The 56,124-nt window shown below is 71.7% G+C and carries 50 protein-coding genes and 4 tRNA genes (1 of these 54 only partly in view); 29 read left to right on the top strand and 25 right to left on the bottom strand.

Going from position 1 to position 56,124, the window contains the following annotated elements:
- A protein-coding gene (locus FM125_RS04920; RefSeq protein WP_070638391.1) for a polyprenyl synthetase family protein crosses the window boundary here: on the top strand, positions 1 to 839 show its 3' portion. It extends 226 nt beyond the left edge of the window; only the last 839 of its 1,065 coding nucleotides appear in the window; the start codon falls outside the window, past its left edge; its stop codon occupies positions 837 to 839.
- A gap of 143 nt (positions 840 to 982) precedes the next feature.
- On the opposite strand, the gene FM125_RS04915 is transcribed toward FM125_RS04920, so the two are convergent.
- Genes FM125_RS04915 through rarD form a run of 3 tightly spaced genes read right to left on the bottom strand, consistent with a single transcriptional unit; the run spans position 983 to position 3,000 of the window.
- Positions 983 to 1,549: an HIT family protein gene (locus tag FM125_RS04915; RefSeq protein WP_087133824.1), complete on the bottom strand. Its 567-nt coding sequence runs from the start codon at positions 1,547 to 1,549 to the stop codon at positions 983 to 985.
- On the bottom strand, positions 1,549 to 2,028 hold the full coding sequence (locus FM125_RS04910) for a hypothetical protein (protein ID WP_070638388.1): 480 nt from the start codon (positions 2,026 to 2,028) through the stop codon (positions 1,549 to 1,551). The genes FM125_RS04915 and FM125_RS04910 overlap by 1 nt, the downstream gene beginning before the upstream one ends.
- Positions 2,029 to 2,037: 9 nt before the next feature.
- The gene (gene rarD / locus FM125_RS04905; RefSeq protein ID WP_245829819.1) at positions 2,038 to 3,000 is read right to left on the bottom strand and encodes an EamA family transporter RarD; all 963 of its coding nucleotides are present in this window, start codon (positions 2,998 to 3,000) and stop codon (positions 2,038 to 2,040) included.
- A gap of 223 nt (positions 3,001 to 3,223) precedes the next feature.
- On the opposite strand from rarD, the gene FM125_RS04900 reads away from it, so the two are divergent.
- Both FM125_RS04900 and FM125_RS04895 read left to right on the top strand, forming a co-directional pair.
- Positions 3,224 to 4,633: an FAD-dependent oxidoreductase gene (locus tag FM125_RS04900; protein WP_245829817.1), complete on the top strand. Its 1,410-nt coding sequence runs from the start codon at positions 3,224 to 3,226 to the stop codon at positions 4,631 to 4,633.
- A gap of 117 nt (positions 4,634 to 4,750) precedes the next feature.
- Positions 4,751 to 6,040: an MFS transporter gene (locus FM125_RS04895; RefSeq protein WP_087133821.1), complete on the top strand. Its 1,290-nt coding sequence runs from the start codon at positions 4,751 to 4,753 to the stop codon at positions 6,038 to 6,040.
- A gap of 27 nt (positions 6,041 to 6,067) precedes the next feature.
- Here the strand turns inward: FM125_RS04895 and FM125_RS04890 are convergent, their stop codons facing one another.
- From FM125_RS04890 to FM125_RS04870, 5 genes are all read right to left on the bottom strand, one after another.
- The gene (locus FM125_RS04890; protein WP_087133820.1) at positions 6,068 to 6,697 is read right to left on the bottom strand and encodes a hypothetical protein; all 630 of its coding nucleotides are present in this window, start codon (positions 6,695 to 6,697) and stop codon (positions 6,068 to 6,070) included.
- A complete protein-coding gene (locus FM125_RS04885; RefSeq protein WP_087133819.1) occupies positions 6,694 to 8,010 on the bottom strand; it encodes a hypothetical protein in 1,317 nt (438 codons plus the stop codon). The genes FM125_RS04890 and FM125_RS04885 overlap by 4 nt, the downstream gene beginning before the upstream one ends.
- A complete protein-coding gene (locus FM125_RS04880) occupies positions 8,007 to 8,738 on the bottom strand; it encodes an ABC transporter ATP-binding protein (protein ID WP_087133818.1) in 732 nt (243 codons plus the stop codon). Before FM125_RS04880 ends, FM125_RS04885 begins: the two co-directional genes overlap by 4 nt.
- Positions 8,739 to 9,369: 631 nt before the next feature.
- Complete coding sequence (locus FM125_RS04875) at positions 9,370 to 9,873, bottom strand: hypothetical protein (RefSeq protein WP_087133817.1); 504 nt, start codon at positions 9,871 to 9,873, stop codon at positions 9,370 to 9,372.
- A gap of 24 nt (positions 9,874 to 9,897) precedes the next feature.
- Positions 9,898 to 10,386 (bottom strand): YajQ family cyclic di-GMP-binding protein, encoded by a 489-nt coding sequence (locus FM125_RS04870; RefSeq protein ID WP_087133816.1) that lies wholly within the window; start codon positions 10,384 to 10,386, stop codon positions 9,898 to 9,900.
- 231 nt (positions 10,387 to 10,617) lie between these two features.
- On the opposite strand from FM125_RS04870, the gene FM125_RS04865 reads away from it, so the two are divergent.
- A tRNA-Tyr gene (locus tag FM125_RS04865) sits at positions 10,618 to 10,699 on the top strand.
- A 294-nt stretch (positions 10,700 to 10,993) separates the two neighbouring features.
- On the top strand, positions 10,994 to 12,739 hold the full coding sequence (locus FM125_RS04860) for an AMP-binding protein (protein ID WP_067188532.1): 1,746 nt from the start codon (positions 10,994 to 10,996) through the stop codon (positions 12,737 to 12,739).
- Here the strand turns inward: FM125_RS04860 and FM125_RS04855 are convergent.
- Both FM125_RS04855 and FM125_RS04850 read right to left on the bottom strand, forming a co-directional pair.
- The gene (locus tag FM125_RS04855) at positions 12,727 to 13,206 is read right to left on the bottom strand and encodes a hypothetical protein (RefSeq protein WP_082739496.1); all 480 of its coding nucleotides are present in this window, start codon (positions 13,204 to 13,206) and stop codon (positions 12,727 to 12,729) included. The genes FM125_RS04860 and FM125_RS04855 overlap by 13 nt on opposite strands.
- Before the next feature lie 174 nt (positions 13,207 to 13,380).
- The gene (locus tag FM125_RS04850) at positions 13,381 to 14,367 is read right to left on the bottom strand and encodes a DNA-3-methyladenine glycosylase family protein (RefSeq protein WP_067188528.1); all 987 of its coding nucleotides are present in this window, start codon (positions 14,365 to 14,367) and stop codon (positions 13,381 to 13,383) included.
- Positions 14,368 to 14,415: 48 nt separating this feature from the next.
- On the opposite strand from FM125_RS04850, the gene FM125_RS04845 reads away from it, so the two are divergent.
- The 3 genes from FM125_RS04845 to FM125_RS04835 all read left to right on the top strand — a co-directional run bounded on the left by FM125_RS04845 (position 14,416) and on the right by FM125_RS04835 (position 18,879).
- A complete protein-coding gene (locus tag FM125_RS04845; RefSeq protein ID WP_067188526.1) occupies positions 14,416 to 16,002 on the top strand; it encodes a pyridoxal-phosphate dependent enzyme in 1,587 nt (528 codons plus the stop codon).
- 21 nt (positions 16,003 to 16,023) lie between these two features.
- Entirely contained in the window at positions 16,024 to 17,235 is a 1,212-nt protein-coding gene (locus tag FM125_RS04840; RefSeq protein WP_087133815.1) for a cystathionine gamma-synthase, read from the top strand.
- A 435-nt stretch (positions 17,236 to 17,670) separates the two neighbouring features.
- On the top strand, positions 17,671 to 18,879 hold the full coding sequence (locus tag FM125_RS04835) for an amidohydrolase (protein ID WP_070638564.1): 1,209 nt from the start codon (positions 17,671 to 17,673) through the stop codon (positions 18,877 to 18,879).
- 161 nt (positions 18,880 to 19,040) lie between these two features.
- Here the strand turns inward: FM125_RS04835 and FM125_RS04830 are convergent, their stop codons facing one another.
- Positions 19,041 to 19,700, bottom strand: coding sequence for a hypothetical protein (locus FM125_RS04830; RefSeq protein ID WP_067188520.1), 660 nt, complete (start codon positions 19,698 to 19,700; stop codon positions 19,041 to 19,043).
- 291 nt (positions 19,701 to 19,991) lie between these two features.
- Between FM125_RS04830 and FM125_RS04825 the strand changes: the two genes are divergently transcribed.
- From FM125_RS04825 to FM125_RS04795, 7 genes are all read left to right on the top strand, one after another.
- Entirely contained in the window at positions 19,992 to 22,277 is a 2,286-nt protein-coding gene (locus FM125_RS04825) for a DEAD/DEAH box helicase (RefSeq protein WP_087133814.1), read from the top strand.
- A gap of 108 nt (positions 22,278 to 22,385) precedes the next feature.
- A tRNA-Thr gene (locus tag FM125_RS04820) sits at positions 22,386 to 22,457 on the top strand.
- 62 nt (positions 22,458 to 22,519) lie between these two features.
- Positions 22,520 to 22,593: transfer RNA gene (locus FM125_RS04815), tRNA-Met, on the top strand.
- 229 nt (positions 22,594 to 22,822) lie between these two features.
- Positions 22,823 to 23,125, top strand: coding sequence for a hypothetical protein (locus FM125_RS04810; protein ID WP_087133813.1), 303 nt, complete (start codon positions 22,823 to 22,825; stop codon positions 23,123 to 23,125).
- 41 nt (positions 23,126 to 23,166) lie between these two features.
- Positions 23,167 to 23,628 carry an FAS1-like dehydratase domain-containing protein gene (locus tag FM125_RS04805; RefSeq protein WP_067188515.1) on the top strand — a complete coding sequence of 154 codons (462 nt, stop codon included), beginning with the start codon at positions 23,167 to 23,169 and terminating at the stop codon, positions 23,626 to 23,628.
- Positions 23,625 to 24,143 carry a MaoC/PaaZ C-terminal domain-containing protein gene (locus FM125_RS04800; RefSeq protein ID WP_087133812.1) on the top strand — a complete coding sequence of 173 codons (519 nt, stop codon included), beginning with the start codon at positions 23,625 to 23,627 and terminating at the stop codon, positions 24,141 to 24,143. The genes FM125_RS04805 and FM125_RS04800 overlap by 4 nt, the downstream gene beginning before the upstream one ends.
- A complete protein-coding gene (locus tag FM125_RS04795) occupies positions 24,140 to 25,312 on the top strand; it encodes a UDP-N-acetylmuramate dehydrogenase (protein ID WP_087133811.1) in 1,173 nt (390 codons plus the stop codon). Before FM125_RS04800 ends, FM125_RS04795 begins: the two co-directional genes overlap by 4 nt.
- 246 nt (positions 25,313 to 25,558) lie before the next feature.
- Here the strand turns inward: FM125_RS04795 and asd are convergent, their stop codons facing one another.
- The 10 genes from asd to FM125_RS12395 all read right to left on the bottom strand — a co-directional run bounded on the left by asd (position 25,559) and on the right by FM125_RS12395 (position 34,086).
- On the bottom strand, positions 25,559 to 26,734 hold the full coding sequence (asd, locus tag FM125_RS04790; protein WP_087133810.1) for an aspartate-semialdehyde dehydrogenase: 1,176 nt from the start codon (positions 26,732 to 26,734) through the stop codon (positions 25,559 to 25,561).
- 16 nt (positions 26,735 to 26,750) lie between these two features.
- Positions 26,751 to 26,987 (bottom strand): NF038396 family protein, encoded by a 237-nt coding sequence (locus FM125_RS04785; RefSeq protein WP_067188506.1) that lies wholly within the window; start codon positions 26,985 to 26,987, stop codon positions 26,751 to 26,753.
- A 60-nt stretch (positions 26,988 to 27,047) separates the two neighbouring features.
- Positions 27,048 to 27,572, bottom strand: coding sequence for a dihydrofolate reductase (locus FM125_RS04780; RefSeq protein ID WP_067188586.1), 525 nt, complete (start codon positions 27,570 to 27,572; stop codon positions 27,048 to 27,050).
- 104 nt (positions 27,573 to 27,676) lie between these two features.
- Positions 27,677 to 28,498, bottom strand: a complete 822-nt coding sequence (locus FM125_RS04775; RefSeq protein ID WP_087133809.1) for a thymidylate synthase — start codon at positions 28,496 to 28,498, stop codon at positions 27,677 to 27,679.
- A 64-nt stretch (positions 28,499 to 28,562) separates the two neighbouring features.
- A complete protein-coding gene (locus tag FM125_RS04770; RefSeq protein ID WP_067188501.1) occupies positions 28,563 to 28,958 on the bottom strand; it encodes a GntR family transcriptional regulator in 396 nt (131 codons plus the stop codon).
- Positions 28,955 to 30,703 (bottom strand): hypothetical protein, encoded by a 1,749-nt coding sequence (locus FM125_RS04765; protein WP_087133808.1) that lies wholly within the window; start codon positions 30,701 to 30,703, stop codon positions 28,955 to 28,957. The genes FM125_RS04770 and FM125_RS04765 overlap by 4 nt, the downstream gene beginning before the upstream one ends.
- A 171-nt stretch (positions 30,704 to 30,874) precedes the next feature.
- Positions 30,875 to 31,231, bottom strand: coding sequence for a GNAT family N-acetyltransferase (locus tag FM125_RS04760; protein ID WP_067188497.1), 357 nt, complete (start codon positions 31,229 to 31,231; stop codon positions 30,875 to 30,877).
- Positions 31,232 to 31,366: 135 nt separating this feature from the next.
- Positions 31,367 to 32,377: an NUDIX hydrolase gene (locus FM125_RS04755; RefSeq protein ID WP_087133807.1), complete on the bottom strand. Its 1,011-nt coding sequence runs from the start codon at positions 32,375 to 32,377 to the stop codon at positions 31,367 to 31,369.
- A gap of 95 nt (positions 32,378 to 32,472) precedes the next feature.
- Positions 32,473 to 33,390 (bottom strand): mycothiol synthase, encoded by a 918-nt coding sequence (gene mshD / locus FM125_RS04750; protein WP_067188490.1) that lies wholly within the window; start codon positions 33,388 to 33,390, stop codon positions 32,473 to 32,475.
- A 21-nt stretch (positions 33,391 to 33,411) separates the two neighbouring features.
- A complete protein-coding gene (locus FM125_RS12395; RefSeq protein ID WP_281251967.1) occupies positions 33,412 to 34,086 on the bottom strand; it encodes a winged helix-turn-helix transcriptional regulator in 675 nt (224 codons plus the stop codon).
- 154 nt (positions 34,087 to 34,240) lie between these two features.
- Between FM125_RS12395 and FM125_RS04740 the strand changes: the two genes are divergently transcribed.
- The 3 genes from FM125_RS04740 to ygfZ all read left to right on the top strand — a co-directional run bounded on the left by FM125_RS04740 (position 34,241) and on the right by ygfZ (position 37,078).
- Positions 34,241 to 35,053, top strand: a complete 813-nt coding sequence (locus FM125_RS04740; protein ID WP_227718849.1) for a hypothetical protein — start codon at positions 34,241 to 34,243, stop codon at positions 35,051 to 35,053.
- A 208-nt stretch (positions 35,054 to 35,261) separates the two neighbouring features.
- Positions 35,262 to 35,909 carry a nitrobindin family protein gene (locus tag FM125_RS04735; protein WP_087133804.1) on the top strand — a complete coding sequence of 216 codons (648 nt, stop codon included), beginning with the start codon at positions 35,262 to 35,264 and terminating at the stop codon, positions 35,907 to 35,909.
- On the top strand, positions 35,909 to 37,078 hold the full coding sequence (ygfZ, locus tag FM125_RS04730; protein ID WP_087133803.1) for a CAF17-like 4Fe-4S cluster assembly/insertion protein YgfZ: 1,170 nt from the start codon (positions 35,909 to 35,911) through the stop codon (positions 37,076 to 37,078). Before FM125_RS04735 ends, ygfZ begins: the two co-directional genes overlap by 1 nt.
- 68 nt (positions 37,079 to 37,146) lie before the next feature.
- Here ygfZ and FM125_RS04725 read toward each other — a convergent pair whose 3' ends face one another.
- The 3 genes from FM125_RS04725 to FM125_RS04715 all read right to left on the bottom strand — a co-directional run bounded on the left by FM125_RS04725 (position 37,147) and on the right by FM125_RS04715 (position 40,344).
- Positions 37,147 to 37,992, bottom strand: a complete 846-nt coding sequence (locus FM125_RS04725) for a GNAT family N-acetyltransferase (RefSeq protein WP_087133802.1) — start codon at positions 37,990 to 37,992, stop codon at positions 37,147 to 37,149.
- Positions 37,993 to 38,000: 8 nt separating this feature from the next.
- On the bottom strand, positions 38,001 to 39,032 hold the full coding sequence (locus FM125_RS04720) for a 6-phosphofructokinase (RefSeq protein ID WP_087133801.1): 1,032 nt from the start codon (positions 39,030 to 39,032) through the stop codon (positions 38,001 to 38,003).
- A gap of 181 nt (positions 39,033 to 39,213) precedes the next feature.
- Entirely contained in the window at positions 39,214 to 40,344 is a 1,131-nt protein-coding gene (locus FM125_RS04715) for a PspC domain-containing protein (RefSeq protein WP_087133800.1), read from the bottom strand.
- A gap of 97 nt (positions 40,345 to 40,441) precedes the next feature.
- On the opposite strand from FM125_RS04715, the gene FM125_RS04710 reads away from it, so the two are divergent.
- Both FM125_RS04710 and FM125_RS04705 read left to right on the top strand, forming a co-directional pair.
- Positions 40,442 to 41,731: an ATP-binding protein gene (locus FM125_RS04710; protein ID WP_087133799.1), complete on the top strand. Its 1,290-nt coding sequence runs from the start codon at positions 40,442 to 40,444 to the stop codon at positions 41,729 to 41,731.
- Entirely contained in the window at positions 41,728 to 42,444 is a 717-nt protein-coding gene (locus FM125_RS04705; protein WP_087133798.1) for a response regulator, read from the top strand. Before FM125_RS04710 ends, FM125_RS04705 begins: the two co-directional genes overlap by 4 nt.
- A gap of 119 nt (positions 42,445 to 42,563) precedes the next feature.
- On the opposite strand, the gene FM125_RS04700 is transcribed toward FM125_RS04705, so the two are convergent.
- The gene (locus FM125_RS04700; protein ID WP_087133797.1) at positions 42,564 to 43,772 is read right to left on the bottom strand and encodes a pyridoxal phosphate-dependent aminotransferase; all 1,209 of its coding nucleotides are present in this window, start codon (positions 43,770 to 43,772) and stop codon (positions 42,564 to 42,566) included.
- Positions 43,773 to 43,957: 185 nt separating this feature from the next.
- Here FM125_RS04700 and FM125_RS04695 point away from each other — a divergent pair.
- From FM125_RS04695 to FM125_RS04655, 9 genes are all read left to right on the top strand, one after another.
- Positions 43,958 to 44,030, top strand: a tRNA-Trp gene (locus tag FM125_RS04695).
- Between the two features lie 74 nt (positions 44,031 to 44,104).
- On the top strand, positions 44,105 to 44,359 hold the full coding sequence (secE, locus tag FM125_RS04690) for a preprotein translocase subunit SecE (RefSeq protein WP_067188476.1): 255 nt from the start codon (positions 44,105 to 44,107) through the stop codon (positions 44,357 to 44,359).
- A gap of 86 nt (positions 44,360 to 44,445) precedes the next feature.
- Positions 44,446 to 45,279 (top strand): transcription termination/antitermination protein NusG, encoded by an 834-nt coding sequence (nusG, locus tag FM125_RS04685; RefSeq protein ID WP_067188475.1) that lies wholly within the window; start codon positions 44,446 to 44,448, stop codon positions 45,277 to 45,279.
- A gap of 138 nt (positions 45,280 to 45,417) precedes the next feature.
- The gene (rplK, locus tag FM125_RS04680; protein WP_067188473.1) at positions 45,418 to 45,849 is read left to right on the top strand and encodes a 50S ribosomal protein L11; all 432 of its coding nucleotides are present in this window, start codon (positions 45,418 to 45,420) and stop codon (positions 45,847 to 45,849) included.
- A gap of 100 nt (positions 45,850 to 45,949) precedes the next feature.
- A complete protein-coding gene (rplA, locus tag FM125_RS04675; protein ID WP_067188471.1) occupies positions 45,950 to 46,654 on the top strand; it encodes a 50S ribosomal protein L1 in 705 nt (234 codons plus the stop codon).
- A 572-nt stretch (positions 46,655 to 47,226) separates the two neighbouring features.
- Positions 47,227 to 47,742, top strand: coding sequence for a 50S ribosomal protein L10 (rplJ, locus tag FM125_RS04670; protein ID WP_067188469.1), 516 nt, complete (start codon positions 47,227 to 47,229; stop codon positions 47,740 to 47,742).
- A 76-nt stretch (positions 47,743 to 47,818) separates the two neighbouring features.
- Entirely contained in the window at positions 47,819 to 48,208 is a 390-nt protein-coding gene (gene rplL, locus FM125_RS04665) for a 50S ribosomal protein L7/L12 (RefSeq protein ID WP_067188467.1), read from the top strand.
- Between the two features lie 393 nt (positions 48,209 to 48,601).
- Positions 48,602 to 52,108 carry a DNA-directed RNA polymerase subunit beta gene (gene rpoB, locus FM125_RS04660; protein WP_067188465.1) on the top strand — a complete coding sequence of 1,169 codons (3,507 nt, stop codon included), beginning with the start codon at positions 48,602 to 48,604 and terminating at the stop codon, positions 52,106 to 52,108.
- Positions 52,109 to 52,188: 80 nt separating this feature from the next.
- A complete protein-coding gene (locus FM125_RS04655) occupies positions 52,189 to 56,079 on the top strand; it encodes a DNA-directed RNA polymerase subunit beta' (RefSeq protein WP_087133796.1) in 3,891 nt (1,296 codons plus the stop codon).
- Positions 56,080 to 56,124: the final 45 nt, after the last annotated feature.

Here is a 56,124-nt window from a genome sequence, read left to right as displayed (position 1 = left end):
CGGACCCGGAGCTCGGCTCCGGGGAAGTCGCCCCGGTCAACCCCGCGGTCCGTCAGGCCGCCGTGGTGATGGAGCTGACCCACCTGGCCACCCTGTACCACGACGACGTCATGGACGAGGCCCCCGTGCGCCGCGGCGTGGAGACCGCCCACCGCCTGTGGGGCAACTCCGCCGCGATCCTGGCCGGCGACCTCGTGTTCGCCCGCGCCTCCCAGCTGATGTCCGAGCTCGGTCCACGTGCCGTCCGTGTGCAGTCCGACACCTTCGAGCGGCTCGTCATGGGCCAGCTGTGGGAGACCCGCGGCGTGCAGGACGGCGAGGACCACCTCGAGCACTACCTCCAGGTCATCGGCGGCAAGACCGGCTCGCTGATCGCCGCCTCCGGCATGCTCGGCGCGCTGCTCGGCGGAGCGGACGAGGAGACCGTGCAGATCCTGGCCGCCTACGGCGAGGAGGTCGGCCTGGCGTTCCAGCTGGCCGACGACCTGATCGACCTGACCTCCACCGAGGAGCAGCTCGGCAAAGCGCCCGGCACCGACCTGCGCGAGGGCGTGCCGACCCTGACCACCATCCTGCTGCGCGGCGCGGCCGTGGGCGCCGGCGCCGAGGCGCAGTCCGCCCGGGAGGCCCTCGAGCTCGTGGACGGCCCGCTGGACACGGATGAGCAGCTCGCCGCCGCTGTCGCCGCCGTGACCGCCCACCCGGTGATGGAGCGTGCCTGGGAGATGACCCGCGCGCACGCCGCGAGGGCCAAGCAGATCCTGGCGCCGCTGCCGGACTCCGCGGTGAAGGACGCCCTCGCAGGCTTCGCCGACTACGTGGTCGACCGCTCCTCCTGAGGCGGTTCTCCGCGTGGATCCAGCCGGGCCCACCGGCGTCGCCTACTGGTGAAGACACACCCTCAAGGGCACGCTTCTGGACGACTTTGACGGTGTGTCCTCACCAGTTGTTGCGGGCTCGCGCTCGAAGCGGGACGGCCGCCTCAGAGCCGGGTCGGCCCCACGTCCAGGGCGGCGGCCAGCTCCTTCGCCTTCACGGCGCGGACGGCCGGATCCACGGCGTGCCGCAGCTGGCGGTAGAGCATGTCCCCGGAGTACCGGGGGAACACGTGCAGGTGGTAGTGCCAGACGTGCTGGTTGCCGGCCTTCTCGTTGTGCTGGCGGGTGGAGGTGCCCTCCGAGTTCCACGCCCGCTTGATCGCCAGGGCGACCTGACGGGCCATCAGCGCGGTACGCTGCAGCACTCGGTCCGGCATCTCGTAGAGGTTCTCATAGTGCTGGGCCGGGATGATCATGGCGTGACCCTCGTGGTCGCCGAAGCCGTCGCAGGCGATGAGCACCACGAGGTCCTCGTCCTGGTAGACGACGTCCTCGAGCTCGCAGCGGTTGCCCGGGTCCGAGCAGTCGCCGGCCACCAGGCCGCAGAACGGGCAGACGTAGCCCTCCGGGGCCTGAGAGGGGATGCCGGAGCCGCGCGGCGCCTCGGGGGAGCGGGCGGGGTCGGCCTCCGGATCGGAGCCGGCGGCGGAGCCCGGGGTCTGGGAGGGCATCAGCGGTCCTCCTCCTCGTCCTCGAAGGTCCAGGCGAGCAGGTCGGTGACGAACTCGGAGAACGTCCCGCCCTCGTCGGTCCACTCGCCGTCCTCGTCATCGGCGCCGGAGGAGCGGCGCCAGACGATCGGGTCCGGCAGCGGCAGGTTGTCCACGGGCAGGCCCCAGACGACGGTCTCCTCGGCGTCCTCGAGGAACATCAGGAAGCCGTCGCGGACCTCGAGGTCGTCCGGGTCCCAGAAGAAGTGCGCGGTCTCCAGCAGGTCGCCGCAGTTGCCGAGGGCGAGGTAGAACTCGCGCAGGGCGGCCGGCAGGACCAGGTCCTCGCCGAGCTGCTCGGCGGCCGGGGACTCGTCCAGGCGGCGGTCGACCTCGGCGCCGGTCAGGCCGTCGTCGTGCGCCCAGTCCTCGCCGAGCAGGGCCGGGACGAGCTTCTGGAAGCCGGGCAGGTACACGGGTGCGGGAGGCTTGGGAGGCATGCGGCCAGTCTAGGCCCGGCGCATCAGCCGCCGCTGTGCCTGGGCGGCGGCCAGATGGTCCGACGTGAACACGATCAGCGCCAGCCAGATCAGGCCGAATCCGATCCAGCGGCCGGCGGGCATGTGCTCTCCGAACACCGTGACCGCGAGGAGGAACTGTCCGATCGGCGCGATGTACTGCAGGATGCCCAGCACGGACAGCGGCACGGTCCGGGCCGCGGTGGCGAACATGATCAGCGGCACCGCGGTGACCACGCCGGAGGCCGCCATGATCCAGAAGTGCACCGCCCCGTGCAGGCCGGTGGTCAGCGTGCCCGTCGCGGCCAGCCAGATCGTGCCGCCCACGAACACCGGCAGCAGCACGACGGTCTCGGCCGTCATGGACGCCACCGGGTGCACGGGGGCGCCCGCGCGCTTCTTGGCCAGCCCGTAGAGGCCGAAGGAGAACGCCAGGCCCAGCCCGATCCAGGGCACCTGCCCGGCGTCCACGGTGATGACCAGCACCGCCACCGCGGCGATCGCCACCGCCGCCCACTGGGCGCGGCGCATGCGCTCGCCCAGCAGCAGCACGCCCAGGGCCACGTTGACCAGCGGGTTGATGAAGTACCCCAGGGAGGCCTGCAGCACATGCCCGGAGGTCACCGATCCGGCGTACAGCAGCCAGTTCACCGCCACGGCCACCGCAGCCAACACCACACCGACGACCCGGCGGCGCGTCCCCAGGGCGGCCCGCAGGTCCCTGAAGCGCCGCAGCACGGCCAGCAGGAGCAGGCAGAACAGCAGGGAGAAGCCGATCCGCATGATGACGATCTCCATGGCGGAGGCCGGCGCCGTGGCCGCCATGTACAGCGGCAGCACGCCCCAGATCGCATAGGCGCCGGCGCCGACGGCCAGACCGGAGGCCTCGGCCGAGGACGCGGTGCCGCCCGCGGTGCCGGGGGACGGTGCTGAGGACGAGGATCGGGTGGTCACCGGGCCACTGTAGACCCGCCCGGCCACGGGCCGCCGGTGGGCGCGTCACGTCGGGGAGCGGCCGTCGTCGTGGTGCCCCGGGGCGGCGCGGATGGTGACCGGCCTCACCGCGGAAAGCGGCGGTGCGCCGGTAGGATGGACGGTCGGTCCGCCCTGGGCGCAGAGCTCCGCCCGGCTCCCGCGGACCGCCGCCGAACACCTCCACCGGAAGGACACCCACGCCGTGACCACGCGTCCGAACCGCCCGCTGCGCATCGCCATCGTCGGAGCAGGCCCCGCCGGCGTCTACACGGCCGACATCCTCACCAAGGAGGAGCGTGACTTCCAGGTCTCCATCGACCTGTTCGACCGCTACCCGGCCCCGTTCGGCCTGATCCGCTACGGCGTGGCCCCGGACCACCCGCGCATCAAGGGCATCGTCAACGCCCTGCACAAGGTGATGGACCGCGGTGACATCCGCTACCTCGGCAACGTGGACTACGGCACGGACCTGACCCTGGAGGACCTGCGCCGCCACTACGACGCGATCGTGTTCGCCACCGGTGCCGTGAAGGACGCCGCGCTGGACGTGCCGGGCGTGGAGCTCGAGGGCTCCTTCGGCGGCGCGGACTTCGCCTCCTGGTACGACGGCCACCCGGACGTGCCGCGCGAGTGGACCCTGGACGCCAAGGAGATCGCGGTGATCGGCAACGGCAACGTCGCCCTGGACGTGGCCCGCATCCTCTCCAAGCACGCGGACGACCTGCTCACCACCGAGATCCCGGACAACGTGTACCAGGCGCTCAAAGCCTCCCCGGTGACCGATGTGCACGTGTTCGGCCGCCGCGGTCCCGCCCAGGTGAAGTTCACCCCGCTGGAGCTGCGTGAGCTCGCGCACTCCCGTGACGTGGACATCGTGCTCTACGAGGACGACTTCGACTTCGACGCCGGCTCGGAGCAGGCCATCGAGTCCAACAACCAGACCCGCACCATGGTCGGCACCCTGACGAACTGGCTGATGGAGCAGGAGGACCGCACCTCCTCCGCCTCGCGCCGCCTGCACCTGCACTTCCTGCAGGCCCCGGAGGAGTTCCTGGACGCCGACGGTGACGGTCGCGTGGACGGGCTGCGCATGCGCCGCATGGAGCTGGACGGTGAGGGAGGCATCCGCCCCACGCAGGAGACGGTGGACTACCCGGTGCAGGCCGTGTACCGCGCGGTGGGCTACTTCGGCTCCCCGCTGGACGGCGTGGAGTTCGACGACGTCCGCGGCGTCATCCCGAACGCCGAGGGCCGCGTGCTCGGCGCCGACGGCGCTCCGGTTCCGGGCCTGTATGCCTCCGGCTGGATCAAGCGCGGCCCGGTCGGCCTGATCGGACACACCAAGGGCTGTGCCCTGGAGACCATCACCCACCTCATCGAGGACGTGGACACCCTCTGGACCGCGCAGGAGCCGTCCGAGGACGCCGTCGTGTCCCTACTGGAGGAGCGCGGCGTGGCGTACACCACGTGGGCCGGCTGGCACGCCCTCGACGAGCACGAGAAGGCGCTGGGGCGCGAAGCCACCGAGTCCGGCCCGGTCGAACGCGAGCGCGTGAAGGTCGTGGACCGCGCCGAGCAGATCCGCATCATGCGCGAGGCCGTCCAGGGCTGACGCGCCTCATCCCCGCGACGAGGGTGTAGTTGTTGTCCCTGCAGTGTCCCTGAGGAGACAACAACTGCACCCTCGTCTGTTCTTGGGGTCATTTCCTCATCGCTTAGGCTGACCGGCATGCCCCGCCTGTTCGCCGACCTCACTCCGCTGCGGGTCTCCGCCGCCTACCGCCGGCTCTGGCTGGGCAACACGCTGTCCTTCGTCGGCACGCAGCTGACGCTGGTGGCGGTCTCCCTGGAGGTCTTCGCGCTCACCGGCTCGTCCTTCGCGGTCGGTCTGCTCGGCCTGGCCGCGCTCGTCCCGCTGGTGGTGGCCGGGCTCTACGGGGGCGCGGTGGCGGACCGGTACGACCGCCGCACCGTGGCGCTGTGGTCCGCGCTGGTGATGTGGCTGACCATCGTGGGCATCGCCGCGCACGCCTGGCTCGGCATCGAGTCCGTGGCGCTGCTCTACGGGCTCACCGCCCTGCACTCGGCGGCCTCCGGCATCAACCAGCCCACCCGCGGCGCGATCATCCCCGCCCTGGTGGGGGTGAAGCTGCTCCCGGCGGCCAACGCGCTGAACATGATGACGTTCTCCATCGCCATGATGGTGGGCCCGCTGCTCGGCGGCGTGCTCGTGGCCTCCATCGGCTACGCGTGGACGTACACGGTGGACGTGGTCACCTTCCTGGCGGCGCTGTACGCGGTCTGGCGGCTACCGTCCCTGCCCCCGCAGCGCGAGGAGGGGGAGCCGCAGCAGCGTCTCGGCCTGTCCTCCGTGGTGGAAGGGTTCCGGTTCCTGGGCACCCGCCCGAACGTGCGCATGACGTTCCTCGCGGACATCGTGGCCATGGCCACGGCCTTCCCGCGCGCGCTGCTGCCGGCGATCGGCGGGGTCATCCTCGGCGGCGGCGAGTCCGCCGTGGGCCTGCTGCTGGCGGCGATGGCCGCCGGATCGTTCCTGGCCGGCCTGTTCTCCGGCACCTTCACCCGCCTGCACCGCCACGGCCTGGGCACCTACGTCTGCATCCTCGTCTGGGGCGCCGCCGTGGCCGTCTTCGGCGTGGTCGTCTGGTGGGGCTCCTCCCTGGACCCCGACGACGGCCGCCTCGCCTGGGCGCTGGCCGGTTCGGCGTTCTGCATGGCCGTCGCCGGCGCCACCGACTCCGTCTCCGCCGTCTTCCGCACCACCATCCTGCAGTCCGCCACCCCAGACCGGCTCCGCGGCCGCCTGCAGGGCGTGTTCGTGGTGGTCGTGGCCGGCGGCCCGCGCCTGGGCGAGATGATCCAGGGCGGCGCCTCCACGGCGCTGGGGGAGGGGCTCACCCTCATCGTCGGCGGCGTGCTGTGCATCATCGGGGTCAGCCTGCTGATGCGTGCCCAGCCCGGCTTCCTCCGCTACGACGGCCGCGCTCCCACGCCCTGACCGCGACACGCCCGCGACGCCCAGTGGTCAGGACGTCACCGGCTCCCGATGACCGGAGCGGCAGTAGACGCAGGCACCCAGGATGAGCAACACGACCGTGATGGCCATGCGGACATCCGCCACGTGCGGATTGAAGACCACGTTGTACGGCCACGGAACAGCGTTCAGGCTCATCACCATGCACACCAGCACAGGTGCCAGACTGCCTGCGATCGGCCCGCCCCAGGTCACAGCACAGAGGCCGATGCCCAGCCAGAGCGCCGGGTAGGTGAGGAAGAGCGTGAACTGTCCCGGTTGCGGGGGCAGCAGCAGGGACGCGGCCAGGTGCAGTGCGAACCAGACCCCACACACGGCCCCCAGCCACACGGCGCGATCGAGCCACGCGACGCGTGCCCCGGTCCGGGTCATCCACGCCGTTCGATCCACCAGGATCAGCATGAGCAGTCCGGCGAACACGGAGGCCAGGGCGACGCTGACCACCACCGTGTCGGCATGGCCGGCGATGGATGCCTGGTCTGCAGGTGCGCCGACGTCTGCCGGCAGCGCCACAGCCGTGGTGAGGGCACAGGCAAAGGGGCCGAGCGCCAGGACTCCGAGGCCGGCAGCAGAGACGCCGCGAGCATGCAGCCAGACCCGCCGCCATGGGCGGACGGTCATGAGGTGATCTCCTCCAGCATGTCCGCCGTCACCGTGCAGGTGCGGACACTCTCCGCATGTCTGGCCCAGTAGGCCTGACGCTGCTCGTCGTCCCATGAGGTGTACACGTGACTGCGCTCCTGGTTCCCCGACAATGCGAGGACCGGTTCCGGAGCCCCCTGCAGGCCCGAGACGAGCAGGTCGTCTCCGGAGTAGCCCATTCCAGTGAGCCACAGCTGCATCGCCTCCACCTGTTCGGGCACTTCACCCTGCCCGCAACCCTGAAGAAACACTGCCTCTCCGAGACCGGCGATGGTCGGCCCGACCTCCGGCAGTGCCGTGGCATCGCCGCGTCCTCCGGGGGAGGACACCACCATGACGTCCTCGGAGCGGATGCTCCAGGCGACGGCAGGCGTCATGGCGATTGCCTCTGGCTGCAGTGCATCGGGTAGCCCAGCCAGCCCCTCGTGGACCAGCGCGGCATATCGGGGAAGGCCAGCCGACGCCCAGTCAGGTGCGCATGCAGGGATGGAGGTCTCGGTGCACACGACGATGGTGGGGCGGTCGGCGATCAGGGGAGGCATGAACGGGGCTGCGGAGAGCAGTGTGGCACCCAACGCCGCCGTTCCTGCAGCCGGCGCCAGGAATCTTCGGCGGCCCGAGACCAGGAACCAGCACAGAGCGAGGACTGCTCCTGCCACGAGGCAACGCATCAGCAGCAGTGCTGGCGTCGGTCCGTTCTCTGCCCACGCCAGGCCGGTCAGGGGGAAGAGATAGGTGACCTCGGGAGCATCGACGTAGCTGCTGTAGGCCAGGTGTGCGAGGTAGCCGAGGGCGGCGGCCGCGAGGGGTGCCCAGACGCGCGGATACCTCCATCCGATGAGTGAGCCGGCGAGGCCCAGGGTGCAGACCCACGTCGCAGAGCTCAGTGCCCACACCAAAGACTGCCACCAGGGCAACGGCGCCGGAACGGGGCCCGTGAGCACTGTGCTCACCAGCAGTGCCGTGGGCAGCACCATGGCCGTCGTGCCGAAGGCATAGGCCAGATGCCACCGCAGCAGGTACCGGGTGATCTCATGACGAGGGCGGACGCTGAGCAGCCGCCGGTGTTCTTGCTGGTCCTCGGTCAACGGCATCGCAAGCCAAGCGCCGGTGGCGGCAGCCACCACCCCACCGAGCACTGCGAAGTAGTCGGAGAAGGCCACGCTCAGTGCCGGAAGCCAGCCGACCCAGGAGTGGCGGTCGCTCCAGAGAACCGCCAGGAGCACGAGCGAAGTGATGGTGACAGCCGCGCCCAGGACGCGTCCGAGGTGTCCGTGCGGGGTGGTGTTCATCGGATCCGGTCCTGGGCCGAGATGAGGTCCTTGATCGTGCGGTGCACATCGGCGCTCGCTTTGTGTGGACCGGCAAGATCGTGGACACACCCGTCGTAGACGACCCTCCCCTCGTTGAGGGCGAGGAGTTGCTGGGCGGATTCGGTGATGTCCTCGACGATGTGCGTGGACATCAGGACAGTGTGCTGCTCCGCGAGGCTGCGTACGCGGGCCAGGATGTCCTCTCGCTGCACCGGGTCCAGCCCGACGGTTGGCTCATCGAGGACGATGAATCCGGGTGACCCGACGATCGCGCAGGCGAGACCGAGCCGCCGGAGCTCTCCACCGGAGAGCGTCGTGGTCCGCCGGTCGCGAAGGGACCCGAGGTCTGCAGCGCCCAATGCGTCGTCAACTGCTCCGGGACGACCGGTGTCGATCCCGCGCAGCCAGGCGGCGTAGTCAATGGTGTCGGCGACCTTGGCGAACCGGGGGAAGCTCAGATGCTGCGGCATCCACCCGAGGTGGCGGTTGAACTCGCGGGTGCCCGCTTCCGGGCCCGAGACCATGCGCACCGACCCTGCAGCTGGGGTGAGCAACCCCACGAGGGTCAGCATGAGGGTAGATTTCCCGGCACCGTTCCGGCCGACCAAGGCGGTGACCCCGGGGGACAGGGAGAAGGAGACGTCCCGCAGGATCGTGCGCCGTCCGCGGGCCACGGTCAGGCCTTCCGCGATGACTTGAATAGTCATTGTGGCTCGTGAGGCGTTGACGTCCTAGTCAGTATATCCTGGAAGGGCCGACCGGATCCGGGCGCAGTCGCAAGTCACGAGCTGTCCGGCTCTGAATCCTGGGACCACTGCAGGTCCAAGCCAGTGCTGTGATGGTTCCGCCACGTGCGACGTTAGTAGTGGACGATGTACTTGAGGTGTATCGCGACCAGTTGGTGCCGCTACACCAGGGAGTGCTGAAGCTCTGCACGCGGCCCTGATAGTAAACGTTTCCACCCTTAGAACGAAGTGCCCCGTTGACCTTCGCGCCATTGTTGTAGGTGGTAACACGATACTGGTAGCCGCCGCCGATTGAATCGTCGAAAATAACGGAGGCGGCAGACGAAACTCCCGGCAGTGTGAGGGCTAGGGCACAGCACGCAGCGATAGAGGCAACCTTGCGTTTGATGTTCATGGGTGTTCCTTGCTCGACGAACTAGGGGGCGACAGCTACTCAGAGGTTTCCAGTGATCGTATCGGTGACATTAATGGTCATCACAGGGAGGGGCAAGTCTTCGTTCTGCCAACGACGTTGGCCGGTGACCTTCCATGCGGAAGGTCACCGGCCGACGTCGTGAAGCCCCAGGAGGAGCCGGGGGATCCGGGGCGGGGATCAGGAGTGGTGCAGCTCGGCGGAGGTGGACTCCGGGAGGATGCCGCCGAGGGACTGCCAGTGGCGCACCAGGTCCTGCCTCACGTCCGCCTGGAGGATCTCGCGGGCCTTGTCCTCGGCCTTCTCCAGCCGGGACTTGTGGCCGGACAGCGCGTTCTTCAGCGTCATGGCGCGCTGGTGCAGGCGGGTGGGGCGGTCCTCGGTGTCCCGGCCGACGGCCTGCACCTGGACGGCCACGGCCTCCTGGTTGCGGCCGGAGGCCTTGAGCTTGGACGGGGCCAGGGCGTGCTGCACGAAGCCGGCGTCCAGCATCAGGCCCTTGGAGCACTTCACGCCGTGGCGCAGGGCGATGTCCAGGTAGTCGTCGTAGTCCAGGACCATGGCGGCCCGGTGCCAGCCCTGGTCGTCGATGCGGCGGCCGTCCACGCGCTCGCGGGCACGGGCGGCGCCGACGGTGGTCTCGGCCTGGTGCACGTGGCCGCGCGGGTCGATCAGGTAGAGCATGTCTCTCCTTGCGGGGTGGGCGCGTCAGCGGAAGTTGATGAACTGCAGGTCCGCGTCCTCGAAGCCCTTGAGCAGGGCGATGGTCGCCTGCAGGTCGTCGCGGGACTTGGAGGAGACGCGCAGCTCGTCGCCCTGGATGGTGGCCTTCACCGACTTCGGGCCTTCGTCGCGGATCAGCTTGGTGATCTTCTTCGCGGTGGGCGGGTCGATGCCCTCCTTGATGGCGGCCTCGATGCGGGTCTCCTTGCCGGAGGCGAACGGCTCGCCGGCGTCCAAGGACTTCAGGGAGATGCCGCGCTTGACCAGCTTGGACTCGAAGACGTCCTTGACCGCCTTCACGCGCTCCTCGGAGTTCGCCTTCATGAGGATCTTCTCTCCGGAGAAGTCGATCTCGGCGCCGACGCCCTTGAAGTCGTAGCGCTGGGCAATCTCCTTCTGCGCCTGGTTCAGGGCGTTGGACACCTCCTGCTTGTCCACCTTGCTGACGACGTCGAACGTGGAATCGCTGGCCACGGAGTGCTCCTTCTCTCGGTGATGTCTGGGGCAGGCCGTGCTGAGCCGTCCGAACGGCGGCAGGCGGGGTTCCCGCGGCGTCCGGCACGGCGGCGCACGGCCGCATCTGCGCCCAGCCTACCGGGGCAAGGGCGGTCCTGGCCCCTCCCGGTTGGCCGCGTCCGGCACTTTGCTGTAGAGTCTTCTCTCGCCTGTTGGGAAGCGTCGATCGGCGCCGACCGCGGGTCGCACGGCAGATTACCCGAGCGGCCAAAGGGGGCTGACTGTAAATCAGCTGGCACTGCCTACGGGGGTTCGAATCCCTCATCTGCCACCGTGCTGGAAGGGCCCGGAACCGGTTCACGGTTCCGGGCCCTTCGTCATGTGCGGCCGTGGTCGCGCTCGGGCCCACCGTCATGCCCGGGCCCGCGTCGCCCGACCGCCATGCTTCGGAGCGATCGTTCGGACGTCCTCGCATTTCTCCGGTGATCGGGGGTACGCTCCACGGCGACGGCACGATTGTGCTCTGCATCACAGCGGGCGGGGGTGTCTGACGCCCACGTCACCGCTCTGCTGCGGCGTAGCCGTGCCCGTCGACCCAGCCGACGACGCCGCCAGGAGGGCACCGATGACCGAGCAGCAGTCCAACGCCGAGATGTCCTACACGTCCGGCCCCACCGATGTGGAGCTGCTGGAGCAGACGCTCGCGCAGAACCTGGATGCGACCGCCGCGGCCCACCCGGACCGCCCGGCCCTGCTCGAGTCCTCCACCGGCCGCTCCTGGACCTTCGCGCAGCTGCAGGAGGACTCCCGCACCGTGGCCAAGGCCCTCATCGCGGCCGGCTACGAGAAGGGCGACCGCATCGGCATGTGGAGCCCCAACGTGGCCGAGTGGACCACGCTGCTCTACGGCGCCGCCCGGGCCGGCGTCATCCTGGTGAACCTCAACCCGGCCTACCGGACCCACGAGCTGACCTATGTGGTGGAGCAGTGCACCATGCGCGGCCTCGTGGTCGCCTGCCCGGACGACCGTATGAACCCGCCGCGCACCGCCCGTGAGGTGGCCGCCGGCTCCGCCCCGGAGCTTCGCCAGCTCATCATGCTCCCCACCCCGGGCGAGCCGACCGAGGACTCCTACCCGCACGCCCGCCCCGGTGAGGTCCCGAGGCGCGTGGCCGAGACCCCGGTGGAGGAGAGCACCTGGACAGCCTTCCTGGCCGGTGCCGAGCGGGTCTCGGACGAGCAGCTGGCCGCCCGCGAGGCCGAGGTGGGCGCCGGAGACCCGGTGAACCTGCAGTACACCTCGGGCACCACCGGATTCCCCAAGGGCGTCACCCTGTCCCACCTGAACATCCTGAACAACGGCTTCCACATCGGCGAGCTGCTGGGCTACACCGAGCAGGACGTACTGGTGATCCCGGTGCCGTTCTTCCACTGCTTCGGCATGGTCATCGGCACCATCGCCGCCGTCTCCCACGGCACCCTGTCCGTGATCCCGTCCCGCGGCTTCGAGCCGGTGGCCGCCCTGCAGGCCGCCGCGGACACGAAGGCGACATCGCTCTACGGCGTGCCGACCATGTTCATCGCCATGCTCGCCCGTCCCGAGGCCGAGCAGCTGGATCTGTCCACCCTGCGCACCGGCGTGATGGCCGGCTCCACCTGCCCGGTGGAGGTCATGCGCCGCGTGATCGACCGCCTCCACATGTCCGAGGTGGCCATCTGCTACGGCATGACCGAGACCGCACCGGTGTCCACCATGACCCGCCGCGACGACTCCCTCGCGCGCCGCACCGAGACCGTGGGCCGCTCCATGCCGCACGTGGAAACCAAGATCATCGACCCGCTCTCCGGTGAGGTCGTCCCGCGCGGCGCCACCGGCGAGCTCTGCACCCGCGGCTACTCCGTGATGTCCGGCTATTGGGACGACGCCGAGCGCACCTCCGCCGTGCTGGACGAGGACGGCTGGATGCACACCGGCGACCTCGCCTCCATGGACGAGGACGGCTACGCCCGCATCGAGGGGCGCATCAAGGACCTCATCATCCGCGGAGGCGAGAACATCTCCCCGCGCGAGGTGGAGGAGTTCTTCTACTCCCACCCGGACATCCAGGACGTCCAGGTGGTCGGCGTCCCGGACGAGAAGTACGGTGAGCAGCTCATGGCCTGCCTGATCATGCGCGAGGGCTCCTCCCCGCTCACCGCCTCGGACCTGAAGGAGTACGCCACCGGGAAGATCGCGCACTACAAGATCCCCGCCTACGTGCAGGTGATGGACGCCTTCCCCATGACGGTCTCCGGCAAGGTCCGCAAGGTCGAGCTCCGCGCCGAGGGCACCAAGCTCGTGGAGGCCCAGAAGGCGGCTCAGCAGGGCTGACCGGGGCAGGGGAGCGGGTAGACGTCCCACACGGTGCAGAGCGCGTCCGGGCGGGCGCCGCTGATCGCGCGGTGGTACATCCAGCCCCAGGCCGAGACCCCGTTGTCGTCCGGGGGAGCGGTCGGCACGTTGCCGCGGTGGTACCAGACGCCTCCGCAGAGGATGAACTCCACCAGCTCCGCCGGGGACTCGGTGCGCGGCGGCTGGAGGCCGTCCTGCAGCACGTCCGCATTCGCCACGGCGAACGCCGACGTCGCCTCCGTGTCCAGCACCAGCCCGCAGTCCCGCTCGAACGCCTCGATCCACTCCAGCGCCTCGTCGATCCCGTCGTCCGGGCCGGCGGACTGCGCCACGATCATCACCGACGCCCGCTTGCCCGGACGCATCGTCCCGGGCGTCCCCGGGCCGTGGACACCTGCTGCTGCCGCCTCTTCCGGCGTCCTCCTCCGCCTGTGCTGCTCGATCATCGCCCCTCCGTCGGTCGCGTCTGCCGGGACGTCCCTCGGGTCGCCCGGGGAGTGCCCCTGCGGCGCCTCCGCCACCCACGCTGGCAGGGAGGGCCTTCCCGCCGTGGGGGCGCCGCCTGCCGGCGCGGCGCGTCTGTGGAGAACGACGTCGGCCGGTCGCCTGTGGAGGACCCCTCACCGTCCGCGGTGGTCCTCCGGGGCCAGCTTGGGGCCGAACCGCTCTCGGCGCTCGCCGGAGAGCCCGATCATCCGCACCAGCCGCTGCCGGTGCCCGGACCAGGGCTCCAGGAGGCGCAGCATCCCGGCGTCGTCCACGCGGCGGCCGGTGAGGACCTGCCCCACGTAGTGGGCCAGGTGGAAGTCGCCGACGGCCACCAGGTCCGCGGCGCCGTGGCTGCGCTGCAGCGCCTCGGCCACGGTCCACGCCCCGATCCCCGGCAGGGTCTGCAGCCGCCGGGCCAGCTCCGCGGTGGCCGCCGCGTCCCCGGGGCGCACCTGCCGGCTCAGCCGGTCGATGCTCTCCGCCCGCTCGGCCACCCGCAGGATGGCCTTGGACTGCGGCGGCTGCACCCAGAACCGGTGCCAGTCCCAGCTGGGCACCCGCAGCACCGCGGCCGGATCCGGCGGCAGCAGCATCCCGTGCGGCACCGGCCCCGGTGCCGGCTCGGAGACCGCGCGCACCAGCTGCCGCCAGCCGTGACGGGCCTGATCATGGGTGACCTTCTGCTCCAGCACCACGGTGATGAGCTGCTCGGCCAGGCGGCCGTGCGCCGGCAGGCGCAGGCCGGGCCGCGTCCGCCGGGCGGAGGCCACGTGGTGGGGGAGCCGCCGCCCACCGGAGGCGAGGAGGTCCTCGAAGGCGACCCAGCCGTCGTCGTGAAGCCCGAGGAGCGCCTCGGCCTCCGCCACGGCCGCCTCCGCGCCCGGCCCCCAGGCCTCCACGCGGATCGCGGACGGCCGCACCGCGGAGGCGGCCGGGCGCACCAGCAGGCTCGCCGGCACCGGCGCCCCGTCCGCGTCCACGCGGCGGGTCAGCCACACGCCCTCCGGGGCCGCCCGCACGCACGGGTCCGCGTGGCCGCGCTGGAGCACGCCCAGGGTCAGCGCCACGTCCACCGGGACGGCGGGGCGCAGCGTGCGTGACGCGTCGGGTCCGGACATGACCCCGAGAGTACTGTCGTGTCCGGGCGTGCCAGTACCGTGGACGCCGTGACTGAGAACCGAGCACCCCAGAACGAGTCCGCCCCGCGCTACGCCGAGAACGTCCTCGACCTCATCGGCCGCACCCCGCTGGTGAAGCTGAACAGCGTGACCGAGGGCATCGCGGCCACCGTCCTGGTGAAGGTGGAGTACCTCAACCCGGGCGGCTCGGTGAAGGACCGCATCGCGCTGAAGATGATCGAGGCCGCCGAGGCCGAGGGGAAGCTGCGCCCGGGCGGCACCGTGGTGGAGCCGACCTCCGGCAACACCGGCGTCGGCCTGGCGATCGTGGCCCAGCAGAAGGGCTACCGCACCGTCTTCGTCACCCCGGACAAGGTCGGCCAGGAGAAACGCGACGTCCTCGCCGCCTACGGCGCCGAGCTGGTGGTCACCCCCACCTCCGTGGACCCGCACTCGGACGAGTCCTACTACGGCGTGGCCAACCGCCTGGAGCGGGAGATCGAGGGGGCGTTCCAGCCGAACCAGTTCTTCAACCCGGCCGCCCCGGAGTCCCACTACGAGACCACCGGGCCGGAGATCTGGGAGGACACCGCCGGGACGGTCACCCACGTGGTCATCGGCGCCGGCACCGGCGGCACCATCACCGGCACCGGCCGGTACCTCAAGGAGGTCTCCGCGGACCGCCCGTCCGGCCCCGTGCGCGTCATCGGCGCGGACCCGGAAGGCTCCGTGTACTCCGGCGGCACCGGCCGCCCCTACTTCGTCGAGGGCGTCGGCGAGGACATGTGGCCGGGCAACTATGACAAGGACGTGCCGGACGAGGTCATCGCCGTGGACGACGACGCCGCCTTCGCCATGACCCGCCGCCTCGCCGCCGAGGAGGGACTCCTCGTGGGCGGCTCCTCCGGCATGGCCGTGGTGGCCGGCCTGCGCGCCGCGAAGGAGCTCGGCCCGGACGACGTCATGGTGATCGTCCTGCCGGACTCCGGCCGCGGCTACCTCGGCAAGATCTTCAACGACCCGTGGATGGACGAGCGCGGCCTGTCCTACGCCCGCCAGGAGACGATCCTCCCGGAGTGGGCGCAGGGCCGCTCCCGCTCGGCCGTGAAGGACGACGACGGCGCCGCCTCCGCCGCGCCCGTCGCCTCCTCCTCGGCTGCTCAGGGCGCCCTCGGCGCCGGCGGCGCCGGGACCCGGCCCCAGGCGGACCCGCGCTGGGAGGACGAGGTGGGGGCCGTCGTCGCGGACAAGGAGGACCTGTTCCCGGGCTCCGTCCCGACCCTGGTGACCGCCGCGCCGACCACCACCGTGGCCGAGGCGATCGCGACCATGAACCGCTACGGCGTGGACGCCCTGCCCGTGGTGGCCGAGCCGCGCCACGACCTGCGCATCGGCGAGGTCCGCGGCACCGTGACCGTCAGCGCGCTCTCCGCGGCGCTCGCGTCCGGCCGCATGGCCGCCGGGGACCCCGTGGAGGCGCTGATGGGTCCGATGCTGCCGATCGTCGGCGCGCACGCGACCGTGCGTCAGGTGGCCGAGCGCCTCCAGTGTGAGGACACCCTCCTGGTGACCCGCGGGGGAGTGGTGGCCGGGATCGTGACGCTGCACGACCTGCTGGCCTACGTCACCGCCTGAGACCGAGAGAGGATGGAGCACATGAGCGAGAACACCCAGAAGGACTCCGCCCGCGAGCAGGGCTTCGGCACCCGCGCCGTCCACGCAGGACAGCACCTGGACGAGGTCTTCGGCGCCGTGGTGCCGCCGGTGCACCTGTCCAGCACCTACGCGCCGGTGAAGATCGGCCAGCTGCGCCGCGGCTACGACTACGGCCGCGGCACCAACCCGACCCGCGACGCCCTGCAGGAGCAGCTGGCCGCGCTCGAGGCAGGCGTGGACGAGCACGGTGCGCCGCAGGCCACCGCCCTGACCTTCGCCTCCGGCCTGGCCGCCGAGACCGCGCTGATCATGGGCGCGGCCGAGCCGGGCACCACGATCGTGATGGGCAACGACGTGTACGGCGGCTCCTACCGCCTGATCACCAAGGTCCTGGCCAAGTGGGGCGTCAAGCACGCCGTGGTGGACATGGGGGACGCGGCCACGGTCGCCGCGGCCGTGGACGCCGCGAAGGCCGAGGGTCCGGTGCTGGTGTGGCTGGAGACCCCCTCCAACCCGATGATGAAGGTCTCGGACATCGGCGCGATCGCCGACGTGGCCCACGCCGCAGGCGCCCTGCTGGTGGTGGACAACACCTTCGCCACGCCGTATCTGCAGACCCCGCTGGCCCTCGGCGCGGACGTGGTGGTGCACTCCACCACCAAGTACATCGGCGGCCATTCGGACGTCATCGGCGGCGCCCTGGTGATTCCGGACGCGGACCTCGCCGAGCGCGTGAAGTTCCAGCAGTTCGCCGCCGGCGCCGTCAACGGCCCGTGGGACGCCTACCTGACCACCCGCGGCCTGAAGACCCTGGGCGTGCGCATGGACCGCCACGCCGCCAACGCCCAGGCCGTGGCCGAATGGCTGGAGGGCCGCCCCGGCGTGGAACGCGTGCTCTACCCGGGCCTGGCCGACCACCCCGGCCACGAGCTGGCCGCCCGCCAGATGCGCGGCTTCGGAGGCATGGTGTCCGTGCAGTTCACCGGCGGCGCGGCCGCGGCCAAGCAGGTGGCCGAGTCCACCCGCCTGTTCCAGCTGGCCGAGTCGCTCGGCGGCATTGAGTCCCTGATGAACTACCCGGCAGAGATGACACACGCCTCCGTGGCCGGCACCGAGCTGGCTGTCCCGGACAACCTCGTGCGCCTGTCCGTGGGCATCGAGGACGCCGCCGACCTGATCGACGACCTGGACCGGGCCATCTCCGCACTCTGACCGGGCTGTCTGGGCACTCTCCCTGGGCTGCCCGGGCACTCTGTCCGGGCTGCCCGGGCTGCCGGCGCCCTTCGCCCGGGCTGCTGGCGCCCTTCGCCCGGGCTGCTGGCGCCCTTCGCCCGGGCTGCCGGCGCCCTTCGCCCGGGCTGCCTGCGCCCTTCGCCCGGGCTGCTGGCGCCCTTCGCCCGGGCTGCTGGCGCCCTTCGCCCGGGCTGCCTGCGCCCCGTTCGGAACCCCGGGGCCACCGAGGCCTCGATCCGATCCGGAGCATGCCTCGCGTGCTCCGGATCGGAACGAGCGCTGGGGGATCGGAACGAGCGCTGGGGGATCGGAACGAGTGCCGGGGAACCGGATCGAGCGCCGGGGGATCGGAACGAGCGCTGGGGGATCGGATCGAGCGCTCGGGAATCATCCTTCCTCGCTACGGTGGAGGGCATGAGCACCCTCGCCTTCACCAATGCACACATCGTCCCGATCGAGACCGAGCCGTTCGACGGCACCCTCGTGGTCGAGGACGGGAAGATCACCGCGCTCGGCCCGGACGTGCCGGTCCCGGCCGGCGCCGAGACCGTCGACTGCCAGGGCCAGTGGCTGCTGCCCGGCTTCGTGGACGCCCACGTGCACCTGGGCATGCATGCCGAGGGGGAGGTCGGCTCCACCGCGGACGTGAATGAGATGACCGACCCGGTGATGGCCGGCGTCCGCGCCCTCGACGCCGTGGACCCCAACGAGCCCGGCTTCCGGGACGCGCTCGCCGGCGGCGTCACCACCGTGAACGTCAACCCGGGCTCCGGCAACCCGATCGGCGGGCAGGCTGTGGCCATGCACACCCACGGCCGCACCGTGGACGAGATGGTCCTGCGCAGCCCCGCCGGGGTGAAGTCCGCCCTCGGCGAGAACCCGAAGAACGTCTACAAGGAGAAGAACCGCACCCCCTCCACCCGCCTGGGCACCGCCTACGTCATCCGCAAGGCCTTCATGGAGGCCCAGGGTTACATGGCCCGCCGCGCCGAGGCCGAGGAGTCCGGCAAGCCGTTCGCCAAGGACCCCCACATGGAGGCCCTCGCCCTGGTGCTGGAGAAGAAGATCCCGTGGCGCCAGCACTGCCACCGCACCGACGACGTGGCCACCGCCCTGCGCCTGGCCGACGAGTTCGGCTACGACCTCGTCCTGGACCACGGCACCGAGGCCCACCCGATCGCCGACACCCTCGCCGAGCGGAACATCCCCGTGCTGATCGGCCCGCTGTTCACCACCAAGTCCAAGCCGGAGCTGCGCGGCCGCTCCCTGCGCAACCCGGGCCGTCTGGCCCGCGCGGGCGTGGAGATCAGCATCATCACCGACCACCCGGTCATCCCGATCGACTTCCTCGTCTACCAGGCCGCCCTGGCCGTGAAGGAGGGCCTGGACCGGGAGACCGCGCTGCGTTCGATCACCATCAACCCGGCGAAGGTCCTCGGCCTGGACGAGCGCCTCGGGTCACTGGCCGAGGGCAAGGACGCGGATCTGGTCCTGTGGTCCGGTGACCCGCTGGACGTCATGCAGCGCGCCCGTCGGGTGTGGATCGGCGGCCGTCAGGTCATGGAGTACGACGACGTCACGCACGCCCCGCAGATCGCCGCGGCCCGTCCCCCGCTCGACTGAGCCGGCTCCGCCTCGCCCTGCCGTCGGCGACGGGTCCTCACCGGCCCCGGCGACGGACGCACCCAGGGTGCGGTGCCGTCGTCGGAAAGCAGGTGCAGACGCAGGGCGGGGTCCGCCGCCAATACGGCGACCCCGCCCTTCGTCCGTGCGTGGGGGAGAGGTCAGCGGACGACGCGGTCGGCAGCGCGTTCGGCGGCCCGGGCCGTCTTGCCCTTGCGCAGACGGGACTTGACCGGAGGCAGCCAGACGAGCACGGCGCCGATGATGAACAGGGCCGTCATGATCAGCAGCAGCGCGTTGCCGCGCACCAGCGACGGCACGCCCACCAGCACGGCCAGGGTGGTGAGCGTGTTCACGGCGGACGCCCGCCGGCGGTAGAGGGCGATGGTGCCCCACAGGGTGAACAGGCCGATCACGGCGACGAATCCGGCCAGGGCGAACTGGCCCGTGGCGCCGCCGAGCACGCCGACGGACTCGATGCCCGTGGTGAGGTCCACGACCGGGCCGCCCTCGCGCTGGGCGCGCAGGCCGTTGAACAGGAACACCGCGGCCAGGCCGAAGATGATGAGCGTGGCCGCCGTCCACCACTTGCGAGCCAGGCCCAGCAGCGGATGGACGCGGCCGGCCTCGAGCTCGTCGCGCTCGTCCAGGGCGCGCTCCTTGGCCGCATGGCGTTCGGCCAGGCGCGTCTCGTCCGCCTGACGCTCCTGCACGCGGCGCTCGGCGAGGCGCTCGTTGTCTGCCCGCTGCTGCTCACGGAAGGCGCGGGCGGCGCGTCCGGCGGCGCGGGCGAAACGGTGGTCGTTGGTGTTCTCTGCCACGGAATCGAGCCTAACGGGTGTCCGGTCCGGTGCGGGCGCATAGACTGGGGACTCCGGTTCCGGACTCTCCCCCTGTGATGAGTGAGCGTGGACGCGTGATGCCACGCCGGTGTGCGCTGATAAGGGCGCAGATGTGTTGAGAGGCGACGAACGTCGTCGCCGTGGGGGTACGTGCCGATCTGACCGGCCGACCTTGTTTCCACCCCAGCAGCGCAGCGCCGCACCGACTCCGAGACGCGACCGGAGCGGGCCCGGCGTCCGCCTGCGCGTCCCCACACAGAGGAGACCGCCATGACGCACACCCCGAACACCCCGCTCGACGACGAGGTCCGCCCGGACCAGACCGCCGCCGAAACCGTCGAGGACTCCGGCGCAGCGGATGCCGCTGCCGAGGCCGTCCCGGCCGATGAGCCGGAGGGCACGTCCTTCATCGACCTCGGCCTGGACGCCCGTGTGCTCTCCGCGATCGAGGAGCTGGGCTACACCGCCCCGTCCCCGATCCAGGAGCAGACCATCCCGCTGATCCTGGAGGGCCGAGACGTGGTCGGCCTGGCACAGACCGGCACCGGCAAGACCGGTGCCTTCGCCCTGCCGGTGCTGTCCCGCCTGGCCGAGTCCGCCGACGTGAACGGCCGCGCCGACGCCCCGCAGGTGCTCGTGCTCGCCCCGACCCGCGAGCTGGCCCTCCAGGTGGCCGACGCCTTCGACACCTACGCCCAGCAGATCGACGACGTCTCCGTGCTCGCCGTCTACGGCGGCTCCCCGTACGGCCCGCAGCTGGCCGGCCTGCGCCGCGGCGCCCAGGTGGTCGTCGGCACCCCGGGCCGCGTGATCGACCACCTCGAGCGCGGCTCCCTGGACCTGTCCCAGCTGCAGACCCTCGTGCTGGACGAGGCGGACGAGATGCTGCGCATGGGCTTCGCCGAGGAGGTGGACCGCATCCTCGCCTCCACTCCGGAGACGAAGCAGACCGCCCTGTTCTCCGCCACCATGCCGCCGGCCATTCGCCGCATCTCCGCGCAGTACCTGAACGACCCGCAGGAGGTGGCGGTGGCCCGTCAGGCCACCACCTCCGCGACCATCCGCCAGCGCTGCCTCATCGTGGGCCACCAGTGGAAGCTCGAGGCGTTCACCCGGATCCTGGAGACCGAGGAGCACGACGGCGTCATCGCGTTCGTCCGCACCCGTGCCGGCACCGAGGACCTCACCCGCCGCCTGAACGAGCGCGGCTTCAAGGCGGTGGCCATCTCCGGCGACATCGCGCAGAAACAGCGCGAGAAGACCGTGGAGGACCTCAAGGCCGGCCGCGTGGACATCCTCGTGGCCACCGACGTGGCCGCCCGCGGTCTGGACGTGGAGCGCATCTCCCTGGTGGTCAACTACGACGTCCCGCACGACTCCGAGTCCTATGTGCACCGCATCGGCCGCACCGGCCGCGCGGGCCGCTCCGGCGACGCCGTCCTGTTCATCACGCCGCGCGAGCGCTACCTGCTGCGCTCGATCGAGAAGACCACCCGCAAGCCGGTGGAGGAGATGCAGCTGCCCTCGATCGCCCAGGTGAACGAGGCCCGCAAGGCCCGCTTCGCCGACCGCATCACCGCCACCCTCGAGACCGCCGCGGACGAGGACCTCGCGGTGTTCCGGGACATGGTGGTGGACTACGTGGAGCGGAACGAGGCCGAGCCGGACCGTGTGGCCGCCGCCATCGCGATGATGGTCCAGGACGGCCGCCCGCTGCTGGCCGAGGAGCCGGACCTGCCGCCGTTCGGGGGCAAGGGCCGCCGTGACCGGGACCGCGGAGACCGTCCGGAGCGCGGCGAGCGCGACGGCCGAGGCTCCCGCGGCCCGCGCCGCGAGCCGGCGGCCGGCAACGCGACCTACTGGGTGGGCGTGGGCCACAACGACCGCGTGAAGCCGGGCCACCTCGTGGGCGCCCTGGCCAACGAGGTCGGCCTGCCCGGCAACGCCATCGGCGCCATCGACCTGCGCGGCAACCACGCGCTCGTCGAGCTGCCGAAGGACCTCACCCCGGAGCAGCTGGAGGCCGGCGCCCGGGCCGAGGTCAACGGCCGGCCCCTGGGCCTGCGCCTGGACACCGGCCGTCCGACCCGCGCCGAGCGCGCGGAAAGGCACGACGACGGCCCGCGCCGCCGCCACGGCGGTCCCCGTGGCGGCCGTGGCCGCCAGGACCGGTTCGACCGCGGTGACCGCGGCGGACGCGTCGATCGTGCCGAACGCGACGAGCGCCGGGGTCGCGGCGAGCGCGAGGAGGGGAGCGACGACGGCCGTCACCCTTCAGCCCGCAGGAACCGTGAGGACAATCACACCGGGAAGAAGCCCCGCTGGAGTGCGGACCGGCGCCGCGAGCGGGGTGCCGGCGACGGCCGGGACGGCCGCGGCCGCGGCGATGACTCGTGGGGTCGCGACGGCGGCCGCCGCGGCGGAGCCGACCACGGCAAGCGCGGTGGAAGCCGCGGCAGGTTCGGCTCTGACAAGGGCGGACGCGGTGGATTCGGCGGCAGCAAGGGTGGACGCGGCTCCGGTCCGAAGCGCTTCGGCCGCCGCCCGCAGCGCTGATCGTGCGTTGATCGGAATCCGGCCGGGCGGGGCCGTCAGGACCGTCCGCCGGGACGCCGCAGGCGATTTGGAACTCTGCGCAGCGCGCTGATAGAGTTTCATCTCGTTGCCCCGATAGCTCAGTGGTAGAGCGCCATCTTGGTAAGATGGAGGTCCCGGGATCGATTCCCGGTCGGGGCTCTGACATGGGAGCCCGTTCTTTCGGCACATATCCGCTGGAAGCACGGGCGTTCTCATGTCGTGGCGGCGTAGCTCAGCTGGTTAGAGCGCACGACTCATAATCGTGAGGTCGGGGGATCGAGTCCCCCCGCCGCTACCGCATCGGAGAGGGTCCGGCCGACAGGCCGGGCCCTCTCGTCGTCTCGGGGCCTCTCGCGGTGGCCCGGGCTTTCGTGGTCTACGAGCGTCTTGGGGCCGGTTCCGGTGCTGAGGCACCCGCCCGGGCACCCCCCCGGTCGCGCTCCCGGACGTCCTGCCGCGGCGGCACCCCGGGCGCAGCGCCGGTCGCCCTGCCGCGCCGGCCGGTGCCTCGTAGACTCGTGGGCATGCCCTCTTCCCAGCAGCACCGTCCGCAGTCCACCGGCATGGCCGGCATGTGGGACAACGGCTCGCACCTCTACCGCCGCCTTGTCCTGACCGGCTCGGCCCTGTTCCTCGTGGGCATCGTCCTGGCGGTCGTCGGCGCCCTGACCGAGCGGCTGCCGCTGTCCTGGACCGCGCTGGCGATCCTCGGTGCGGGCGTCCTCTGCCACCTCACCGCGCAGACGGTGCGGTTCCGGGACGCCGCCCGCAACCGTGCGGCCCGCGACGTCGCACGGAACGGTGGCGCGCGCGGTTCCCGCCGGTAGGCTGAATCAGCGCCCGCGAACCGTCAGACGAGGAGGAGCGCATGAGCGTCAACCCCGAGGCCGCCGGCCGGCAGTACCCGCCGGCCGAGCCCTACCAGGTGTCCCGTGAGGTGATCCGCGGATTCGCCGCCGCCGTGCAGGCCACGCACCCGGCCCACCACGACGTCGAGGCCGCCCGCGCCCTCGGCCACGCGGACCTGGTGGCCCCGCCGACCTTCGCCGTGGTCGTCGCCCAGCGCGCGGAGGCCGCGGTGGTGGAGGATCCGGAGGTCGGCATCGACTTCTCCCGTGTGGTCCACGCTGAGGAGCGCTTCACCCACACCCGTCCGCTGACCGCGGGGGACGAGGTCACCGCCACGGTGTCCATCGCCTCCGTGAAGCAGCTCGGCGGCAATTCCATGGTCACCACCGTCACCGAGATCGTGGACGGTGCCGGTGCCCCGCTGAGCACCGTGACCTCCACCCTGCTGGTCCGTGCGGACGACGAGGAGGCCGACGCATGAGCACCGAGAACACCGCTGCGCACGCCCAGGCCGTCCCGGCCCCGCAGCTCGAGGGCCTGGAGAAGGGCGCCGTGATCGGCACCCGCACTGTGCACCTGACCCGCGCGGACCTGGTCCGCTACGCCGGCGCGTCCGGAGACCTGAACCCGATCCACTGGTCCGAGTCCTTCGCCACGTCCGTGGGCCTGCCGGGCGTGATCGCCCACGGCATGCTCACCATGGGCACCGCGGTGCAGCTGGTCACCGACTGGGTCGGCGACCCGGCCCGGGTGGTGGACTACCAGACCCGTTTCACCGCCATGGTCCCGGTCGAGGACACCACCGGTCGGCTCGCGGAGGACGGTTCCTGCGTCCCCGGCGCCGTCCTGCAGGTCACCGGCAAGGTCGGCAAGGTCGACCCGGAGGCCGGGACCGCCCGCATCGACCTGGCGGTCACCGTCACCAGCAGCGACGACGCCCGCGCGCTCACCAAGGCGCAGGCCGTCGTCGCCCTGCCGAAGGGAGAGGCCGCGTGAGCGAGCCGACCACCAGCCGCCGCCTGGCGGACCACACCACCACCGGCGTCGGCGGTGCGGCCAGGAACTGGGTCCGCGCCGAGACCGAGGCGCAGGCCGTCCAGGCCATCACCGCCGCGGACGCCGCGGGGGAGGCCCTGTTCGTCCTGGGCGGAGGCTCCAACACCCTGATGGCGGACGCCGGCTTCGACGGCACCGTGGTGCAGATGGCCTTCACCGGCATCGAGGTCCTCTCCGGGGACGCGGATGCCGGTGCCGAGGGCACCGCCGTGGTCGTGCGCATCGCCGCAGGCCACGTGTGGGATGACGCCGTCGCCTGGTCCGTGCAGCACGAGCTGGCGGGCATCGAGGCCCTGTCCGGCATCCCGGGATCGGCCGGCGCCACCCCGGTGCAGAACGTCGGCGCCTACGGCGCGGACATCTCCCAGGTGCTGCGCTCCGTCCGGGCCCTGGACCGCGAGTGCGGGCAGGTCGTGGAGCTCGGCGCCGAGGACCTGCGCTTCGGCTACCGCGACTCCATCATCAAGCGCTCCATGACCGCCGGCGGCGCCCCGTCCCCGCGCTGGATCGTGCTGTCCATCGACCTGGAGCTGCTGCGTGCCGCCCACGGCGCCGAGGCCACGGCCCCGGTCCGCTACGGCCAGCTCGCCAAGGCCCTGGACGTGGAGGAGGGCACCCACGCCCCGCTGGCGACCGTGCGCGAGAACGTGCTGGCACTGCGCGGCTCCAAGGGCATGGTGTCCGACCCCGCGGACCGGGACACCTGGTCCACCGGTTCCTACTTCACCAATCCGATCGTCCCGGCCTCCGTGCGCGCCCGCCTGCCGGAGGGAGCCCCGGCGTTCGGCGTCGGCCACGCAGAGGACGGCACCGAACTGGTCAAGCTCTCCGCCGCCTGGCTGATCGACCACGCCGGATTCAAGAAGGGCTTCGGCCTGCCGGACGTCGTCCCGGGTGAGGGCGAGGTGGACGGCCGCGGCGCGGACGGGCGGGGCCTGGCCGGCGGCCGTGCCTCCCTGTCCACGAAGCACACCCTGGCGATCACCAACCGCGGGGACGCCTCCACCGAGGACATCCTCACGATCGCCCGCACCGTTCGGGACGGTGTGAAGGAGCGCTTCGGCGTCGAGCTGCACGCCGAACCGATGATCATCGGCACCTCCCTCTGAACCCCCGCCCTGCGCCGAACCAGAAGCTTCGGCTGCTTCGACCGTGCTTGAAGGGGCCAGAGTCTCTGGTTCGGCGAGCCAGAGGGTTTGGTGGGTTCAGCGTCGCCTGAAGGGGCCAGAGTCTCTGGTTCGGCGAGCCAGAGGGTTCGGCGCCTACGGCGTACCCGCGACGACGGCCGGTCGCCTTCCGCGGAAGGTGACCGGCCGTCGTCGTCCCTTCGGATGGACGCTCCGGTGCGGGGAGCGTCAGAGGTTGCCGGTGGCGATCATCAGCATGCGGCGCAGCGGCTCGGCGGCACCCCACAGGAGCTGGTCGCCCACGGTGAAGGCGGACAGGTACTCGGGGCCCATGGTGAGCTTGCGGAGGCGTCCCACGGGGATCCGGAGCGTGCCGGTGGCCGCGACCGGGGTCAGCTCGGCCACGGTGGACTCCTTGTCGTTCGGGACGACGCTGGCCCACTCGGTGCCCTCGGCGATGATCTGCTCGATCTCGTCCAGCGGGACGTCCTTCGTGAGCTTCAGGGTGAGGGCCTGGGAGTGCGAGCGCATGGCGCCCACGCGCACGCAGAGGGAGTCGAAGGGGATGCGATCCGCGCCGGTGCGGCCGAGGACCTTGTTGGTCTCGTCGTAGGCCTTGAGCTCCTCGCGGGAGGTGCCGTTGCCCAGGTCCGAGTCGATCCAGGGAATGAGCGAGCCGCCGAGCGGGACACCGAACTGGCTGGCGTCCAGGCGGCCGGAGCGCTGCAGCTCGATCACCTTCCGGTCGATCTCGAGGATCGCGGAGGCCGGGTCCTCCAGCTCTCCGGCGACCTCGCCGTGCAGGGCGCCGAACTGGTTCAGCAGTTCGCGCATGTGGCGGGCGCCCCCGCCGGAGGCCGCCTGGTAGGTCATGGCCGTGCCCCACTCCACGAGGCCGGCGGTGAACAGGCCGCCCAGGCCCATGAGCATGCAGGAGACGGTGCAGTTGCCGCCCACGAAGTCCTTGGTGCCCGCCTCCAGGGCGGCGTCGACCACGGAACGGTTCACCGGGTCCAGGACGATCATCGCGTCGTCCTCCATGCGGAGGGTGGAGGCCGCGTCGATCCAGAGGCCGTCCCAGCCGGCGGCGCGGAGCGTGCCGTGCACGGCCTTGGTGTAGTCGCCGCCCTGGGTGCTGACGATGATCGGCAGGGCCTTGAGCGCCTCGACGTCATAGGCGTCCTTGAGGGTGCCGGGGTCCCCGTCCATGCCGGCGAAGGCCGGGGCGGTGCCGCCGGCGTTCGACGTGGAGAAGAAGACCGGGTGGATGCGGGCGAAGTCGCCCTCCTCACCCATGCGTTGCATGAGGACGGATCCCACCATGCCGCGCCAGCCCACCAGGCCCACGGCGGGCAGGGCGGCGGCATCGGCGGGGGCTGCGGCGGTCTGTGCGTGGACGGTCATGCCTCCACCGTATCCGTCAGTCCCGCGGGCGGCGTCGGCGCGTCCACACGATAAGACCGCCGATGGCGAAGGCCTGGGTGAGGACCAGCAGGAACACCAGGCCGCCGAGGATGTGGCCCTGGACCACGAGGATCAGGCCGAAGACGGCGGAGACGAGCGCCAGGATCGGGAAGGCGATCAGCGCGAGGAAGGACAGCATGTCCTTGTCGAAGAACGGCTTGGGGTCGTTCTGGGAGGTCGGGGTGGGGCTCATGGATGCTCCTTCTCGACGGGGTGCACGGACGGAATGCGGAGAGCAGACGTGACGTCCGGCTCAGGCCGGGCGCTCCCAGCGCTCGAAGCGGTAGCGCAGGCCCTCGGCGGAGGTGTGCCAGCCGTCCGGGGACGGGTCGGCCTGCGTGAGTCTCCAGCGGGCGTCCAGGGCGGGGGCATGGGCATCGCCGGAGACGTCCGTGTCGATCACGGTGACCTCGGCGAGGGTGGCCACGTCCAGGGCCTGTTCGTACAGGGTGGCGCCGCCGATGACCCAGACCAGGTCCAGGCCGTCGGCCTCGGAGGCCGCGTGCAGACCCGCCCCGAAGTCTGCGGCCACCACGGCGCCGGTGGCGCGCACGGCGTCCCCGGCGGCGTCGTCCGCGTCCAGGGTGCGGGAGACCACGATGTTCGTGCGGTCCGGCAGCGGCCGGAAGCGCTCCGGGAAGGACTCCCAGGTGCGGCGGCCCATGACCACGGGGTGGCCCAGGGTGCGGTCCTTGAAGTGCTTCAGGTCCTCCGGCAGGTGCCACGGCATGCCCCCGTCGAGGCCGATGACGCGGTCCGGGCTCTGGGCCCAGATCATGCCGATGCGGCTGGGGCTGCCGGCGGGGGAGGTGCGGTGGTGGGCGGCGTCGTTCACGGTGCTGCGGATGCTCCTGTGGTCCTGCGGGTCTCGGGGAGGGCGGCTCAGACGGCGATCGGCGCCGTGATGGTCGGGTGGTGGCGGTAGTCGACGAGCTCGATGTCCTCGTAGGCGTAGTCGAAGATCGACTCGGGGCGGCGGGTCAGGCGCAGCCGCGGGTACGGGTAGGGCTCGCGGCTCAGCTGCTCGCGGACCTGGTCTACATGGTTGGCGTAGATATGGCAGTCGCCTCCGGTCCACACGAACTCGCCGGGGCGCAGGCCGGTCTGCTCCGCCATCATCACGGTGAGCAGGGCGTAGGAGGCGATGTTGAACGGGACCCCGAGGAAGAGGTCCGCCGAGCGCTGGTAGAGCTGGCAGGACAGCCGTCCGGGGCCGCCGTCCTGCGGCGGCTCCACGTAGAACTGGAAGAGCGCGTGGCACGGGGGCAGGGCCATGTCCTCCACCTCGGCGGGGTTCCAGGCGGTGACGATGTGCCGGCGTGAGTCCGGGTTCGTCCGCAGTGACTCCACGACCTTCGCGATCTGGTCGATGCTCCCACCGTCCGGCGTGGGCCAGGAGCGCCACTGGACGCCGTAGACCGGGCCGAGGTCACCGTTCTCGTCCGCCCACTCGTTCCAGATCCGCACGCCGCGCTCCTGCAGCCAACGGACGTTGGAGTCGCCGCGGAGGAACCACAGCAGCTCGAGCGCCACGGACTTGAAGTGGACGCGCTTGGTGGTGATCAGCGGGAAGGAGTCGGCCAGGTCGAAGCGCAGCTGCCGGCCGAACACGCTGTGCGTGCCGGTGCCGGTGCGGTCGCCCTTGAGGGCGCCGTCTGCCAGCACCTCGGCGAGCAGGTCCTCGTAGGGGGTCGGAATGGTCACCGGACCATCGTAGCGAGTCCGCAGAATCGGCTGATTCCGGCGGTTCCGGGAACCCTGGAGGCCTTCAGCCCCAGGCGCGCCCGGCCTCCCGCTCCCAGCGGCTCCGGTCCCAGCCGGCGCCGCGGGCCAGGGCGGAGGCCTGACGCAGCGCGGCCACCACGGCCGCCGCCTCGGTGGCGGGCGCGTCCTCGGCGATCACGGTGCCGCGGCGTCCTGCGGTGACCACCACGCCGGCGGCCTCGAGCTCTTTGTAGGCGCGGGCCACGGTGCCGGGGGCGATGCCCAGGTCCGCGGCCAGGGCGCGCACCGAGGGCAGCCGGGTGCCCGGCGGCAGTGCCCCGGAGGAGGCGGCCACCGAGATCTGCCGACGCACCTGCTCGTAGGGCGGCGTCGCGGACTCCAGGTCGATGGCGATCTCGGCCGGGCCGGCCGGCGGCTGTGGGGAGACGGGGTGGCTCATCGGCGCGCCTCCGCTCCCGCGGCCACCGGCCCTCCGGTCGCCTCGGGCCTTCCCGACGACGGCCGGTGGCCTCCGTCCTCTGGTCCGTCCGAGCCGTCGGCCGGGTCCTGGGCGTCGCCGATCGGACGGACCAGGGAGGTGCTGGGGAGCAGGGCGGGGATGACGGCGAGGAGGTACAGCAGCGGGGCGACGGACATGGGCATCACCAGCTGGCCGACGGCGGTGGCGAAGACCATCAGCATGCCGGTGGTGCCGATGCCGACCATGCGGTCCGCGGTGCGGCGGCGCATGCGGCGGTCCATGAGCGCGGAGGTGCGGGTCAGCGGGTGGCGGCGGAGGCAGACCCGCACGCCGATCGCGGTGAGCACCCCGATCACCAGGAGGGCGGACAGCATGGCGACGGCCAGCGGGACTGCGTCGACGCCGACGCGGGCGAGGGCGCGTTCCTCCCGGACGGCCCAGCCGACGGCCACGAGACCGGCCGTGGCGACGACGCCGAAGAGCACGACGCGCCAGGTGGAGGCGCGGACGCCGCGGGTGCGGGCGGTGGCGGTGCGGTCGGTGTGCTTCATGCGCAGCACGAACTCGGCCAGCAGGTAGCCGACCCAGAGCACGGACAGGGGGGCGAACGCCGCCAGCACAAAGAGGACGGGCGACCCGACGGCGGAGCCCTCCAGGGAGGCCTGCATCGGCAGCACGAACATCGCCACCGTCGTCAGCGCGGCGAGCGGGAGGACGACCGCGGCGGCCGTGTGGCGCAGCTGGATGACATCGCTCAGGGTGCCGGGGCCGCGGGGGACCTCCACCCATTCCCCGGTGGCGTCCTCGTACACGTGGTGCGCCGCGTCCTGACGGAGCACCCTCACCTGGGGCGAGGTCCACACGAGCATCGCCAGGGCCACAGCGAAGACCGCGGCCAGCGACCAGACGGTGAAGGGCCCCATCCGGTTCGGCTCCTGGGACCCGAAGGCGTTGTCCACGGCGACGGGCACGGAGAGAAGGACGACGGTCAGAGTGCGCAGGATGCGGTTGACGGCCACGTGCCGGACGGCGTCGTCCTGGGCCGGGGTGAGCCCTGAGAGGGAGCGCCGGCGGACGACGGCGGCGACCGCCAGTGCGCCGCAGAGGCAGGCCAGGAGCACGAATCCGAGCAGCCACGGGGTCACCAGCGCGCCGCTGCGCACACCCGGGTCCCGCACGAAGGTCTCGGACATCCCGTCCGGGCCGCTGACGCCCGTGTCGGCCGTCGTCAGCGGCCGGCCGTCGGTGGGCAGGAGCATCAGGGCGGCGGCCACGGAGACCAGTGCGACCACGCCGGTGACGATCGTCAGACGGGGTGGGAGGTACTCCCGCCAGGACCGAGCGGTGAGGCGTGCGCTGCGGGTGGGGGCGACCGGGGTCGGCCAGGTGCGCTGGGCGATCCAGTAGACCACTGGCAGCCAGAGGACGGGGGCCAGGGCGTTGAAGCCGACGTCGAACGGCACCGCGGACACCGGGAAGGCGCCTGGGCCGGCAGGGGCGTCGGATGCTCCCGCGGCCCAGGGCGGATCCTCGACGAACACCAGGCTCGTCAGTCCTGAGCCGGTGGCGGCGAACAGGGCGATGAGCGCCGTCACCATGCCGTGGGAGCGGGCGGCCTGGAGCGGGTCGCGCTGCGCGCTGTTGGTGAACAGGCGGATCACCGCGTAGACGACGGCGATCGACACGGCGACCCCGAACAGCGAGGTCAGCAGGAACAGCTGCATGGTCGGTCACTCCCTCCGGTCTGCGGCGCCCCGTCGACGCCACCTTGTTATGTATCAATGTATCAACACATTGATACATGCGGAAGGGGGCGGGGCGTCACGGTCCGGACACGACGATGGCCGCGCACACAGCCAAGGTGCGCGGCCGTCGTCGCGGAGGCAGCCGAGGACTCAGCCCTCGTAGACGAGCTCGCGGAACTCCGGGTAGCGCGCCAGGTACTGCTGCACGTAGGTGCACTCCGGGACGATCTGTTCGCCCTCGGCGGCCAGCCGTTGCAGGACCATCGTCACCAGGGCGCGGGCGTAGCCCTTCCGGCCGTAGGCCTCGTCGATGATCGTGTGCTGCAGGCGCACCACGGTGCGGGCCTGGCCCTGGGCGTCGTCTTCGGCGGGGATCTCGTCCACGGTGTAGCCCTCGAAGCCGATGAAGGTGTCGTCCTGGCGCAGCTCGAAGCGGCCGCGGTCCGGGTCGCGTGTCAGCTTCAGGCGGTCGTGGACGATCAGTTCGGGGCGGTTCACGGTGTCCATGCGTGAAGACTAGACCGCCTGTGACGCGCGACTCAACGGTCGGCGGCACGCCGGCGGCCACCACGCCGGGCCGCCCGGAGGCGCCGCGGCCCCGTCAACCGTCCGCCGGCGGCCACCACGCCGGACGGTGTCCCGTCAACCGTCCGCCGGGTCGTAGCACTCCAGTGCCACCACGCGGCCGCCCTGGTTCAGGCCCTGGTGCGCCACCAGCACGCCGCCGGGGCGCAGGTACGGGTCCTCGGCGGGCAGGGCCTTGAGTACGTCCGGGTGCGCGGTGATCGCCTCGATCTCCTGCAGCAGCTCCGGCAGCACGGGTCGGTGGGAGCACACCACCAGGGCGCGGCGCTTCTCCAGCAGGCCACGCATCACGCGCCGGGTCTTCTTCGGGTTGTCCTTGGCGCCGGCCTCCGTGAGGGAGGCCTTGTACTTCACGGGCAGGCGGGTGTCCTTCACCAGCGGTGCGAGCGTCTCCACGCAGCGGCGCCACGGGGAGGAGAACAGCTTCTCCGGGGCCCAGGCGGTCAGGAGCCGCCGGTCGGCCAGCGCCTGACGGCGGCCGGTGGCGGCGAGCGGCCGGTCCTCCTCGGCGCGGGACCAGGAGGAGCGGGGCTTGGCCTTGGCATGCCGGAGCAGCACCAGGGGGACGGTGCGCAGGCGGCGCTCGCCGTAGGCTGCCTCGAGGGCGTCCAGCGGCTGACGGTCCGTGGCGTTGGTGAGCAGACGGCGCGCGGCTGCAGGGGAGACCCAGCGCAGCTCGTCCACCTCGTCTCCGTCGGCCTGGCCCTTCTGCCGGCCGGCTTCGGCGGCCCAGTACCAGACCTCCTTGGGGCGGGTTCCGGGCTTGCCGCCGCGGTTCATGACCTCGTAGCGGGTCACGGCCAGCGGGATGCCCAGGGCCACGCGCAGGCCGGTCTCCTCTCGGACCTCGCGGACGGCGCACTCCGGCAGCGTCTCCCCGGGGTCGAGCTTGCCCTTCGGCCAGGACCAGTCGTCGTAGCGGGGGCGGTGGATGACCATGACCTCGAGGCCGCTCGGGCCGGTCCGCCAGGGCAGGACACCGGCGGCCAGCACCTCGGCCCGGGGCGCGGGAACGTGGTGTCCCACGGTGGCGCGCGCGGCGGTGAGGGCGGTCTGCGACGTCGGCATGGTGCTCCGTTCGGTCTGCGGGCGGTCCCGGGCGTGGAATCCTACGACGGCCTGGGCCACGGAACCGTCGGCTCAAGGATAGTGGCGAGAGGCGCTCAGACGCGCCGGTACTGCGCGTCCGCGGCGTCGAGCACGAAGCCGAGCTTCTCGTAGAGGCGGACGGCGGCGGTGTTGTCCGCGTCCACGTAGAGGTCCACGCGCCGGGCGCCGCCGTCCCGCATGTGGACCAGGCCCGCCACGGTGAGTGCGCGGCCCAGGCCCAGGCCCTGCGCGTCCGGGGAGACGCCGACGGCGTAGACCTCGCCGACCGTGCCGTCGCCCTCGGCCTTGGTCCAGTGGTAGCCGAGCAGGGTGCCGTCCGCCTCGCGCTCGGCCAGCAGGAAGCCGGCGGCGTCGAACCAGTCCTCGCTGCGGCGGTCCTCCAGGTCGGCCTGCGTCAGCGAGCCCTGCTCCGGATGGTCCGCGAAGGCGGCGGCGTTGAGCTCGAGCCAGGCGGCGTCGTCCGTGCCGGGGACGTAGGGGCGCAGCCGCACGCCCTCCGGCAGCTCCGGGGCGGTCAGCGGAGCGAGGACGGACGAGTCCACGGCCATCCGGCGCAGCTCGCGCACCGGAGTCAGCCCGTGGGCGGCGGCCAGCTCGGCCGCCCCCGGCAGCATCCCGTGGGCCCAGACGCTCACCGCCTCCTGCAGTCCCCTCTGCTCCACGACGACGGCCGCCTCCCCGGCCAGCGCCGTCGCCACGCCGCGGCGGCGGGCGTCGGGGTGCACGACCAGCTCCAGGACCGCGCCCTCGCCTTCGGGGGCCAGGACGGCGGCGCCGTCCGGTGCCTCGTCGGGTCCGGTCAGGAGCACGGCCAGCGCGGTGCCGCGCTGCACGTGCACGCGGGTCTGGTCGGACAGCGGGGGATGCCCGTCGGCGGCGCGGGCCGCGTCGGCCAGGGCGAGCACCGCGGCGGCGGGCACGTGGCCGGGGTCGGTCAGGACACGGACGTCGGGCACGGAGGGGTCGGTCATGCCCTCCACACTACGTGCGGTTCAGGCGGTGCGGGCGTCGAAGCGGTAGCCGACGTTGCGCACTGTGCTGATCAGTTGCTCGTGGTCCGGGCCGAGCTTGGCGCGCAGGCGGCGGACGTGCACGTCCACGGTGCGGGTGCCGCCGAAGTAGTCGTAGCCCCAGACCTCCTGCAGCAGCTGCTCGCGGCTGAAGACGCGGCCCGGATGCTGGGCCAGGAACTTCAGCAGCTCGAACTCCTTGTAGGTGAGGTTCAGCGGCTGCCCGTGGACGCGGGCGGTGTAGCCGGCGGCGTCCACCACCAGGTCGGCGGCGCGGATCTCGTCCGGCTCGTGCCCTCCCTGCGGCCCGCTGCGCGCCGTGGCCAGGCGCAGGCGTGCCTCCACCTCCGCCGGGCCGGCGGTGGTGAGCAGGATGTCGGCGACCTGCCAGCGGGCGGAGACGGCGCTCAGGCCGGCGTCGTGGAACACGGCCACCACGGGCAGGTGGGCGGCCAGCGCCGCGAGGTCCGTGCAGACGGTGCGGGCGCCGGACAGGTCCGTACGGGCGTCCACGAAGACGGCGTCCGCCGCGGGGACGCCTGCGGCGGCCGAGGCGCGGCGGGGACGCGCGGTGACGGTGTGGCCGAGCAGGTCCAGGTGCTCGGTGAGGTCGCCGAGTCCGTCTTCCGCATCGGTGAGCAGCACCACATGCGCCACGGCCGCACTCCCTTCGCTCCTGGACACCGGTTCGCGGACACCGCATGCCGAATGTCCGGTGACACTGTACGTCCGCCCGCAGCGGCGGTGCCCACCGTGTCCACTGGCGTGACGCTCGGCGGTGGCCCCGCGACCTGGCAGGATGGGGGCTGTGATGAGACTGTCGATGGCCCTGGCCGCCGCCCTCGCGGCGGTCGTGCTCAGCGCGGCCGCGTTCGTGGGACCCCTCGCGGTCTCCGCCGTCGCCATCGTGGTGATCCTCGTGATCGCCTGGGGATGGCCCCGTCAGCTCGGGTCCCCGGCCCGGATCTCCCTGTCCGTCACCTTGGCGGTCGTCGGCCTCGTGAGCCTGGGCCTCACCCTGCTCTGGGGCCACGTCGGCCTCGGCGAGCCGGAGAAGGGCGCGCTCGGCCTCTTCCAGCCGATGGCCGTCGTGGCGGGCTGGGGCGTGATCGCGGCGTTCATGGTCCAGCTCTTCCGCGGGACCGGACGGCCGCTGCGCCTCGAGTCCACCGTGGCCACCATGGGCGGCGTCATGATCGTGGTGATGACCTCCGGCTGGGCCGCGCTGGCCCAGTGGAACGCCCTGCCGCTCGCCCCCATCCTGCTGCTCAGCATCGGCGCCACCGTCGCCCTGGTGTCCCTGCTCGGCCTGACACCCTGGATGCAGGGCCGTCCGGGCACCCTGGCGGCCGTGCTCATCCCGCTGTCCGTGCTGATCGCCGTGGCGTCGGGCCTGGTCCTGGACGCCGAGCCGCGCAAGCTTGCGATCGCGGCCGTCGCGGCACTGGCCTCCAGCACCCTGGTCGCGCTCACCGCGGCCACCGCGCCGTCTGCGAAGCCGCGTCCCGAGGACCGTCCCGTGGCCACCACCCTGCGTCCGCGGCGGGCCGGCTTCGCCCTGGCGATGGCACCCGTCGGCGCTGCCGGCGTCATCGGCCACGTCATCCTCGCGCTCCTGGGCTGATCGAGGCGAGGAGGGCGGCTAGACTGGCCGCCATGGACAACCTTCTTGCACTCGAGATCTTCTTCCTGGGCCTGGTGGGCCTCGCCTCCCTGGGCATGGCCGGCGTGGCCGCCCTGGTCATCGGCGGCCTCTTCAAGGGCCAGCGCTGAGGTCCCCGTGCGGCCGGGATCCGGCCGCACGGTGACCTGAACGCGAGACCGACGTCTCCATGGCCACCGAGCTCCCGTACGACCTCACCCCCGAACTCGCTCCGCTCTCCTGGCTCATCGGCTCCTGGGAGGGGCAGGGGCGCCTCGGCGACGGCGCCGAGGGGACCGAGATCTTCTACCAGCGCGTCGACTTCACGGAGTACGGCCTGCCGTTCTTGGAGTACCGCGCCGAGTCCTGGATCTGCGAGGAGGACGGCACCCTGCTGCGCCCGCTGACCGTCGAGTCCGGGTTCTGGCAGGTGGACCGCCCCCGCCGCGACGGCGACGTCGGCCCCGGCATGGTCCCGGCCGACGTGGTCCCCGCCTACCGTTCCGCCGAGGACGTCGAGTCCCTGCGCGGCGAGGGCGAGGCCTTCGGCCTGACCGCCACCATCACGCACCCCGGCTCCATGTCCGAGCTGTACTACGGCCGCATCAAGGGCCCGCAGCTGCAGCTCGCCACGGACGCGGTGCTGCGCGGCTCGGCCGCCGGCGACTACCACCGTGCCACCCGCATGGCGGGCCTCGTGAACAACCAGCTCTTCTGGCGCTGGGACACCGCGGCCGCCGAGGAGCACGACCTCGAGGCCCACGCCTCCGCGATCCTCGACCGCATGCCGGACCGCTCCGAGGGTCGCCTGTCCCCGCACGCGAAGCGTCCACGCTGATGTCCGCCGCCGCGTATCGCAGCCCGCTCCTGCAGCCTCCGCTGTCCGCGGCGGAGGGCCCCGCCGCCGGTGCCGTCGAGGGCGAGAGGCCCGACGCCGGCGTCGCCGCGCACTACGGCGCCCCGCTGCGCGAACAGCGCGCGCTGGACCGCGGCAGGGCACTGGTGGACCTGTCCCACCGCGCCGTCCTGTCCGTCTCCGGGCCCGACCGGCTGGAGTGGCTGCACACCCTGACCACCCAGCACCTGTCCCAGGCGCGGCCCGGCACCAGCACGGAGGCCCTCTTCCTGGACGCCAACGGCCGCATCGAGCACGGCGTCCACCTGCTCGAGGACGGCGCCGCCTGCTGGCTCACCCTGGACAGGGCGGACGAGCAGGCGCTGCTGGACTGGCTGACGCGCATGCGCTTCGCCCACGAGGTCACGCTGCGCCGCCACACCGGCACCGTCGCCGTCGTGGGCGCCACCGCGGCCGTCCCGGGCTGGGAGGACCGCACCGTGTGGATCGACCCGTGGCCCGAGGTCGCCCCGGGCGGCTGGGCCTACTCCGGCCCCGACCATCCCGGCGAGGACTGGTCCTGGCGCGAGTACCTCGTGACCCGGGACGACCTCCTCGCCACCGCCGCCCGCCTCGGCGAGGGGGAGCTGGCAGGCTGGTCCCTGGCCGGCACGTCGGCCGCCGAGGCCCTGCGCATCGCCGCAGGCCGCCCCCGCCCGTCCGTGGACGCGGACGCCAAGGCGCTGCCGCACGAGCTGGACCTGCTGCGCACGGCCGTGCACCTGGAGAAGGGGTGCTACCGCGGTCAGGAGACCATTGCCCGGGTGCACAACCTCGGGCGTCCGCCGCGCCGTCTCGTGCAGCTGCTGATGGACGGCTCCGGCCATGCCTTCCCGGCCCCCGGGGCGCCGGTGATCGTGCGGCCCGAGCCGGACACCGAGGAGGCCCGCGCCGCCGCCCGCCCGGTGGGCGTGCTGACCTCCGTGGGCCAGCACCACGAGGCAGGCCACCTCGGCCTGGCCCTGGTGAAGCGCTCGGTTCCGGTGGACGCCCAGCTGATCGTCCGCGACGACTCCGAGGGCGGCGCCGGGCACGTCGCCGCGTTGCAGGAGGTCCTCGTGGCCCCGGACGCCGGGCAGGTCGTCGGCCGTCCTGACGTGCGCCGCCGCTGACCGCAGGCCGGGAGGCCGGCATGGTGTTCCGGCTGTGCCGCGCCGACCACAGGCTCAGGCGCCGCGCGTCAGGCGCCCGGCCCCCAGGTGACGGACGTCTGCGTCCCCAGCGGCTCCATGCCCACCGCCACGGCGATGTGGTGGGCCATGGTGTGTCCCTCCGGCACCCGCGCCGAGGGCACCAGCCCGTCCAGCCAGGCCGACTCCATCGCCGACGCGGCGGCATAGGTGCCCAGCCCCCTGCCGCGCAGGTGCGGCACGGTGAGCACGCCCAGGCGCGCCACGATCCCGGAGAACACGTCGTAGCCGGCGGCCGCGCAGGCCGCACCGCCGCTCCGGCCGTCCTCGACGACCGGGACGAGGGCGGCCGTGTGGTCCCACTGCGGCAGCGCGGCGGCCGTGACGTCGTCGGCAGGGCAGAGCGCCCCGACCTCCAGAGCGTGGGCGGAGTCGAAGGACACCGCGATCGACTGCGCGGGGTCCACCTCCGGCGCCTCGTCCGCGTAGTAGAGGGTGTGCTCGCCGCACGAACGCACCCCGTGCGCCGCGCCGATCCGCAGCAGTGTGGACTCGAGCGCCAGCACCTCCTCGTCCAGGTCCCGGCAGGCCGTCACGAACCACTGCGGGCCGACGACGACGGCCGCCTCGCCCAGGCGGAGGACGGTCGCCACGCGCTCGCCCTGGCCGGGCAGCACGGCCCCGTCGTCGAGGACGACCTCCACGCGCCGGGCGCCGCCCGGCGCCCCCGCCGCCCGTGCCGAGGGGACGGCGGACGGGAGGCCTGAGACCGGGCCTGGCGAGGCCGCGCCGGTGGCGGGTGAGACGCCCAGGGTGCCGAGTCCGTCGTCGGGAAGCCCGAGCGCACGGGCCCAGGCGAGGCCGACCAGGGCGAGGGTGTGCTCCTGCAGTGCCATGGATCCGCTCAGCGGCCGAAGAGGACCCTGGCCTCCTCATAGCGGGCGAGCGGCACCTTCTTCAGGCCGGACAGGGCGGCGGACATGGGCACGGAGATGATCTCGGTGCCGTTGGCGGCCACCATCTGGCCCCAGCGGTGCTCGGCCACGAGCTTCATGGCCTGCATGCCGAAGCGGGTGGAGAGCACACGGTCCGTGGCGGACGGGTCGCCGCCGCGCTGGATGTGGCCGAGGACGGTGGCGCGGGACTCCACACCGGTGGCCTCCTCGAGCTCTCGGGCCACCCAGTCGCCGATGCCGCCCAGGCGCGGGCGGCCGTCCTTCGTGTTGCCGGCGGCGGCCAGCGGGTCGTCCTGGCCCTCCGGTACGAAGCCCTCGGCCACCACCACGAGCGGGGAGCGGCCCTTGTCATGCACCTGCTTCACCCACTCGGCCACCTGGGACATCGGGGTGCGGACCTCCGGGATGAGGATCGCGTGCGCACCGGAGGCCATGCCCGAGTGCAGGGCGATCCAGCCGACGTGGCGGCCCATGACCTCGGCCACCATGCAGCGGTGGTGAGACTCGCCGGTGGTGCGCAGGCGGTCCATGGCGTCCGTGGCGATCTGCACCGCGGTGTCGAAGCCGAACGTGTAGTCCGTGGCCATCAGGTCGTTGTCGATGGTCTTCGGCACCCCGACGATCGGCAGGCCGTCCTTCGCCAGGCGGTTGGCGCCTGCCAGGGTGCCCTCGCCGCCGATGGCCACGACCGCGTCGATGCCCATCTCCTCCAGGTTCCGCTTCATGTTCTCCGGACCGCCGCCGGCCGTGTCGTACGGGTGGGTGCGGGAGGTGCCGATGATGGTGCCGCCGGTGCCGGACAGGCCCCGGACCGCCTGGCGGGGCAGCTCCACCACGTCCTTGTCGATCAGGCCGGCCCAGCCGTTGCGGATGCCGATCATCTCGAAGTCGTAGGTCTTGATGCCGTTGAGCACAGCGGCACGGATGACGGCGTTCAGGCCAGGGCAGTCGCCACCGGAGGTGAGCAGTCCGACGCGCATGGAGGAGTCCTTTCGACGGCAGGAAGGGGGACATGACGGAAGCCGCAGGTCCGCCGGCGCCCCCTGCGGAGGGGATCCGCGGCCTGCGGCTCCAGACTATCGACGCCGTGCCGGGTGCTGTCAGCGGTCCACCGGCGGTGCCGGGGACGAGAGCGCTGGCGCCGGGCGGCCGGCGGACCGGTCAGATCAGGACGATGCTCAGGTTGGCGACGACGCCGATGACGACCATGCCGACGGCGAAGACGCTGGCGGCGGACACGAGGCCGCCGCGGCGTCCGCGCAGGGCGGCGAGCAGCAGCACCGGGGCGAGGACCACGAGGGCGGCGGCGCCGCCGACGATCGTGGCACCGGCCGGCCCGAGCACCGTGCCGACGCCGGAGAAGCCGAACACCACGGAGCCGACCAGCGCGGCCAGGCAGACGACGCCGGCGGCCACGAGCGTCACGGTCTGGGCGATCGCGCCCAGCACCGGGCGCTCGGCACGGGCGGCCGCGGCGCCGCGGTCGGCGGAGGCACGCTCCGCGGCGGCCTGGCGCTCCATCTCGGCGACGCGTTCGGCGGCGCGCAGATCGCGGGAGTGCGGGCGGTCCCGCCACTGGCCGGTCTCCGGGTCGATCCACGAGGAGCGGAAGCCGGCCTCGTCCGGGGCGGACTCCTCCTGCCCGGACCGGCGGCGGGCGTCCATGTACCAGCTGGGGGAGGACGGCGCGCCTGCGGCGTCCGCGGCCCGGGACCCTGCCGAGGGGCGGCCGTCGCGGCCGGTGAAGCGCTGACGTTCGGACGCGCCGAGCGCCTTCGGCTCCCGGCCGCGGGTGAGGAGCCACCAGAGGAGCAGCGCCGTGCCGGCCAGGACCGTGAGCCCCGCCAGGCCACCGCTGAAGACGAGCGTGGCCGTGAGGCCGGCACCGGAGACCAGGGACACCAGGCCGACGCCGCCCACCACGGCCACGCCCACGCCCGAGCCGGAGAAGTCGCCGCGGCGCAGCTGTGCCCAGAGCACACGTCCGTCAGGTCCCGGCAGCACCGTCCACGCCACGGCATACGCCAGCAGCGCCAGGCCGGCCGAGAGCAGGCAGACGGCCGCGAAGGCGCCGCGCACCAGCAGCGGGTCCAGACTGTACCGGGCCGCGATGCCGCCGAGGGCGCCGGAGACCCAGGACTCCTCGGACCGGCTCACGCCCCAGGAGCGCACCGGGCCGCGCAGCCAGGAGGGCAGGGCGGCCAGGCCGTCGGCGGGGCCGGTGTCGGCGCCCGCGCCTGCGGCGGACGGGTCTGCGGTCGGATCGGCGTGGAAGTGCTGGTGGGAGGACATGGCTCCATCCTCCCGCGGGGCGGGGCCGGACACATCCGGGGAATCCCGGAACCCGTCCCGGATGTGCGCTCCGGGGCGGAGCGGGCAGGATGGGGGCATGCAGCACCCCACCCCGCCGCAGGGCGGCCCCGCGCCGCGTGTGCGCCCGCCGCTGCTGCGGCACCACGGCGACCACCCCGTGGCCGGCGTCTGCGCAGGCCTGGCCCGGCACCTCGAGCTGCCCGTGGCCTGGGTGCGCCTGGGCATGGTGGTCCTGGCCCTGACCGGCGGCGTGGGCCTGGCCCTGTACACCTGGCTCTGGCTGTTCCTCCCGCAGGAGCGAGCGGACGGGACGGCGGACGACGACCCCGAGCTGCGCCGCCGCCTCGAGACCGGCCTCGCCCGCGTCCGCGAGGTCGGCTGGCCCGCGGTCCTCGGCGCCGCCGTCGTCTGTGTGGCCGTCCTGGTGGTGGTGCAGGCCCTGGGGGCCGACGTGGACTGGCAGACCGCGGCCCCGGTCGGCATCCTGGTGATCGGCCTCGGCGTGGCCTGGATGCAGGCGGACACCGCCGCATCCCCGGGTCGCAGCCGCGGCACCTGGCTGCGCATCGCCCTCGGCACCGCCCTGGTGCTCGTCTCCGTCCTGGCGCTCGCCGTGGACACGGCAGGCCCGGGCACGCTGTGGCTCGGGCTGCTGCTGGCCGTCGCCCTGCTCGCCGGCCTGGCCCTCGTGGCGGCGCCCTTCGTGCTCGGCCTGGTCGCCCGCCGGGAGCGGGAGCGCACCGCGCTCGCCGTGCAGACCGAGCGTGCGGAGATCGCCGCCCACCTGCACGACTCCGTGCTGCAGTCCCTGGCCCTGATCCAGCGCCGCGCCTCGGACCCGGAGACGGTCGCCCGCGTGGCCCGGGCCCAGGAGCGCGAGCTGCGCTCCTACCTCTTCGACGACCACTCCCAGGCGCCGGACGCGCTCTCCGAGGCGCTGCGCCGGGTGGCCGGGGAGGTCGAGGACGCCCACGGCCGCCGCATCGAGGTCGTCGCCGTGGGCGAGACTGAGGGCGAGTGGCTGGACCCGCTCGTGGCGGCCTCCCGCGAGGCCATGGCCAACGCCGCCCGCCACGCCGGGCACGCCCAGGTGTACGCCGAGGTCCTCGAGGACGACCAGGGGGCGATCGAGGGCGTGGACGTGTTCGTCCGGGACCGTGGCCCCGGCTTCGACCCGGATCAGCTGCCGGCTGACCGCCACGGCGTCCGCGAGTCCCTGCGGGGCAGGATGGAACGGGCCGGGGGAACGGTGCGCATACGCTCCTCTGCCGGCGGCACCGAGGTCCACCTGCACCTCGACGCCCCGGCCGTCGCCCGTCCGGAGGGCGGCGTCAGAGGCACCGACCCGCGAGAGGAGGGCGCATGAGTGAACCGGTGACCGCCGTGATCGTGGACGATCACGCCATCTTCCGTGCCGGCCTGCGCGCGGACCTGGACCCGGCCCGCGTCGAGATCGTCGGCGAGGCCGGGGACGTCGACCAGGCCGTGGCCGTCGTGCTGGAGACGGCCCCGGACGTGGTGCTGCTGGACGTGCACCTGCCCGGCGGCGCCGGCGGCGGGGGAGCGGAGGTCGCCCGTCGCGTCCTCGAACGGGCCCCGGAGCGGCGTCTGCTCGCCCTGTCCGTGTCCGACGCCGCCGAGGACGTCGTGGCCGTCATCCGCGCCGGCGCCCGCGGCTACATCACCAAGTCCGCCTCCGGCGCCGACGTGGTGGACGCCGCCGTCCGCGTGGCCGAGGGGGACGCCGTGTTCTCCCCGCGCCTGGCCGGCTTCGTCCTGGACGCCTTCCGGGGCACGGCGGCCCCGGACACGACGGCGGTCCGCCCCTCCGGTGCCCCGGACGCCTCCCCGGTCCCGACGGACCGGGACGCGCAGGACGAGGAGCTGGACCGGCTCTCCGCCCGCGAGCGCGACGTCATGCGGCTGATCGCCCGGGGCTTCACGTATCGGGAGGCGGGCGCGGAGCTGTTCATCTCGGACCGCACGGTGGAGTCCCATGTCTCCTCCGTGCTCCGCAAGCTGCAGCTGTCCAACCGCCACGAGCTCACCCGCTGGGCCGCCCGCCGCGGCTACGCGTGAGCCGGCCCCGTCCGGGAGGGGCCGGGCAGACGGAAGGCGACCGGCCGTCGTCGTCGAGGGGATCTCCTCCACGACGACGGCCGGTCGCCTCCTGCATGCGCCCTGACCGGGCGCGGGGCTCACTCGGAGAGCAGGGCGCGGATGCGTTCGGCACCCTCGGCGAGGTCGTCGTCGCCCAGCGCGTAGGACAGGCGCAGGTAGCCGGAGGGACCGAACGCCTCGCCCGGGACCACGGCCACCTCGGCCTCGTTGAGGATCAGGGCGGCCAGCTCGGCGGAGGTCGCGGGGGTGACGCCGCGGATCTCGCGGCCGAGGGCGCCGCGGACGTCCACGTAGGCGTAGAAGGCGCCCTCCGGGGTCGGGCACTCGAAGCCCGGGACGGCGTTCATGGCCTGCACCATGGCCTTGCGGCGGCGGTCGAAGGCGACCTTCATCTCATCGACGGCGTCCAGTGGGCCGGAGACGGCGGCCAGGGCGGCACGCTGCGAGACGTTGGAGACGTTCGACGTCGCGTGGGACTGCAGGTTGGTGGCGGCCTTGATGACGTCCAGCGGGCCGGCCATCCAGCCGACGCGCCAGCCGGTCATCGCGTAGGTCTTGGCCACGCCGTTGAGGATCACGGCCTGCTCGGCGAGCTCCGGGACGGCCTTCACGATCGAGGTGAACGGCACGCCGTCGTAGGTGAGGTGCTCGTAGATCTCGTCCGTGACGACCCACAGGCCGCGATCCAGCGCCCAGCGGCCCACGGCCTCGGTCTCCTCGGGGGAGTAGACGGCGCCGGTCGGGTTGGACGGGGAGACGAAGAGCAGGACCTTGGTCTTGGCGGTGACGGCCTCCTCGAGCTGGTCCACGGTGACCTTGTAGCCCTGCTCCGGGCCGGCGAAGACCTCCACGGGGACGCCGCCGGCCAGGCGGACGGACTCCGGATAGGTGGTCCAGAACGGGGTGGGGACGATGACCTCGTCTCCCGGGTCCAGCAGGGAGGCGAAGGTGTTGTACACGGCCTGCTTGCCGCCGTTGGTGATCAGCACGTGCTGGGAGTCCAGGGCCACGCCCGAGTCGCGGGCGGTCTTGGCGGCCACGGCCTCACGCAGCTCGGGCAGGCCCGCGGCTGCGGTGTAGCGGTGGTTCTTCGGGTCCTGCGCGGCGGCCACGGCGGCCTCGACGATGTAGCCCGGGGTCGGGAAGTCCGGCTCGCCGGCGCCGAAGCCGATCACGGGGCGGCCGGCGGCCTTGAGCTCCTTCGCGCGGGCATCGACGGCCAGGGTGGCGGACGGGGCGATGGAGCCGATGCGCTCTGAGACGCGGCGGGCGGGTGCGGGTGCCATGGTTTCCTCTTGACTCTCGGGAGTGCGGGCGGCCGGGCGGGTCCCGCGTCGGGCGCGCGACCCGCCTCCAGACTAGTCCGGAGGGCCGGCTGGTTCGACTTCCAGAGCCTCTATGGCGTACGCTGTTCACTCGGCACCGCGACGCGGTCCTCCGGCGAGCGGCCGGAGAACCCGGATCGGTCCCTAGGGTAGTGGCGCAATTGGTAGCGCAGCGGTCTCCAAAACCGCAGGTTGCAGGTTCGAGTCCTGTCTGCCCTGCGCATCGACGCAGCCGTTCCGGCTGCTCGAGATGACGGCAAGAACGTAACGGCGATCCGACTGAGTGAGGCCACGTGTCTGAGACGGCAGTGAGCGGCGGCGGCAGCCGCCCCGCAGACGCCCGCAAGAAGCGTGGCCTCTTCGCTCGCATCGGCCTCTTCCTGCGCCAGGTGATGGATGAGCTCCGCAAGGTGGTCACCCCCACCCGCGAGGAGCTTCTGCGCATGACCGGCGTCGTGCTCGCCTTCGTGGCGATCATGATCCTCCTGGTCATGGGGCTGGACTGGCTCTTCGGCACGGCGGCACGCTTCACCTTCGGCGGCTTCTGACCCGAGGGAGCGGCCGAGTCGGAGAGGCCGCCGCTGCGTTCCACCGTCCGCAGCCTCTGTACCACGTGAGCAGAAAGCAGGAACCCGTGTCCGAGCAGGAACTCGATCCCCAGGCCACCGAGGACGCCGCCGCCTCCGAGGCGCCCGCCCAGGCTGAGGAGATCACCGCGGACGTGACCGCGGAGACCGCCGAGACCGAGGCGCCCGCTGCCGAGGAGACCGCCGCGCCGGCCCAGGAGCCGGAGGCCCAGCAGGCCCCCGCCGAGGAGGACGAGCCCGAGGTCGACCCGGCCGAGGAGCTCCGCACCCGTCTGCGCCGCCAGCCCGGCGACTGGTACGTGGTGCACACCTACGCGGGCTACGAGAAGCGCGTCAAGACCAACCTCGAGACCCGCATCCAGACCCAGGACATGGAGGACCTGATCTACGAGATCGAGGTCCCCATGGAGGAGGTCGTGGAGATCAAGAACACCACGCGGAAGATCGTCTCCCGTGTGCGCATTCCGGGCTACGTGCTCGTCCGCATGGACCTGACCGACGCCTCGTGGGGCGTCGTCCGCCACACCCCGGGCGTCACCGGCTTCGTGGGCAACGACGCGTACCACCCGCAGCCGCTGTCCCTCGACGAGGTCTTCGACATGCTGGCCCCGTCGGTCATCCAGGAGGCCGCCAAGGCCGCGGAGAAGGAGGGCCGCCCGGCCCCCGCCGCCGCTGGGGAGTCCGGCGCTGAGGCCCAGGCCATCCACGTCGACTTCGAGGTCGGCGAGTCGGTCACCGTCAACGACGGTCCGTTCGAGACCCTCCCGGCCACGATCTCCGAGATCAAGCCGGAGGCCCAGCAGCTGGTGGTCCTCGTCTCCATCTTCGAGCGCGAGACCCCGGTCACCCTGTCCTTCAGCCAGGTCACCAAGATCCTCTGACGGGCAGACAACACAGTCGTCCCCTCGCCACCGGCCGCCTGCCGGTGGCGTCAGGGAACCGGCCGCCGCGCCACGGCGGCCACCGCCCGCAGTACGCTCCTGTGCTGCGGGTCCACCAGTGAGAGAAGGATCCGACACATGGCTCCCAAGAAGAAGGTCGCCGGCCTGATCAAGCTCCAGATCCAGGCCGGAGCTGCCAACCCGGCCCCGCCGATCGGCCCGGCCCTCGGCCAGCACGGCGTGAACATCATGGAGTTCTGCAAGGCCTACAACGCCGCCACCGAGTCGCAGCGCGGCAACGTGGTCCCGGTGGAGATCACGGTCTACGAGGACCGCTCCTTCACCTTCATCACCAAGACCCCGCCGGCCGCCGAGCTGATCAAGAAGGCCGCGGGCGTCTCCAAGGGCTCCGGCACCCCGCACACCGACAAGGTGGGCAAGCTGACCCAGGCCCAGTGCGAGGAGATCGCGCAGACCAAGATGGCGGACCTGAACGCCAACGACGTCCAGGCCGCCGCGAAGATCATCGCCGGCACCGCCCGTTCCATGGGCATCACCGTCGAGGGCTGACACCTCCACGGGACGTCCTGACGGGCGTCCACCCCACTCTTTCCACGTGGCAGGACCGAGCGCGGTCCGCAGACCACAACTGCACAAGGAGAAAACGCAGATGGCACAGCGCAGCAAGGCATACAAGGCCGCCAAGGCCGCGATCGAGGATCGCCTGTACTCCCCGGCCGAGGCGATCGCCCTGGCCAAGGAGACCAACCCGTCGAAGACCGACGCCACCGTCGAGGTCGCCATGCGCCTCTCGGTCGACCCGCGCAAGGCCGACCAGATGGTGCGCGGCTCGGTGTCGCTGCCGAACGGCACCGGCAAGACCGCCCGCGTGGTCGTGTTCGCCACCGGTGAGCGCGCCGAGGCCGCCCGTGCGGCCGGCGCCGACTTCGTCGGCGACGACGACCTCATCGCCAAGGTCCAGGGCGGCTGGGTCGACTTCGACGCCGCCGTGGCCTCCCCGGAGCTCATGGGCAAGGTCGGCCGTCTCGGCAAGGTCCTAGGTCCGCGCAACCTGATGCCGAACCCGAAGACCGGCACCGTGACCCCGGACGTGGCCAAGGCCGTGACCGACATCAAGGGCGGCAAGATCGACTTCCGCGTCGACAAGCACTCGAACCTGCATTTCATCATCGGCAAGACCTCGTTCGACGCGAAGGCGCTGACCGAGAACTACGCCGCAGCCCTGGAGGAGATCCTCCGTCTGAAGCCGGCCTCCTCCAAGGGCCGCTACATCACCAAGGCGACCGTGGCCACCACCTTCGGCCCGGGCGTCCCGATGGACCCGAGCGCCACCAAGGCCGAGGCCGAGGGCTGATCCTCGCCTGATCGCACGGTCGCCTGACCGTCCACGACGACGGCCGGTCGCCTCCCGCTCGGAGGCGGCCGGCCGTTGTCGTGTCCGCGGGCCCTGTGCGCCGAACCATGGTCGGGACCTTGTGCGCCGAACCATGGTCGGGACCCTGTACGCCGAACGACGCACGGGACCCTGTGCGCCGAACCAGAAGGAACGGCTGCTTCGCCGCGCGGGGAAGGGGCCGATTCTTCTGGCTCGACGTGTGAGGCGCGCGCAGGGCGGTTTGGCGCACGGCGCGCACAGGGCGGTTTGGCGTGCGGGGCGCACAGGGCGGTTTGGCGTGCGGGGCGCGCATGGGATACGATGGTCGAACCGAAGACCGCCGGTTGCGGTGCTCCATGCCCTCGGGCAGGAGAGCCGTCGAAGGTCCTCCGAGCGGAGGCGACCTGCGCAGGTGAAACGTGAGCCACGCGCTGACACATGGACTCCTTCGTGGAGCCCGCCGTCCCGCCGCGCCCCGTGCACCTGCACGGGGCGTTTCTCTTTGTGGGGATCGCGCGGTTCCGAATGAAGATCCCATTGAGAGGAGTGCCATGGCGACGTCTGCAAAGAAGACGGCGGTGGCCGAGCTCGCGGACCTGTTCCGTGAGTCCAGCGCCGCTGTGCTGACGGAGTACCGTGGCCTGACGGTGGGCGAGCTCAAGCAGCTTCGCGACGCCCTCCGTCAGGACGCGACCTACGCCGTGGCGAAGAACACGCTCACTGAGATCGCGGCCAAGGAGGCCGGCGTGGAGGGACTCGAGTCCCACCTGACCGGTCCGACCGCGATCGCCTTCGTGACCGGTGACCCGGTCAACGTCGCGAAGGCTCTGCGTGACTTCGCCAAGGACAACGACAAGCTCGTGCTCAAGGGCGGCTACATGGACGGCCAGCCTCTGGACGAGGCCGGCATCAAGAAGATCGCGGACCTCGAGTCCCGCGAGGTGCTGCTGTCCAAGTTCGCCGGCGCCATGAAGGGCTCCATGAACAAGGCCGCCGCCCTGTTCCAGGCCCCGCTGTCGAAGTCCGTCCGCACGGTCGAGGCGCTGCGCGCCAAGCAGGACGCCTGAGCGTCCTACCCACCCGATGGGCCGCGCGGCCCTCATCCACACCTACTTCACGTAGCAAACACGTAAAGGAGCCATCATGGCCAAGCTGACCACCGACGAGCTGCTCGCCGCCTTCGAGGAGCTGACCCTCATCGAGCTCTCCGAGTTCATCAAGGCGTTCGAGGAGAAGTTCGACGTCACCGCTGCCGCCCCGGTCGCCGTTGCCGCCGCCGGCGGTGCCGCTGCCGGCGGCGAGGCCGCCGCCGCCGAGGAGAAGGACGAGTTCGACGTCATCCTCGAGGCCGCCGGCGACAAGAAGATCGGCGTCATCAAGGAGGTGCGCGCCCTCACCTCCCTCGGCCTGAAGGAGGCCAAGGACCTGGTGGACGGCGCCCCGAAGCCGGTCCTCGAGGGCGTCAACAAGGAGACCGCCGACAAGGCCAAGGAGCAGCTCGAGGGCGCCGGCGCCACCGTCACCCTCAAGTGATGATCGCGGCCTCGCGCCGCATCTGAGCTTCGCACCCGACCCCCGTTCCGCCCTTGCGGAGCGGGGGTCGCGTCGTGTCCGGGGGGCGGTCGGCGACGACCCCGGGGGAAGGCGAGCATCCGTCGTCGGGAAGGGCCGCGGGGGAGGCGGGCAGGCTCCCTGCCCGCCACGCGGAGCCGAGGTGACGCGGGCCCGGTGGACAACCGTGGTATGGGGCGATACTCTAGATCTTTGCATCTCCCTGCTTCCGCGCGCCCTGACGACAGACCGTCGATTCAGGGCCGACGGCGCGGACGAGCGTGGCCTTCATATGGCGGTGGGCCCGCACACGGCATCTGGGCCGTCCTGGGAGAGCCGAACACGGACCCCCGAAAGCCTGTGGAAGGATCCTACGTGGTCGCCTCGAGCACCTCCAACGAAACCGCTTCCGTCTCCCCGCGTTCCGGCGCCTCCGCCGGTCGCATCTCCTTCGCCAAGATCGCCGAGCCGCTGGACGTGCCCGATCTGCTGGCGCTGCAGACCGACTCCTTCGACCGCCTCGTCGGCAACGAGCGCTGGGCCGCGCGCGCCGAGCAGGCCCAGGCCGCCGGCGACCACTCCGTGCCGGTGACCTCCGGCCTCACGGACATCTTCGAGGAGATCTCCCCGATCGAGGACTTCCAGGAGACCATGTCCCTGTCGTTCTCCGAGCCGGAGTTCGCGGACGCGAAGATGCCGGAGGAGGAGTGCAAGGAGCGCGACGCCACCTACGCCGCGCCGCTGTACGTCAAGGCCGAGTTCATGAACAACACGACCGGCGAGATCAAGCAGCAGACCGTCTTCATGGGCGACTTCCCGCTCATGACCAAGAACGGCACCTTCATCATCAACGGCACCGAGCGCGTCGTCGTGTCCCAGCTGGTCCGCTCCCCGGGCGCCTACTTCGAGCGCACCCCGGACAAGACCTCGGACAAGGAGATCTTCTCCGCCAAGATCATCCCCTCGCGCGGCGCCTGGTTCGAGCTCGAGGTGGACAAGCGCGACCAGGTGGGCGTCCGCCTGGACCGCAAGCGCAAGCAGCCGGTGACCGTGCTGCTCAAGGCCATGGGCTGGACCGAGTCCCGCATCCTCGAGGAGTTCGGCCAGTACGACTCCATCCGCGCCACCCTGGAGAAGGACGGCACCGCGGACCAGGACGAGGCCCTGCTCGACATCTACCGCAAGCTGCGCCCGGGAGAGCCGGCCGCCGTGGATGCCGCCCAGACCCTGCTGAACAACCTGTACTTCACCCCGAAGCGCTACGACCTGGCGAAGGTGGGCCGCTACAAGCTCAACCGCAAGCTGGGCGTGGACGTGCCGCTGTCCGATCCGCACTCCACCGTGCTGACCGAGGACGACGTGGCCCAGATGGTGCACTTCATCTGCGCCCTGCACGCCGGCGAGTCCACCATCAAGGGCACCCACGACGGCGAGGACGTGGACGTGCGCGTCGAGATCGACGACATCGACCACTTCGGCAACCGCCGCATCCGCGCCGTGGGCGAGCTGATCGAGAACCAGATCCGCACCGGCCTGTCCCGGATGGAGCGCGTCGTGCGTGAGCGCATGACCACCCAGGACGTCGAGGCGATCACCCCGCAGACCCTGATCAACATCCGCCCGGTCGTGGCGTCGATCAAGGAGTTCTTCGGCACCTCCCAGCTGTCCCAGTTCATGGACCAGAACAACCCGCTGGCGGGCCTGACGCACAAGCGTCGCCTGTCCGCGCTCGGCCCGGGCGGCCTCTCGCGCGACCGTGCCGGCATGGAGGTCCGCGACGTCCACCCGTCGCACTACGGCCGCATGTGCCCGATCGAGACCCCTGAGGGGCCGAACATCGGCCTCATCGGCTCGCTCGCGACCTTCGGTCGCATCAACTCCTTCGGCTTCATCGAGACCCCGTACCGTCGCGTCGAGGACGGCAGGGTCACCGACAAGGTCGACTACCTGACCGCGGACGACGAGCTCGGCTGCCAGATCGCGCAGGCGAACGCGCCGGTGGGCGAGGACGGCCGCTTCATCGAGGACCTGGTCCTCTGCCGTCAGCGCGGCGGCGGCGGCGAGCCGGTGCTGTCCGCTGTGGACGACATCGACTACATGGACGTCTCCCCGCGCCAGATGGTGTCGGCCGCGACCGCCCTGATCCCCTTCCTCGAGCACGACGACGCCAACCGCGCGCTCATGGGCGCCAACATGCAGCGCCAGGCCGTGCCGCTGCTGCAGTCCGAGGCCCCGTACGTGGGCACCGGCATGGAGAAGTACGTGGCCGTGGACGCCGGCGACTCCGTGACGGCCACCGCGGCCGGCGTCGTGACCGAGGTGGCCGCCGACCTGGTGACCGTCATGAACGACGACGGCACCACCACGCACTACCCGATCATGAAGTTCGCCCGCTCGAACCAGGGCAACGCGTACAACCAGCGCGTGCGTGTGTCCGAGGGCGACCGCGTGGAGCCGCTGAGCATCATCGCCGACGGCCCCGCCACCGACAACGGCGAGCTCGCCCTGGGCAAGAACCTGCTCGTGGCGTTCATGCCGTGGGAGGGCCTCAACTACGAGGACGCCATCATCCTGTCCCAGCGCATGGTCTCCGACGACGTGCTGACCTCGATCCACATCGAGGAGTACGAGGTCGACGCCCGAGACACCAAGCTGGGCGCCGAGGAGATCACCCGCGACATCCCGAACGTGTCCGACGAGGTGCTGTCCCAGCTCGACGAGCGCGGCATCATCCACATCGGCGCCGAGGTGGAGGCCGGCGACATCCTCGTCGGCCGTGTCACTCCGAAGGGCGAGACCGAGCTGACCCCGGAGGAGCGCCTGCTGCGCGCCATCTTCGGCGAGAAGTCCCGCGAGGTGCGCGACACCTCGCTGAAGGTGCCCCACGGCGAGTCCGGCACCGTCATCGGCGTGCGCATCTTCGACCGCGACGAGGACGACGACCTGCCTCCGGGCGTGAACCAGCTGGTCCGCGTCTACGTCGCGCAGAAGCGCAAGATCACCGACGGAGACAAGATGGCCGGCCGTCACGGCAACAAGGGCGTTATCTCCAAGATCCTGCCGGTGGAGGACATGCCGTTCCTCGCCGACGGCACCCCGGTGGACGTCATCCTGAACCCGCTCGGCGTGCCGGGCCGAATGAACCTCGGCCAGGTCATGGAGCTGCACCTGGGCTGGGCCGCCTCCCGCGGCTGGGACATCCAGGGTGAGCCCGAGTGGATCAAGGACCTGCCGAACTTCCCGCGGCAGTCCGGACCGGTCAACGTCGCCACCCCGGTGTTCGACGGTGCCGAGGCCTACGAGATCGAGGGCCTGCTGGGCCACGTCAACGTGACCCCCGACGGCGAGCGCCTGATGGGCACCGACGGCAAGGCCCGGCTGTTCGACGGCCGCACCGGCGAGCCGTTCCCGGACCCGATCTCCGTCGGCTACATGTACATGCTGAAGCTGCACCACCTCGTGGACGACAAGATCCACGCGCGCTCCACCGGCCCGTACTCGATGATCACCCAGCAGCCGCTCGGCGGAAAGGCCCAGTTCGGTGGCCAGCGCTTCGGCGAGATGGAGGTGTGGGCGCTCGAGGCGTACGGCGCCGCCTTCACCCTCCAGGAGCTGCTGACCATCAAGTCGGACGACATCCACGGGCGTGTGAAGGTGTACGAGGCCATCGTGAAGGGCGAGAACATCCCGGAGCCGGGCGTTCCGGAGTCCTTCAAGGTCCTCATCAAGGAGATGCAGTCCCTGTGCCTCAACGTGGAGGTCCTCTCCGCGGACGGGCAGACCGTCGAGATGCGTGACTCGGATGACGAGAGCTTCCGGGCCGCCGAGGAGCTGGGCATCGACCTGTCCCACGCCGAGCCGAGCTCGGTCGAGGAAGTCTGAGCCCCTCGCTCCCGCACCCACAAGACGTCACCTGAGAACCACTGAACTGAGGAGTTCACCGGAACATGACCGTTCACAGCATGTCCACTGACAACTCTTTCGGCCTGATGCGCATCGGCCTGGCCACGGCGGAGGACATCCGCCGCTGGTCCTACGGCGAGGTGAAGAAGCCGGAGACCATCAACTACCGCACCCTCAAGCCGGAGAAGGACGGGCTCTTCTGCGAGCGCATCTTCGGCCCCACCCGTGACTGGGAGTGCGCCTGCGGCAAGTACAAGCGCGTGCGCTTCAAGGGCATCGTCTGCGAGCGCTGCGGCGTCGAGGTGACCCGCTCCAAGGTGCGCCGCGACCGCATGGGCCACATCGAGCTCGCCGCCCCCGTGACCCACATCTGGTACTTCAAGGGCGTGCCCTCGCGCCTGGGCTACCTGCTGGACCTGGCCCCGAAGGACCTCGAGAAGGTCATCTACTTCGCGGCCTACATGATCACCTCTGTGGACGAGGAGGCCCGCCACAAGGACCTGCCGAACCTGCAGGCCGAGCACGACCAGGAGACCCGTGTCCTGGCCGAGCAGCGCGACGCGGACATCGCCGCGATCGCCGGTGACCTGGAGAAGGACCTGGCCAAGCTGGAGTCCGAGGGCGCCAAGGCCGCGGAGAAGAAGAAGGCCCGCGACGCCGCGGACAAGACCATGGCGCAGATCCGCAAGCGTGCGGACGCGGAGCTGGACCGCAAGGAGCAGGTCTGGGACCGCTTCAAGAACCTCAAGGTCGCCGACCTCGAGGGCGATGAGGGTCTCTACCGCGCCATGCGCGACAAGTACGGCCAGTACTTCACCGGTGCCATGGGCGCGGAGGCCATCCAGAAGCGCCTGGAGACCTTCGACCTCGAGGCCGAGGCCGAGATGCTGCGCGAGACCATCAAGACCGGCAAGGGCCAGCGCAAGACCCGCGCCCTGAAGCGTCTGAAGGTCGTCAACGCGTTCCTGACCACGGACAACTCCCCGGAGGGCATGGTCCTCGACGCGGTCCCGGTGATCCCGCCGGAGCTGCGCCCGATGGTCCAGCTGGACGGCGGCCGCTTCGCGACCTCCGACCTCAACGACCTCTACCGTCGCGTGATCAACCGCAACAACCGCCTGAAGCGCCTGCTCGACCTCGGTGCCCCCGAGATCATCGTGAACAACGAGAAGCGCATGCTCCAGGAGTCCGTGGACTCCCTGTTCGACAACGGCCGTCGCGGCCGCCCGGTCACCGGCCCGGGCAACCGCCCGCTGAAGTCGCTCTCCGACATGCTCAAGGGCAAGCAGGGCCGCTTCCGCCAGAACCTGCTCGGCAAGCGCGTCGACTACTCGGGCCGTTCGGTCATCGTGGTCGGCCCGCAGCTGAAGCTGCACCAGTGCGGCCTGCCGAAGCAGATGGCGCTGGAGCTGTTCAAGCCGTTCGTGATGAAGCGCCTCGTGGACCTGAACCACGCGCAGAACATCAAGTCCGCCAAGCGCATGGTGGAGCGCTTCCGCCCCCAGGTGTGGGACGTGCTCGAAGAGGTCATCACCGAGCACCCGGTGCTGCTGAACCGCGCACCCACCCTGCACCGTCTGGGCATCCAGGCCTTCGAACCGCAGCTCGTCGAGGGCAAGGCACTCCAGCTGCACCCGCTGGTCTGCTCGGCGTTCAACGCGGACTTCGACGGCGACCAGATGGCGGTCCACCTGCCGCTGTCGCCGGAGGCCCAGGCCGAGGCCCGACTGCTCATGCTCTCGAGCCACAACATCCTGAAGCCGTCGGACGGCCGCGCTGTGGCCGTCCCCGCACAGGACATGATCATCGGCCTGAACCACCTGACCACCGTCCGCGAGGACGAGGTCGGCGCCGGCCGCGAGTTCTCCTCGGTCGCCGAGGCCATCATGGCCTTCGACGCCGGCGAGCTGCACCTGAACGCCCCGGCCACGATCGCGGTGGAGGGCTTCGTGCCCTCGGCCGCCGTGTCCGCTCCCGAGGAGTGGAACGAGGGTGAGCCCGCCCTGATCGAGACGACCCTGGGCAAGGTCATCTTCAACGACCTGCTGCCGGCCGACTACCCGTGGCTGGACACCCAGGCCACCAAGGGCACCCTCGGCAAGCTGGTCAACGACCTGGCCGAGCGCTACCCGATGGCCGTCACCGCCCAGACGCTGGACAACCTCAAGGACGCCGGCTTCTACTGGGGCACCTGGTCGGGAGTCACCGTGGCCATCTCCGACATCACCTCGGACATGGACAAGGCCGCCATCATGGAGGGCTACGAGGAGCAGGCCCGCCGTGTGCAGGCCCAGTACGACAAGGGCCTCATCGCGGACGACGAGCGTCGCTCCGAGCTGATCGACATCTGGAACAAGGCGACCGACGAGGTCGCCGAGGCCATGCGTGCCGGCCTGCCGACGCTGAACACCATCAACCGCATGGTGACCTCCGGTGCACGAGGCAACTGGCTCCAGGTGCGCCAGATCGCGGGCATCCGCGGCCTGGTGGCGAACCCGCAGGGCGAGATCATCCCGCGTCCGATCAAGTCCTCCTACCGCGAGGGCCTGTCCGTGCTCGAGTACTTCATCGCGACCCACGGCGCCCGCAAGGGCCTCGCGGACACCGCGCTGAAGACCGCGAACTCGGGGTACCTGACCCGACGTCTCGTGGACGTCTCCCAGGACGTCATCGTCCGCGAGGAGGACTGCGGCACCGAGCGCGGCCTGGCCGTGACCATCGCCGTGGCCGACGCCAACGGCGAGCTGCGGCAGCACGAGACGGTGGAGAACTCGGCGTTCGCCCGCACCCTGGCGACCGATGTGGAGGTCGACGGCACGGTGGTGGCGAAGGGCGGCGCCGACGTGGGCGACGTCCTGATCGGCGAGCTCGTGGCCGCCGGCGTGACCGAGATCAAGGTCCGCTCGGTCCTGACCTGCGAGTCCGCCGTGGGCACCTGCGCGAAGTGCTACGGCCGCTCCATGGCCACCGGCCAGATGGTGGACATCGGCGAGGCGGTGGGCATCATCGCCGCCCAGTCGATCGGTGAGCCGGGCACCCAGCTGACCATGCGTACCTTCCACACCGGCGGTGTGGCGTCCGCGGACGACATCACGCAGGGTCTGCCGCGTATCCAGGAGCTGTTCGAGGCCCGCACGCCGAAGGGCATGGCCCCGATCTCCGAGGTCGCCGGCCGTGTGACCGTCGAGGACGACGAGACCTCGATCCGCCTGATCCTGACTCCGGACGACGGCTCCGAGGAGATCGCCTACCCGGTGCTGCGCCGTGCGCGCCTGCTGGTGGAGGACGGCGAGCACGTGGCGGTGGGCACCCAGCTGGTGGCCGGTGCGGTGGACCCGAAGCAGGTGCTGCGCGTGCTCGGCCCGCGAGCCGCCCAGCGCTTCCTCGTGGACGAGGTGCAGAACGTGTACCAGTCCCAGGGTGTGGGCATCCACGACAAGCACGTGGAGGTCATCGTCCGCCAGATGCTGCGTCGCATCACCGTGATCGAGTCCGGTGAGACCGACCTGCTGCCGGGCGAGCTGACCGACCGCGTCCGCTTCGTGGCCGCCAACCGCGCCGCCGTGTCCGAGGGCCGTCAGCCGGCCTCCGGCCGTGACGAGCTCATGGGCATCACCAAGGCCTCGCTGGCGACCGACTCGTGGCTGTCCGCCGCGTCCTTCCAGGAGACGACCCGCGTGCTCACGCAGGCCGCCATGGAGGGCAAGGAGGACCCGCTGCTGGGCCTGAAGGAGAACGTGATCATCGGCAAGCTGATCCCGGCCGGCACCGGCCTGGACCGCTACACCCAGACCGTGGTGGAGCCGACCGAGGAGGCGAAGGCGAACCTGTTCACCTCGCCCTCCGGCTTCGCGGACTTCGACTACCCGGGCCTGGACCAGTCCATGGGCGGCGACTTCCACGCCATGACCCTGGACGACTACGGCCGCGGCGGCGACTTCCGCGCCTGACCCGGTCCGGATCCGTCGGTTCCGGTCGGCTGCGCTGAGGGCCCG

It is taken from the genome of Micrococcus lylae (genome assembly GCF_900163825.1).
Classification (GTDB): Bacteria; Actinomycetota; Actinomycetes; order Actinomycetales; family Micrococcaceae; genus Micrococcus; species Micrococcus lylae.
The sequence above is the reverse complement of the archived record's forward strand: the minus strand, read 5'-3'. Positions and strand labels throughout refer to the sequence as shown.

Excerpts from the sequence above, each read along its gene's own strand:
- FM125_RS04755 (WP_087133807.1), bottom strand. The coding sequence starts at position 32,377 with ATGCCGACGTCGCAGACCGCCCTCACCGCCGCGCGCGCCACCGTGGGA.
- FM125_RS04855 (WP_082739496.1), bottom strand. The coding sequence starts at position 13,206 with ATGATCGAGCAGCACAGGCGGAGGAGGACGCCGGAAGAGGCGGCAGCA.
- FM125_RS04735 (WP_087133804.1), top strand. The coding sequence starts at position 35,262 with ATGGCCACCGAGCTCCCGTACGACCTCACCCCCGAACTCGCTCCGCTC.
- FM125_RS04740 (WP_227718849.1), top strand. The coding sequence starts at position 34,241 with ATGAGACTGTCGATGGCCCTGGCCGCCGCCCTCGCGGCGGTCGTGCTC.
- FM125_RS04655 (WP_087133796.1), top strand. The coding sequence starts at position 52,189 with ATGTCCACTGACAACTCTTTCGGCCTGATGCGCATCGGCCTGGCCACG.
- FM125_RS04710 (WP_087133799.1), top strand. The coding sequence starts at position 40,442 with ATGCAGCACCCCACCCCGCCGCAGGGCGGCCCCGCGCCGCGTGTGCGC.
- asd (WP_087133810.1), bottom strand. The coding sequence starts at position 26,734 with ATGACCGTCCACGCACAGACCGCCGCAGCCCCCGCCGATGCCGCCGCC.
- FM125_RS04770 (WP_067188501.1), bottom strand. The coding sequence starts at position 28,958 with ATGAGCCACCCCGTCTCCCCACAGCCGCCGGCCGGCCCGGCCGAGATC.
- FM125_RS04875 (WP_087133817.1), bottom strand. The coding sequence starts at position 9,873 with ATGCTCTACCTGATCGACCCGCGCGGCCACGTGCACCAGGCCGAGACC.
- FM125_RS04715 (WP_087133800.1), bottom strand. The coding sequence starts at position 40,344 with ATGTCCTCCCACCAGCACTTCCACGCCGATCCGACCGCAGACCCGTCC.
- FM125_RS04895 (WP_087133821.1), top strand. The coding sequence starts at position 4,751 with ATGCCCCGCCTGTTCGCCGACCTCACTCCGCTGCGGGTCTCCGCCGCC.
- ygfZ (WP_087133803.1), top strand. The coding sequence starts at position 35,909 with ATGTCCGCCGCCGCGTATCGCAGCCCGCTCCTGCAGCCTCCGCTGTCC.
- FM125_RS04760 (WP_067188497.1), bottom strand. The coding sequence starts at position 31,231 with ATGGACACCGTGAACCGCCCCGAACTGATCGTCCACGACCGCCTGAAG.
- FM125_RS04890 (WP_087133820.1), bottom strand. The coding sequence starts at position 6,697 with ATGACCGTCCGCCCATGGCGGCGGGTCTGGCTGCATGCTCGCGGCGTC.
- FM125_RS04720 (WP_087133801.1), bottom strand. The coding sequence starts at position 39,032 with ATGCGCGTCGGACTGCTCACCTCCGGTGGCGACTGCCCTGGCCTGAAC.
- rplA (WP_067188471.1), top strand. The coding sequence starts at position 45,950 with ATGGCACAGCGCAGCAAGGCATACAAGGCCGCCAAGGCCGCGATCGAG.
- FM125_RS04840 (WP_087133815.1), top strand. The coding sequence starts at position 16,024 with ATGAGCGAGAACACCCAGAAGGACTCCGCCCGCGAGCAGGGCTTCGGC.
- rplK (WP_067188473.1), top strand. The coding sequence starts at position 45,418 with ATGGCTCCCAAGAAGAAGGTCGCCGGCCTGATCAAGCTCCAGATCCAG.
- FM125_RS04800 (WP_087133812.1), top strand. The coding sequence starts at position 23,625 with ATGAGCACCGAGAACACCGCTGCGCACGCCCAGGCCGTCCCGGCCCCG.
- FM125_RS04705 (WP_087133798.1), top strand. The coding sequence starts at position 41,728 with ATGAGTGAACCGGTGACCGCCGTGATCGTGGACGATCACGCCATCTTC.
- FM125_RS04805 (WP_067188515.1), top strand. The coding sequence starts at position 23,167 with ATGAGCGTCAACCCCGAGGCCGCCGGCCGGCAGTACCCGCCGGCCGAG.
- FM125_RS04700 (WP_087133797.1), bottom strand. The coding sequence starts at position 43,772 with ATGGCACCCGCACCCGCCCGCCGCGTCTCAGAGCGCATCGGCTCCATC.
- rplL (WP_067188467.1), top strand. The coding sequence starts at position 47,819 with ATGGCCAAGCTGACCACCGACGAGCTGCTCGCCGCCTTCGAGGAGCTG.
- FM125_RS04915 (WP_087133824.1), bottom strand. The coding sequence starts at position 1,549 with ATGCCCTCCCAGACCCCGGGCTCCGCCGCCGGCTCCGATCCGGAGGCC.
- FM125_RS04880 (WP_087133818.1), bottom strand. The coding sequence starts at position 8,738 with ATGACTATTCAAGTCATCGCGGAAGGCCTGACCGTGGCCCGCGGACGG.
- FM125_RS04885 (WP_087133819.1), bottom strand. The coding sequence starts at position 8,010 with ATGAACACCACCCCGCACGGACACCTCGGACGCGTCCTGGGCGCGGCT.
- FM125_RS04860 (WP_067188532.1), top strand. The coding sequence starts at position 10,994 with ATGACCGAGCAGCAGTCCAACGCCGAGATGTCCTACACGTCCGGCCCC.
- FM125_RS04850 (WP_067188528.1), bottom strand. The coding sequence starts at position 14,367 with ATGTCCGGACCCGACGCGTCACGCACGCTGCGCCCCGCCGTCCCGGTG.
- FM125_RS04780 (WP_067188586.1), bottom strand. The coding sequence starts at position 27,572 with ATGATCTGGGCCCAGAGCCCGGACCGCGTCATCGGCCTCGACGGGGGC.
- FM125_RS04765 (WP_087133808.1), bottom strand. The coding sequence starts at position 30,703 with ATGCAGCTGTTCCTGCTGACCTCGCTGTTCGGGGTCGCCGTGTCGATC.
- FM125_RS04785 (WP_067188506.1), bottom strand. The coding sequence starts at position 26,987 with ATGAGCCCCACCCCGACCTCCCAGAACGACCCCAAGCCGTTCTTCGAC.
- FM125_RS04910 (WP_070638388.1), bottom strand. The coding sequence starts at position 2,028 with ATGCCTCCCAAGCCTCCCGCACCCGTGTACCTGCCCGGCTTCCAGAAG.
- mshD (WP_067188490.1), bottom strand. The coding sequence starts at position 33,390 with ATGACCGACCCCTCCGTGCCCGACGTCCGTGTCCTGACCGACCCCGGC.
- FM125_RS04825 (WP_087133814.1), top strand. The coding sequence starts at position 19,992 with ATGACGCACACCCCGAACACCCCGCTCGACGACGAGGTCCGCCCGGAC.
- rplJ (WP_067188469.1), top strand. The coding sequence starts at position 47,227 with ATGGCGACGTCTGCAAAGAAGACGGCGGTGGCCGAGCTCGCGGACCTG.
- FM125_RS04725 (WP_087133802.1), bottom strand. The coding sequence starts at position 37,992 with ATGGCACTGCAGGAGCACACCCTCGCCCTGGTCGGCCTCGCCTGGGCC.
- FM125_RS04810 (WP_087133813.1), top strand. The coding sequence starts at position 22,823 with ATGCCCTCTTCCCAGCAGCACCGTCCGCAGTCCACCGGCATGGCCGGC.
- FM125_RS04835 (WP_070638564.1), top strand. The coding sequence starts at position 17,671 with ATGAGCACCCTCGCCTTCACCAATGCACACATCGTCCCGATCGAGACC.